Consider the following 54,578-nt stretch of genomic DNA (forward strand, 5'->3'; position numbering starts at 1 on the left):
GGCGATCTGCCCGTCCAGGAACGTGTTGCGGTCCTGCTGACCGCTGATTTCGCTGTTGTAGTAGAAAACGATCAGGCCCGACAGAACCACGGCGGCCAGGGCCGACAGGCCGAGGATCGCGCCGAATTCCTTCTGTCGTGCCTTGCGGCGCTCGGCGCGCCACGGGAGCAGGTTGATGCGTGCCATCAGTCGAAGCTCCTCAGGGCCAGGCCGCAGGCAATCATCAGCGCGGGAGCGTCCTGCGCGAGCGCGTGCGCCTGGACGCGCGGGCCCAAGGTCATGTGCGCGAGCGGGTTGGCCACGGTGGTCGGTACGCCGAGTTGTTCTTCGACCATCTCGGCGATGCGCGGAATCGAGGCGCCGCCGCCGGCCAGAACGATCTGGTCGACGCGGTTGAACTCGCTGCCGGCATAGAAGAACTGCAGCAGGCGGCTGACCTGCTGGACCATCGCTTCCTTGAACGGCTCCAGCACTTCGGCCTGGTAGCTTTCCGGCAAACCGCCCTGGCGCTTGGCCAGTCCGGCTTCTTCGTAGCTCAGGCCGTAGCGGCGCATGACCTCGTCGGTCAGCTGCTTGCCGCCGAACACCTGTTCGCGGTGATACAGGCTGCGTCCGTTGCGCAAGACGTTGAGCGTGGTCATCGTCGCGCCCGAGTCGACCAGCGCGACCAGACCGTCGCGCGGGCTGCTCAGCGTGTCGGCGAGCAGAGAGAACGCGTTCTCGATCGCGAACGCTTCCACGTCCATGACCTTCGGCGTCAGTCCACCCAGTTCCAAGGCCGAAGCGCGCACTTCGACGTTCTCCGAACGCGAGGCGGCGAGCAGTACCTGGACCATGTCCGGGCTGCCCGGCATCGGGCCGAGAATTTCGAAGTCGTGATTCACCTCGTCGATCGGATACGGCACGTAGTTGGCCGCCTCCAGCTCGATCTGGGATTCCATTTCGTCTTCGTCGAGATCGTTCGGCATGCCGATGACGCGGGTGATCACCGACGAACCGGCGACCGCGGCGGCGGCATGCTTGACGCGGGTCCCCGATCGGGCGACGGCGCGTTTGATCGCCTCACCCACCGCTTCGACCTCGACGATGTTCTTTTCCACCACCGCGTTGGGCGGAAGTGGCTCGACAGCATAGTGCTCAACACGGTAGCGATTGCCCACTCGCGAGAGTTGCAATAGCTTTACCGCAGTCGAACTGATGTCCACACCGACCAGGGCCGGTTGGCTTTTTGTGATGAGTCCCACAGTTATCTCCCCATGCCACAAGCGCTTACGCGCACTTCGTGTGGCCCCGGATTAGATAACGGACTTTTCACAGGCTGGCAACCACTTCTTTTGGGTTTGCCAACCCAGTCGTGCTTTTTTGACCCTCGGCGTCACGTGACCACCACCGTCAGTCCACCGGTCAAGTGCCAAGTGCAATAAATCCGCCATGAGCCGGCGACGACAAGCGAAAACGGCGAGACGGGGCTTGCTCGCGCGGCGCCGGAGGTGTCGCCTCCAACGGCCCGTAAACCGATCCTGCGATCGCCGCCGCGCCGCGATCCGTGCCCTCCGCTACAGTTCAAGCAGCCTCGTAGCCGTGGCAATGCGCCTGCGCTCACAGCTCACGCAAGCGGCCGGGCCAACGCGTGAGGCTCGGTGAAACGCCCCGCCCGCAGCCGCCCGATCCGAGGCGATCGCCCGGGCCGGGCCCGCTTCCGGACCGGGCCCGCGCGCCGGTACGCGAAGCCCGCCTAAACCGATGAGAATCGAGACCCGGGTCGCGATCCGCGCTCCTCTATACTTGCCCGTCACGACCACCGACTCCGGAATCCGATTCGATGTCCCGTATTCGCCGTTGGCTGCGCTGGGCGCTCTACGCGTTCATCGGCGTGGCCCTGCTGGGCGCCATCGCGCTCGGCACCTTGTATTACCTGATCGTCCCCAAGCTGCCCGACGTGGAGACCCTGCGGACCATCGAGCTGCAGGAGCCGATGTACGTCTACGCGCGCGACGGCCGCCTGATGGCGATGTTCGGCGAGACCCGGCGCTACCCGATCGCGATCGAAGACGTGCCCGAGCGCCAGAAGCAGGCGTTCATCGCGATCGAAGACTCGCGTTTCTACCAGCACCACGGCATCGACTACAAAGGCATCGGCCGGGCGATCTGGCTGCTGGCGACCACCGACGACAAGCGCGTGCCGGGCGGTTCGACCATCACCCAGCAGGTCGCGCGCCAGTACTTCCTGAGCTCGGAGTACAGCTACAAGCGCAAGCTCGGCGAAATGCTGCTGGCCATGCGCATGGAGCAGGAGCTCAGCAAGGATGAGATCTTCGAGCTGTACTTGAACAAGAGCTTCTTCGGCAACCGTGCTTACGGCGTCGGCGCAGCGGCGGAGTTCTACTACGGCAAGAAGATGAACGAGCTGAGCCTGGACGAGATGGCCTCGCTCGCCGGCATTCCCAAGTTTCCCTCCAGCGGCAACCCGCTGAGCAATCCCGAGCGCGCCAAGATCCGCCGCGACTACATCCTCGACCGCATGGCCGAGCAGCGTTTCATCACCTCCGCGGAGGCCGCCGAAGCCAAGGCCGTGCCGATGCACGCCAGCCCGCACGAGCGTCCGGTCGAGGTGTATGCGCCGTACGTGGCCGAAATGGTCCGCCAGGAGATGGTCGCCCGTTACGGCGCCGAGGCGCTGACCAAGGGCTACCACGTCACCACCACCATCGATCCGACCCTGCAGGTCGCCGCCGACAAAGCGGTGCGCACCGGCCTATCGGTGTACGACCGCCGTCACGGCTGGCACGGCGTGGAGCAGCATTTCGATCTGGCCCCGAGCGAAGACGCCACCGCCGCGCGCGTGCGCCTGCGCGGCATTCCGGCCCAGGCCAACCTGTTGCCGGCGATCGTGCTGTCGGTCAGCGGCTCGCAGGCCGGCTTCGTGCTCGGCGACGGCACCGAGCTGACCCTGGGCGACAAACAGGGCTTCGCCGGCCGCAGCCCCGGCAGCCTGCTCAAGCGCGGCGACCTGGTCCGCATCGCACGTATGGAAACCGCCGCCGAGCCGGCTGAAACGGCCAAGCCCGAACAGGCGCCCGCGGCGCCGGCCAAGCCGTCGATAGTCAGCTACCGTCTGGACCAGTTGCCGCAGGCCCAGGCCGCGCTGGTCTCGCTGGAACCTGCCAACGGCGCGCTGCGCGCGCTGTCGGGCGGCTATAGCTTCGCCGGCGCCAAGTTCAACCGCGCCACCCAGGCGCGCCGCCAACCGGGTTCGAGCTTCAAGCCGTTCGTGTACGCAGCCGCGTTCGAACGCGGCTACAACCCGGCCTCGATCGTGCTCGACGCCCCGGTGGTGTTCAAGGACCGCCGCGGCCACCTGTGGCGCCCGCAGAACGACGGAGGCAACTTCGCCGGTCCGATGCGGGTGCGCGAGGCGATGGTGCAGTCGCGCAACCTGGTCTCGGTGCGCCTGCTCGATGCGATCGGCGTGGACTTCGCCCGCAAGTACATCAACCACTTCGGCTTCGAGATCGAACAACTGCCGCCGAACCTGTCGATGTCGCTGGGCACCGCCTCGCTGACGCCGCTGTCGGTGGCGCGCGGCTATGCCACCTTCGCCAACGGCGGCTTCCGCATCACCCCGTGGTTCATCGACGAGGTCAAGGATCGCGTCGGCGCGGTGGTATTCAAGGAAAAGCCCGCCACCGCCTGCCCCGAATGCGTCGGCCGCGGCGCCACCGCTTCGGCCGCGCTGCCGGCCAACAATGTCGTCGACGGCTTCGATCTCGGCCCCGCGCCCGGCACCGCCGGCGGCGAGGCCAAGAAGCCCGAGCCGAAGGACAAGAGCAAGGACAAGAAGCCGCCCGAACCTGAGAGGAAGCCGTTGACGCCGGCCGAGATCGCTACGATCAACGTCGCCCCGCGCGCGATCGACGACCGCATCGCCTACCAGATCGTTTCGATGCTGCGCGACGTGGTCAAGCGCGGCACCGGCACCGCGGCCAAGGTGCTCGGACGCGACGACGTCGGCGGCAAGACCGGCTCGACCAACGATCACCGCGATGCCTGGTTCTCCGGCTTCGGCGGGCCTTACGTGACCACCGTCTGGGTCGGCCGCGACAACTACAAGTCGCTGGGCTACCGCGAGTACGGCGGCAAGGCCGCGCTGCCGATCTGGATCGACTACATGCGCGCGGCGCTCAAGGACCAGCCGCTGCAACCCAACGAGCCGCCGCAGGGCATGGTCAAGGTCTCGGTGGCCGGCAACGGCGCGCTGATCCCCGACGGCGCCGGTGGCGTGATCGAGTGGGTCAAGGCCGAGGATCTGGAACGCATGCAAACCTACACCGACTACGGCAACGAAGACGCCGCGCCCTCGGAAGAGTCTTTCGACATCTTCTGAGCCGCCGTTTCCGCGCTGCCCCATGAAAGCCGCACGCGTTCGACGCGTGTGGCTTTTTTTTGCGCGCTGCGTTCTTGTGGGACGGCCCTGGCTTTTGTGGGAGGGCCTTCAGGCCCGACGCTTTTGTTCCCGGTCGCCGCGAACTGACCGAAAAGCGTCGGGCCTGAAGGCCTTCCCTCGAGCCAATGGCATCAGGACGGCCGGTTTCAGGGCGGGTTTCACTCCGCTTTTCGACCTCGACCCGCATGCCTGAACGCCGGCTCGCTTGCCCGATCTGGCGCCTCGGCGTGCCCCCGGATTCAGACATTGCCGTGCCGAACGAACGTGCTAGCTTTGCAATCGCCGGTCCAACCCGGCCGCGGCGAAAGCCATCGCCGTGACGTGCCAGCCCGGAGGTCGAGATGCACCAGGCCCGACAGCACGCACATCAGCATGCGCAGACCCGCATCCGCGAGCGCCGTCACCGCCTCGCTCACGAAGCGGCCCGATTGATCGCCGAAAGCGGCATCCGCGACTATCACCAAGCCAAACTCAAGGCAGCCGAGCGGCTGGGCATCTGCGACGACGCCTCGCTGCCGCGCAATCGCGAGATCGAGGACGCGCTGCGCGAGTACCAGCGCCTGTTCCAGCGCGAGAACATCGGCAGCCTGCGCCAACGCCGCGAGGCCGCGCTGCGCGCCCTGGAATTCTTCGCACCCTTCGACCCGCGCCTGGTCGGCCCGGTGCTGGAAGGCACCGCCGACGCACGCAGCCCTGTCGCCCTGCACCTGTACAGCGACGACCCGGCCGCGGTGCCGATGTTCCTGGAGCAGCACCGCATCCCGGCCGAGGAACGCAACCGCCGGCTGCGTCTGGACCGCGAGCGCAGCGAGGATTTCCCGGTCTGGATATTCAGCGCCGAAGACCTGAGCTTCGATCTGACCGTGCTGCCGCTGGATGTGCTGCGCCAGGCGCCGCTGTCCAACGTCGACGAGAAGCCGATGAAGCGCGCCTCGCTCGGGCAGTTGCGCCAGTTGCTGACCGATGAGGAGATTTCCGAGTTCGAACGCGGCTGACCGGCAGCGCCGGCTACACACCACGAAACGGTTCCAAGGATCGGACGGATGGACGACAGCGACAACACCGCGGCGGCGGCATCGATCCGGCGGCGTATGCGCGGCATCAGCCTTTTGTTCGGCGCGATCTGCCTGACCGCGCTGGCCTGGAGCGCAACCGCCACGCAGCCCGCGCGCAGCACGCCGCCGCAAACGCGGGCGCCGGCCGCTCACGCCGGCACGCTCGCCGATCTGGTCGCCCACTTGCGCGCCCAGGCCGCCGCTTCCCAGACCAGCCCCGCGGTCCGCGCCGACTACGACGCCCTGCTCGCCACCCAGCGCCTGAGCGCGGCGCAGCTGCCCTACGCCGACTACGCGTATCTGCGCCTGTTGTTCGAAGCCACCCGCGACGGCGGCTACTGGAACCTGCGCTGGGCGATCACCGATCGCGAGCCCAATTCCGACGCGGTGTGGACGCAATGGCGATCGCTGCGCCAGGCAACGCCGACCGCGGTCACCGCCACCGCCGAATGCGACGAACTCTCGGCCCTGTTCGCGTTTCTCGCCCGACGCGGCGGCGTGCGCAATGTCGGTTTGTTCTGGCCGACCGCCAACCACACCGTGGCGGTGTGGAGCGCTCCGGGAAAACCGCGCGAAGCCCGCATCGTCGTGCCGACCACGCAGATTTTCCTGAGTCAGTACGACAGCTTCGGCACCCGCGGCTTCGACCCGTGGAAGCAGCCGCGGATCTACGAGTACGGCCGCCGCGACATCGCCGACGACACGCGCCTGCCGGCGGCGCTGACCGGGTTCTTTCTCGCCCAGAACGAAAAGTACGCCCGCGCTTCCGGACTGAGCCTGCTGCGCCTGCGACAACTGCGCGACGACCTGCTCGACGGAACGCTGGGCGCGGCGCAAGCCACGCAGCAGGCGAAAGCGCAACGCGCGCGCCTCGCCTCCGGCGCCGACGACGACCAGCGCGCCTATGCCCACTTCATCGGCGACCTGCAGGCGAGGCTTACCGCGGTGGCGCGTACCGACGAGTAGGCCGCGCGCAGGCGAACGGAGGCGGATCGCGTCCACGCGACACGACGAAAAACCCGAACGCGATCGCGCGCCGCAGGCACAATGATCGCTCTGTTCGTCTCTCTCTCAAGGAAGCCCCATGCGATTCCAAGGACCCGTACTGTTGTGCCTGCTGACGCTCTCGTCGGCGGCGATCGCCGCCGACAAGCCCGCCACCGTCAGTCTGTCCAAGCTGTATCAAAGCTACGAAAACGCCGGCAACAGCGCCTTGTCGATGGCCGAATACGACACTCGCGTGCGCTTCAGCGCGGTCGTGCTCGAGCAGACCACTTCGATGAAGGGCACGCCCATCCTCAAGGCCACCGCGCCCGGCGAGGAAGCCGAGTACGCGCGCCTGCTGGGCGAGGACGAAGCGCAGAACAAGAAACTCGGCGCGCTGAAGGACGGCGCCAAGTTCACCGCGACCTGCACGGTCGGGTTCACCAGCGGTACCCATTATCTGAGCCTGAGGGACTGCACGCTCGACTGAGCTGCGCGCCGCCGATCGGCGATACGCAAAAAGAAAACGCCCCGCGGATGCGGGGCGTTTTCGTAGCGAACGACGGCTGGATCAGCGCTTGTCGGCGCCGACGTAGTCGCGCACGCCGTGGCCGGTATAGATCTGGCGCGGACGGCCGATCTTGTTCTCCGGATCGTTCTGCTGTTCCAGCCAGTGCGAAACCCAGCCGGCGGTGCGGGCGATGGCGAACATGACGGTGAACATTTCCACCGGAATGCCGAGCGCCTTGTAGATGATGCCCGAGTAGAAATCGACGTTCGGGTAGAGCTTGCGCTGGACGAAGTAGTCGTCCTTGAGCGCCGCCTCTTCCAGCTTCATCGCCACTTCCAGCAGCGGATCGTTGACGCCGAGCTCGCCGAGCACGTCGTGGGTCATCTTGCGCACCAGCGCCGCGCGCGGGTCGTAGTTCTTGTAGACGCGGTGGCCGAAGCCCATCAGGCGGAAGCCCGATTCCTTGTCCTTGGCCTTGTCGATCGCGCCCTTTACGTTTTCCGGACGGCCGATCTCGTTGAGCATCTTGAGCACGGCTTCGTTGGCGCCGCCGTGCGCCGGGCCCCACAACGCGGCGACGCCGGAGGCGACGCTGACGTAGGGATTGGCGCCGGTGGAACCGACCAGACGCACGGTCGAGGTCGAGGCGTTCTGTTCGTGGTCGGCGTGCAGGATGAACAACAAGTCCATCGCCTTGGCGGCGACCGGGCTGAGTTCCAGCGGCTCGCTCGGCACTTCGAACAGCATGTGCAGGAAGCGCGTGGTGTAGTCCAGGCTGTTCTTGGGATAGCGGATCGGCCAGCCGATCGAATAACGATGGCAGGCGGCGGCGATGGTCGGCACCTTGGCGATCAGGCGGATCGCGGCCAGACGGCGCTGTTCCGGATCTTCCAGGTCCAATTCGTTGTGATAGAAGCTCGCCATCGAGCCGAGCATGCCGACCAGCATCGCCATCGGATGGGCGTCGTGGCGGAAGCCGTAGAGGAAGGTGCGGAACGCTTCATGCATCATCGTGTGATGCGTGACTTCGTGTTCGAACTTGCTGAACTCGGCCTGCGACGGCAGCTCGCCGTTCATCAGCAGATAGGCCACTTCCAGGAAGTTGGACTTCTCGGCCAACTGCTCGATCGGGTAGCCGCGGTACAGCAGCACGCCTTCGTCGCCGTCGATGTAGGTGATCGCCGACTTGCAGCTCGCCGTCGCAGTGAAGCCCGGGTCGTAGGTGAACATCCCGGTTTCTTTCGGCAGCTTGGCGATGTCGACGCAGGGCGCGCCGAGCACCGGATGCTGCACCGGCAGAGCGAAGTTCTTGTCGCCGGCGGTCACGGTGACCTGATCGAGGCGGGCTTTGTTGGAATCTTCAGACACGAAACACTCCTCAGTCTGCCTGCCGCAGAGGGTGGCCGCGGCAGGAGGGGAACGGGGGGTCGCAAGCACATTGCGATAGTGAATTATCGCACAATGCCGATTGAGCCCAAGCTCGGACTTTGGTCGGGCGGCGGGCTCTGATGCGATGGAGCGTTGCGCCGGCGACGCCGCCATCGGCCAGTCGCGGACAGTATTCGACCGTCCGGTTGCCGGGATGTGGCGGCTGGCCGCGCGATCGGCGGTGGCATGGCCGTTTGAGGCGCGGGGCAGCGCGCGGGGCCGTCGATCACGCCGCGGAAACGGCGATCGCCACCCTGGCGTCTGGCGGCTTGCCGGAACGGTCGTTTCGCCTCGCCCAAGCCATGGGGGAGCGCCTGATCTGATCGGAAAGCGTCGGGGCTGAAGCCCCTCCCACAATAGATCGCGCAACCACGAGGTCTATTGTGGGAGGGGCTTCAGCCCCGACGCTTTCCAGTCAGGCTGCCGTGATTCCCGGTAAAGCACCGCAACCGAGTCGCTTCGCACAGAGCGCCAAGCTTGCGCGCGGGCTGCGCGCCCAGCAGTGACCGCACCATGGCGATAATCCTGGCAAAAACTCGCGCAAACGCAAACGGCCGCCCTTGCGGGCAGCCGTTGTGCATGCAGCGATGAGTTCCGAATTTCTTCGGCGACGCGAATTACTTCTGCGCGTAACGCTTGCGGAACTTGTCGACGCGGCCGCTGGTGTCCATGATCTTGTGCTTGCCCGTATAGAACGGGTGCGAAGCCGACGAGATGTCGACCTTGATCAGCGGATACTCAGCGCCATCGACCTTGATCGTTTCCTTGCTCGACAGGGTCGAACGGGTAACGATCTGGAAATCGGTGGTGACGTCCTGAAAGACGACTGCGCGGTATTCGGGATGGATGCCTGCCTTCATGGCACTCAACCTTAAGGTGTGCGGGAAAGTCGAGCAGTATAGCGGGCAGTTGGCGGGGGGCGCAAGTCCGGAGGGGTGAAAATGTTGGGAGCTGGCGGGTTGGGGGCTGGGCCGGCTGCCAGGGCGGGTTTCCGACTGTAGGAGCGGCGCGAGCCGCGACCGCGAAACCGGCACATACGACGCAAGCGAGGTGCCGTGGCCGCGGCTTGCGCCGCTCCTACAGGGGGGTACCGGTTCTAGGGAAGCTGCCCGGCGGCTGGGACGGGTAGCTTCGGACCGATAAGCCGGCCCTTGGTTTTCTACGCGGGGGACGCGGCCAGGGCTGCCTGAATCAGGGATTCGAATCGCTTTTGATCGTACTTCATCAAAATCGCCACCTTGTCGGGCTTGCCCTCTTGCCGCCGCCAGTCGACCACGGTCGCGCCACGGCTGTGGGTGCCCTGCAGTTCGATCGACACCGGCCGCGATTGCACGTCCTGCGCGCCGTCGGGTTCCAACGCGAACGCCATCGCCAAGGCATCGGCCGCATGCCAGTGATCGCCACGGCGGTCGATCGACCACAACCGGGTCTTCTCGGAAATGCGCTCGTAGAACCGCGCGCGCTCCGAATCGGCCTTGAGCCAGCCGACCACGTCCTGGTGCAGGAAACCGTGCGCGATCACCGCCTCCCAATCGGCGAGGTCGATGTGGTCGAACGCTTCGAACACCAGGTGCGCCGCTTCCGGATCGAAGTAGAAATTGAACTCGGCCGCCGGAGTGATGTTGCCCTGGCAGGTCACCGCCCCGCCCATCACCACCAGCCGGGCGATGCGCTGCGGCAGGGTCGGATCGAGCTTGAGCGCCAGCGCGACGTTGGTCAGCGGACCGAGCGCGATCAGCAGCAACTTGCCGGCGTGTTCGTGCGAAAGGCGGATGATCGCCAGCGCGGCGTGCTCGGCCTCGACCTGGCGCTTGGCCGGCTCATAGCCGACGTCGCCGAAGCCGTCCTGGCCGTGCACGTAGCCGGCATCGGGCGAAGGGTGCAGCAGCGGCGCTTCGGCGCCGGCGAATACCGGGACGTCGACTCCGGACACTTCGCACAGCTTCAATGCGTTGGCCACGGTGTGTTTCAGGCCGACGTTGCCGGCGGCGATGGTCAGGCCGACCAGGCGATGGCGCGGATCGTTGAACGCCATCAGCAAGGCGAGCGCGTCGTCCACGCCCGGGTCGGTGTCGATAAGCAAGGGAATGCGGTCGGTCATGTAATCACTCGTTCTGCGGAACTGTGCGCGGCGGCGTGCGCCGCGCCGGCCGGATCGGCCGATAAGGCCGTAGCGGCCGGGATGGCTTGCAGCGCGCCTTCGTAGCGCAGCAGTTCGCCGAAGGGAAACAAAGAGAATGCGACGGCGAAGCGATAGCGCTCGCCTTCGGTGCCGCGCTCGATGCGCTTGTAGGCGTCGGTGCGCGGAAACAAGAATCGCGGCAGCGGCAGGCCGCGCGCGTCGATGCCGAGCAGGCGCCAGTGCCAGCCGCCGCTGTCCAGGTCCACGCCCAGGCGCATGCGCACCGGGCCCGTGGATTCCAGCCAATGGCCGTTCGGGTAGCGACCGACCGGTTCGAACACAGAGCGCAGTTCGCTGCCGTCGTCGAAGCGGCGCAGCCACACCATGCGCGCGGACTCGTGGACGATGTCGACCCGGAAACCGCGGCGCGGGCGATCGAGGGGAATGCCGAGCCTGCGCGCGAGCCGACGACCGAGGGCGCCGGCCAGGCCGGGACCGGTGCGAATATCGATCTCGCCGGCCAAGGTGCCGCCATCGCGGTGCAGCGCTTGCAGCAAAGGGTGCAGCCGCTGGAAATCCGGGCCGAACCACTGGGTCGCCGCGTTGTGGGGAACTCCCGGCATCCGGGGCTCGATCTCCAGCGGGCGGGACACTATATGCCAAATGTTCGGGCGCTGCGGGGCATCGCTGCACCCGCGCGGGCAGCAGCCGGCCCATCGGGCACAGGCGCCCGAGTCCGCGCCCGGCCCCCGATCATTTCCCGCTCGCGGTGGCCTCGCGCTGGCCGCGGATGAACTCCAGCTCGCGCTGCGCCAGGGCATTGTCCGGCTCGGCCTTGAGCGAATCGCGGTACGCGCGTTGCGCGCCTTCGAGGTCGCCGGTCTCGATCAGTTGATAGCCTATGCCGCGCAGTACCAACCCCTTGAGATGACCCGAGCGCGGGTATTTCTCGACCAAGGCCAACGCGTGCCGGTACAGCTCCAGCGCGCGGCGGTTGTCGCCCAGTTGTCCGACCAGGTAGCCGCGTTCGGCCAGGGGCTGCGGCCAGTGCGGTGCGATCGCCTGGGCGCGGTCGAGCAAGGCGAACGCGCGCTCGTATTCCTTCGACTCCACCGCCAGGAAGGCCGCGGACTTGTAGGCATGCGGACAGGCCATATCGACGAAGACCAAGCTCGTGCCGGCGGGCGTCTCGCTCCGGAATTCCTCTTCCTCGGTCTTGTCGGCGACGCTGTAGTAGCGCATACGCTCGTCGCTCTTGCGTTCGTCGCAATACACGATCGCCGGCTGCAGGACGTTCCAGGCGGCGTCCTTGCGGCCCTCGCGGAAATAGTCGATGGCGCGCCCGGACGCGTCGCGGTACTCGTGGCCAGGATAGGTCTCGGCCTTGCTCTGCAGCTCGGTCACTACCGTTTCCGCTCGCGCCTGGATGCCGACGCAGGCACCGGCCAGCAACAACGCGATCGTCCATGACCGGTAACGCATGATTCCCTCCTTCCCGACCGCGATCCTGCGATCGCCGTCGATCGTCCGTGGCAGCCGCCATCACAGCACGCTCGACAGCGGTCGCCAAGTGCGCCCGCGGCGATCAGGCCGAGGCGTAGCGCGCCGCGCCGCCGACCCAGCGCGAGACGATGCGTTCGGCCAACTCCGGGGTGGTCTTGAGCAGGCGCTCGCCCAGTTCCTGCACCAGCGGCAGCAGGTCCGCATCGCGGCCCAGATCGGCGACGCGGAAACCCGCCAAGCCGGTTTGGCGCGTGCCGAGCAGTTCGCCGGGGCCGCGCAGTTCGAGGTCCTTCTCGGCGATGACGAAACCGTCGTGGGTCTGACGCATGGTTTCCAGACGCTGCCGCGCCAGGCCCGACAACGGCGAGCGGTACAGCAGCACGCAACTGGAGGCGGCGCTGCCGCGCCCCACCCGGCCGCGCAGCTGATGCAGTTGCGCCAGGCCCAGGCGCTCGGCGTTCTCGATGATCATCAGCGACGCGTTGGGCACGTCGACGCCGACTTCGATCACCGTGGTGGCGACGAGCAGATCGAGCTCGCCGTCCTTGAACGCACGCATCGTCTCCTGCTTTTCCTTAGCCTTCATCCGGCCGTGCACCAGGCCCACGCGCAACGGCGCGAGCTGCTTCGACAATTCCTCGAACGTGGTCTGCGCGGCTTGCGCGATCACTTCATCGGAGTCGTCGATCAAGGTGCACACCCAGTAAGCCTGCCGCCCTTCCGCGCAGGCGCTGCGGATGCGCTGCACCAGTTCGGGACGGCGTTCCTCGCTCAGCGCGACGGTCTGCACCGGGGTGCGGCCCGGCGGCAATTCGTCGATCGCCGACACGTCCAGATCGGCGTAGGCGGTCATCGCCAGGGTGCGCGGAATCGGCGTGGCGGTCATCACCAACTGATGAGGCACGATCGCGTCTTCGCCTACCGCGCCGCCCGCGCCCTTGTCGCGCAGGGCCAGACGCTGATGCACGCCGAAGCGGTGTTGCTCGTCGACGATCGCCAGCGCCAGATCGCGAAACGCAACACCCTCCTGCATCAGCGCATGCGTGCCGACCACCATCTGCGCGTCGCCGTTGGCCACTTGCTCGAGCACGGTCTTGCGCGCGCGGCCGGTGACCTTGCCCGCCAGCCAGGCCACGCGGACGTCCAGCGGCTCGAGCCAGCGACGCAGATTGTTGAGGTGCTGCTCGGCCAGCAATTCGGTCGGCGCCATCAGCGCGGCCTGACGGCCGTGCTGCACGGCGAGCATGGCCGCCAACGCGGCGACCACGGTCTTGCCGCTGCCGACATCGCCCTGCACCAGCCTCAGCATCGGCGAGGGCTTGGCCAGATCGGCGCGGATCTCGTCGAACACGCGTTTCTGCGCACCGGTGAGCTTGAACGGCAGCGATTTGCGCAAGCGTTCGGCCAGCGGCATCTGCTTGAGCGGGCGCGCCTTGTGCGCCCGCTGGCTGATGCGTTGGCGGCGCAGGCTCAGGTGATGGGCCAGCAGTTCTTCCAAGGCCAGGCGCCGTTGCGCGGGATGGCGACCGTCGATCAGCGCGGCGACATCGGCGTCCACCGGCGGGCGATGCACGGTCAGCAAGGCTTCGCGCAAGGTCGGCAGTTGCAGGCGCTCGCGCAGCTCGCGCGGCAGCAGCTCCAGCGAAGCGTCGTCGGGCAGGCGATCGAGCGCGTAGCCGATCAAGCGCCGCAATGTCGCCGGGCCGATGCCTTCGATCGCCGGATAGACCGGATCGAGTTGTTCGCCCAGCGCGACCTCGGCCTCGTCTTCAAGCACACGGTAGCTGGGATGAACGATTTCCAGACCGTGCTGGCCCGGCTTGGGCGTGCCGTACAAGCGCACCCGCGCGCCGACCCGGAACTGCGCGACCTGGGTGGCGCGGAAATGAAAGAAGCGCAGCACCACCGTGCCGCGCGAGTCGTCGCCGACCGCCACGCGCAGCATCGGCCGATAACGAAAGCCGCGCTCCACCGCTTCCACCCGCCCCTCGGCCTGGGCCGCGACACCGGGCTGCAACAGGCGGATCGGGGTGATCTGGGTGCGGTCTTCGTACTGGCGCGGCAGATGCAGCCAGAAATCCTGCAGGGTCACCAACCCGCGCGCGGCCAGCTTCTCCGCCACGGCCGGCCCGACTCCGGGCAAGCGCGGCAGCGGTTGGGTGTGGAGATCGACGGCAGGGCCGTCCTTGCGGCTTGGCATGCCGTAAGGATAAGGGATTGGCGATTCGGGATTCGAGATTCGGCAAAGCGGCCGCTGGCCCGCCCTTCCGAATTCCAAATCCCGTATCTCGAATCCCGGCCCTCAGTACTTCGCGTTGAACTCGATCCCGTACGAGCGCGGCTCGCTGACCCGCGCGCCGACCGTGCCGAGCACGTTCTTGCCGTAGGTGCCCAGCGCGTTGATGTACTGATTGTCGAACAGGTTGTTGCCGTACGCGGCCAAGCCCCAGCGGCCCTGCGGCGAGGTCCAGGCCACGCGCAGGTCGGTGCGGTTCTGCGCTTCGCCCAGGTCCAGCGCCGGGCTCACGCCGCAGCGGTTCTGCGCTTGCGACTCCTCGCTGCAACGCACCTTGCCGCGATAGGCATGGCGCAACGAGAAACGCACGTCGCCGTGTTCGCCCAGATTCCACAGGTAATGCGCGCCGCCCGCCGCCGACCAGTACGGCAGCCCGGTGGGATCGCCGCTGGCGTCGATGCCGTCGGAAGTGACGTAGTTCTTGTAGGTCGAGTCGATGAAACTGGCGTTGAAGTCCAGACCGAAGTTGTCGGTGGCCTGCCAGCGCATGTCGAAGTCCAGACCGTAGGCCTCCAGGTCGGAGGTGTCGACGACGAAGCGCGGAATATCGGTGCTGCTGTCCAGCCGCACCGCCTGGCGGTTGTCGTAGACGTAGTAGAACAGCGAGGCGTTGAGCTGCACGCGCTGATCGGGGAAGGAGGTCTTGATGCCGGTCTCGAAGTTCCAGACGTCCTCGTTCTCGAAGCTGCTGCCGATCTGCAGCGAATTGAAGCCGCCGGCCTTGTAGCCCTTGGCCAAGGATGCGAACACCATGGTGTCGTCGCTGACGTGGTAATCGACGACGAAGCGCGGGCTCAGGTCGGTCCAGCTGTCGGAGGCGCGGCGCAGAACGCCCTTGTTCATCATTGCCGGCGGATCGATGAAGGCTACGTCGAAGACGAAGAAATCGCGCGGGATACCGATGATTTCGAAGGCGCCCAACGCATCGAGCTGGTCGAGCGCGGCGTCGAGCTCCGGCGCCGAACGCGGATTGTTGAGCCAGCTGAACTTCTTCTCGTCGCGGGTGTAGCGCAGGCCGACGGTGAGGTTGAGCTTGTCGGTGACGTGCCAGATCACGTCGCCGAACACCGCGTAGGCCTTGGTGTCCAGGGTATTGCGGAAGGTCTCGTTCCAGCGATGGCCGAGCAGATGGATCGGAATGCCGAGCGCTGCCAGCCCGGCATCGACTTCGCCGAACAAATAACCCGACTGGGTCGGCGCCATGCCCAGGTTGTGGACGATGGTATCGACCGAATCGGTCATCGCGTTGACTTCGCTGGTCTGCCGAGCGCGCTCGTCGAAATAGCTGGCGCCGACGACCCAGTCGAGCTTGTCGGTGCTGCCGTTGAACTTGAACTCTTGGTAGTAGCTGCGGTTGCTCTCGGTATTGGTCGAATCCACGTACAGATAACGGCGATTGGTGCCGTCTTCCTCGACCCGGTTCACCGAGTCGTAGTCGCGCCAGGAGCTGGTGGAAGTGAAGCCGCCCCAATCGGTGCCGTGGTCGACGATCAGGGTCACGCCATCGAAGCGGCGCGATTCCTCGTTGCCTTCGGCGTCGCTGACGGTCGGGATCTTGCGCGGATCGAGATAGGCGCGCTCGTCCACCGGCAGCGGCGCCAGGCCCGGCGCGGGCGGCAAGGCGACGATGCCGGTGGTGGCCTGGCCTTTCTGATCCAGGCTCTCGTGATCCCAACTGATCAGCGCGCTGGTGCGTTCGCCGAAACGGGTCTTGAACGCGGCGCGGGTGGCCCAGTTGTTCTCCGGGTTCAGATCGATGCCGGTCTCGGCGTCCTGGATCCATCCGTCGGCATGATTGACCAGGGCGTTGAAACGGAACGCCGAGTCCTCGCTGACCGGCAGATTCAACATACCGTCCACGTACTGCTTGCCGTGATTGCCGATGCGCAGCTTGGCCTTGACTTGCGTCGCGGCGGTGTCGGGCTTGCGGGTGATGATCGAGATCGCCCCGGCGGCAGTATTGCGGCCGAACAAGGTGCCTTGCGGGCCCTTGAGCACCTCGATGCGTTCCACGTCGGTGAACGGCAGCAGCACGCCGCCGCCGCGCCCCGCGTAGACGCCGTCGACATAGACGCCTACCGCCGGATCGGTGCCGATGCCGAAATCGTCGGTGCTGATCCCGCGCAATTCGAAGCCCGGTTGAGTCGGCTGCTGACTGTCGACCACCAAGCCGGGCACGAAGCTATCGAGATCGCCCAGATCCTGCGCGGCGACATCGTCGATCAGCTGATCGGTCACCACCTGCAGCGCGATCGGCACGTCCTGCAATTCCTGCTCGCGGCTTTGCGCGGTGACGGTGATCTTGTCCAGTTCCTTCGGCGCCGATTCCTGCGCCCAGGCGGCCGGGGCGGCCAACGCGAATGCGCTGCCGCACAGCGCGGTGAGTACGGTTTTGGTCGCGACGACCAGGCGGTGTCTACGCAGCGACATCTCAAGCTCCCCTCTCGTTGTCGTTAGTTCGAACGCGTGCAGCGGCGTTCTTGTTTGATCTTCGTGTTCTCGGAATTCCTTCGAAGCTCTGGCGCCCGGTGATGCCGAGAGGCCTTTTGTGGGAGGGGCTTCAGCCCCGATGCTCTTCGCCCAGGTCGCATGAAACTTTCGAAGTGTCTGACCGAAGAGCGTCGGGGCTGAAGCCCCTCCCATAAAAGACTTCGCGGCATCGTCGCGATGCGGTATTCACTCGCACCCCCCCCGTTGCGCGGCGATCCAATCGCGGATCAGTTTTACTCCTTCTTCGTGGACCACGCTGCGGCCCAGTTCCGGCATCATCACCGACGGGTCGTCGCTGAGCATGCGGAAGGTCAGGATCGACTCGTCCGGCTTGCCCGGCACCACGTCGTGACGCAAATCGCCGGTGCCCTTGCCCGCGGCGATCGGCCGCTTGCATCGGCCCAGCCGCATCGGTTCGCGCGTCGCCGCGTCCAGCCACAATCCCGACGTGTTGCCGGGGCCTGTCGGGCTGTGGCAATGGCCGCAGTTGATGTCCAGATAGGCGCGGGCGCGCGCCTCCAAGGGCGCGGCGGCATCGCGCCAGTTGGCGTCGCGCGGCGCGGCCTGCGGCTGCGGCGCGCCCTGCAGATAGCCGGCGCGAGTCCAGCGCGCGATCTGATTGGACAGTCCGTCGGCGTAAGCGAAATCCCGATTGAGATGGCGCGCCTTGGGCCCGAGCGGGTGCAAGGCCTTGGTCTTCATATCGGTACCGTGGCAACCCGCGCATTGATTCTGATCGGGCACCTGATAATCGGCGGTTTCGCGCTTGCCATCGCCGCCGACCAAGTCCAGCGAGATCAGTTCGCCGCCGCGCATCAACCGGGCCCGGGTCTGTTCCGCGTTCCAGACATACGGCAAGGCCACCCAGCCGCTGTCGCGGCGCAGCAGCAGCCGCGTTTCGATCAGCCGCACCCGGCTCAAATCCAGGCCGCCGCCGCTCAGGTCCGCGCCGTCGTCGGCGCTGCGCAGCACCGCCTCGCCCTGGCCGCGCGGGTAATAAAATGTCTTGCTGAGCACCGTACCGATCGGGAAGTCGAAAGCCTGCTCGGCCTGATAACGCGCGCCTTGCCCCTTGGGCATCCACACCGTGCGCAGCTTGTGCGCGTAGTCGGAGAACAGCGCTGTGTTCAGATCGTAAGGCAGCACATCGGCGTTGAGTTGCAGGCGGCCTCCGGCCACGCGCAACACATTCCACTCGGCCAGATCATCGGGTTGGCCGTCGGCGAAGAAATGCACCGCTTTCCACGGCGCATCGGCGGCCAGCGCCGGCTGCGCCGGCGCCGTCGAGGTCGAGGTCGATGTCGGCGCAACAGGATCGGCCGCTTGTTTTCCGCAACCGGCGGCCAGCAGGGATACGATCAGGACGACGACGTAACGCATCGTGGCTGGACGCACCGATCAACCGCGCTTGAGATCGATCGCCGGCAGCTTCGGCAGATCGCAAGCATAGGGCTTGGTGTCCTGGCTGGGATTCTTGTAGCCGCCCGGTCCGTCGGCGTTGACCACGCCGGACACGTCGCGGATGCAGATCTGCGGACCGGTCTTGAGCGCCGCATTGGCGTAACCGTCCCACAGCACGTCGGGGAAATGGCCGCTCAGGCCGTAAATCGCGGTCTTGAGCGCTTCCAGGTCCAGGCCGTCGGGCGAATCGCCGCCGCCCTTCAAGCGATTGCCGTAGATCGAAATCCGCTCGGGATAGGGATCGAAATCCTGCGCCGCCTTGTCGTCCTTGTACCCTGTGGAATAGACGCTGGAGACGATGATGTTGGTGGTGGCGTTGTCGCTGATGTCGTTGTCGAAGATCTCGACATCGTCGTTGGAGTTCACCACCACGCCGCTGCCCGCCGGCACGCTGGCCACCGGCGTGCCCTTGGCGCCGAAGTTCGCGGTGTTGTTCTTGAACACCTTGTTCTTGAACACCCGGATCGCGCCGCCCTGCTGCGACAGCGCCGGCATGTTGAACACCAGGATGCCGCCGGTATTGTTGGTGGCGACGTTGTCGTAGACGTCGGCGTTGACGGTGTTCTCGATCTCGATGCCGGCGACGTTGAATTCGGCGCGGCTGTTGCGCACGATCACGTCGCGCGACTGGCCGACGTAAATGCCGGCGTCGGACGCGCCGATCGCCACCGAGTTCTCGATCAGCACGTTGCGGGTCTTGACCGGGTACAGGCCATAGGCGCCGTTCTGGGTGCTGGGCCCGCCGGTCCACTCCACCCGCACGTTGCGGATGGTGATGTGATCGCCTTCGTTGACCTTCAGGCCGTCGCCCTTGCTGTCCTCGATGGCGATGTTTTCCAGGGTGAACCCGCTGGCGTTGACCAACAGACCTTCCGCGCCGGCCTTCTGGCCTTTGAAGCTCAACACCGATTTGTCCGGGCCGGCGCCGCGGATGGTCACCCCGTCCACGCGCAGGGTCAGGCTGCGGTCGAAGCTGTAGCGGCCGGCCGGCACCTCGATCACATCGCCGGGCTTGGCGTCGAGCAGCTTGGTGCGGAAGGCGTCGGCGAACCCGGCGTCGCCGACGGCGACCTGCGCGGTCGGCGTGTGCTGGGCTTGCTCGGGACCGCAGCCGGCGGCCGCGAGGGCGACAGCGGCGGCGATGACGGAGGCGCTGACGCAGGCGCGACTCGGCTGGCTCATGACTCTCCCCGGGTGGTTGGCGTCCCGAGCGCGCGCAGCGGCGGTCCGGGTGGCTGAGCGTTGAGTCTGGGTCGACGGAGTGAGCGCGTGTGAGGGCGAATGCGGCACACTAAGGGGGCATTAGCGGTCAACCGTGCGGCCAAGTATCGTGAGGGATGATGCGCCAGCCATCCGACCCGGACAACGTCAGCGCCAGAGCCGACATCGCCTTGATGTCGCCTAACCTGCTGTGGGGCTTGCTTGAGACCGCGGACCGGATCGGCGCGCCCAGCGACGACTGGTTCGTCGGCACCGGGCTGAGCCGCGCCCAGATCGGCGACCCGGGCGTGCGCCTGCCCGACCGCCCGACCGCGGTGGTGATCGAGCGCGCGCTCAAGGTGCTGCCGCCGAGTATCGGCCTGGACCTGGGCCGCAACCAGCACGTCGGCAACTTCGGCCTGCTCGGCCTGGCCATGACCACTGCGGCGACCTTCGGCGAAGCGCTGCAGATCGGCCTGCGCTTCACTCCGGTGGTGGGCAGCCTGATGCGTTTCGTCGAGAGCGCGTCGGAGGTCGGCACGCTGGCCCTGGCCGGGCAGATGACCCTGGTGTTTCCGTCGATCCATCGCTTCGTGACCGAAGAGTTCTTCAGCAGTTGCCTGGCCTTGGCGCGCGGATTGGTCGGCGAACAGCTGCGCCCGTTGCGTCTGGAGTTCAGCTATCCGGCGCCGGAGTACCGCGCGAGCTACCAGGAGGTGTTCGATTGCCCAATCGCCTTCGATCAGCCGCAGGATCGCCTGGTGCTCGACGCGAGTTGGCTGGCGGTGCCCTTGCCGACCCACAACCCGATCGCGTCCAAGCAGGTGCTGGCCTTATGCGAGGCGCAGATGCCGCTGGGACCGGTACCCGGCGAGGTGACCGCGTCGGTGGAACGCTTGCTGCGGGCGCAACTGCCGCAGGATCCCAAGTTGGCCGGCATCGCCGCGCAACTGCACGTCAGCGAGCGCACCTTGCGCCGCCAGCTGACCGGCGAAGGCGCCAGCTTCCACGAACTCCACGACCGGCTGCGCATCGACCGCGCCTACGCGTTGCTGCGCGAACGCGGCCCGACCATCGCCAGCGTCGGCGCGGCGATCGGCTACAAGGATCCGCGCGATTTCCGCCGCGCGTTCAAGCGCCTGACCGGCGAGACGCCGCGCGCGTTGCGCGAGCGGCTGTGGGCGGAGATGGCGCGCGAGCGCTGAGAGTCCGCAGTCAGATGGCTTATATGGGAGGGGCTTCAGCCCCGACGCTTTTCGCTCCGATCGCGGTGAGGGCTCAGGCGATTTGAGCGAAAAAGCGTCGGGGCTGAAGCTCCCTCCCACAATAGATTACGAAGTTACGGAACCCGAATGTGTGCGAGCGCGAGCGAACTCAGCGCAGCACCATCACCGCATCGACTTCGAACGCCACGCCGCGCGGCAGCGCCGAGACTTCCACGGTCGAACGGGCCGGATACGGCGGGTTGAAGTACTCGCCCATCACCGCGTTGACCTTGCCGAACGCGCCCAGGTCGGTGAGATACAGGCCCAGCCGCACGATGTCGGCCAGCGAGCCGCCGCCGGCTTCGCAGACCGCCTGCAGGTTGCGGAAGGCGCGGTGCGCCTGGGCTTCGATGTCGCCCTCCACGACCAGGCCGCTGGACGGATCCAGCGCGATCTGGCCCGACAGGTAGACGGTGTCGCCGACGCGCACGGCTTGCGAGTACGGGCCGATCGCGGCCGGGGCTTGGTCGGTGTGGATGATTTCGCGGGACATTGGGGCTTCCAGGTTCGTGGGGACTGGGCGAATCCTAAAGCTTCGACGGGTCGAGCAGAACCGCGAGGGCGGTGTTTCGCGACCCGGTTCAGCGCAAGTCTGGACGCTTTTTGCTCTTGTGGGAGGGGCTTCAGCTCCGACGCTTTTCGTTCCGATCGCGATGAAGTTCCAGGCGATTTGAGCGAAAAGCGTCGGGGCTGAAGCCCCTCCCACAAAAGCCCCCTCCGCAACGCCCCTACGAGCGGCTACGAACAAAGCTGAGGCGATCGAAGCGAACGGAATCGATCAGAGCTGGAAACCCCACCATTCCCTATCCCCCTCATTCCCCGCTCCAACCTCACATCCGCTGCACGCCCAGCACCACCGCCAACCGGCGCACGCGCCGCATCACGTCGGCCAGGTGCTTGCGGTCATGCACTTCGATGGCGAAACGCATGATCGCGATGTTGGCGTCGCGCTCCAGGTACTCGACCCGGTCGATGTTGGATTCGGCTTCGGCGATCGCTGCGGCCACCTGGGCCAACGAGCCGGGACGGTTATCCACTTCGATGCGCAACGCCGCGGCGAAATCGCCGGAGACCTGGCGATCCCAGCCGATCGCTACCCAACGGTCGGGCGACTTGCGGTAGTCGGCCAGGTTCGGGCAGTCCATGCGATGCACCACGATGCCCTTGCCGGCCGTGTGGTACCCCATGATCTCGTCGCCCGGCAACGGCAGGCAGCAGTTGGCGAAACTGATCACGCCGCGCTCGGCGCCGGTGATCAGGATCTTGTCCTCGGGCAGGCGCGGCCGGTCGATCGCGCGCCCGCGGCTCTTGCCCGGCGCTTCGCGCGCCAAGGCCAGCGCGACCTGATTGGGCATGCGGTTGCCGAGCGCGATGTCGGCCAGCAGCGCTTCCAGGCGCGGGTAACGGTTCTCGGCCAGATACGCATCCAGGCGTTGCACCGGAATACGGTCGAGCGATTTCTCCAGCGCTTCCAGCGCGCGGTCGAGCATGCGGTGACCGAGCTGCACCGCGTCTTCGTGCTCGAGCTGCTTGAGCTGTTGCCGGATCGAGGTGCGCGCCTTGCCCGAGACCACGAACTCCAGCCACTGCGGCTTGGGCGTGGACGACTTGGCGGTGATGATCTCCACGCGCTGGCCGCTGGCGAGCTTGGTGCGCAGCGGCACCAGCTTGCCGTCGACGCGCGCGGCGACCGCGCGATTGCCGACGTCGGTGTGCACGGCGTAGGCGAAGTCGAGCGCGGTGGAATTGCGCGGCAGCGACATGATGTCGCCCTTGGGCGTGAACAGGTAGACCTCGTCCGGGAACAGGTCGACCTTGACGTTCTCCAGGAATTCCAGCGACGAACCGGTCGCGCGCTGCGATTCGACCAGACTGGCGATCCAGCTGTGCGCGCGCGACTGGGCGCTGTTGGGGCCTTCGCCGCCGTGCTTGTAGGACCAGTGCGCGGCGATGCCGCGTTCGGCGATCAGGTCCATGTCCTCGGTGCGGATCTGCACTTCCACCGGCGAGCCGTAAGGACCGAACAATACCGTGTGCAGCGACTGATAGCCGTTGGCCTTCGGGATCGCGATGAAATCGCGGAAGCGCGAATCCAATGGCTTGTACGCCGAATGCACCACGCCGAGAGCGTGATAGCAGTCGGGCACGCTCTTGACCACGACACGGAAACCGAACACGTCCATCACCTGGGTGAAGCTCTTATGCTCGTTGTGCATCTTGGTGTAGATGCTCCACGGCGATTTCACCCGGCTGATCAAGCGGTGTTGAAGCTTCTCCTTGGCCAGCCGCTGGGCCAGATGCGCTTCGATCTGCACCAGCGACTCGCGCCGCACCACCGGCTGGGTGCGGATGCGTTTTTCGATCACCGCGTGGCGCCACGGATGCAGCGCGCGGAAACCCAGGTCTTGCAGTTCGGCCTTGATCAGGTTCATGCCCAGGCGTTGGGCGATCGGCGCGTAGATCTCCAGGGTCTCGCGGGCGATGCGTTCGCGCGCCTCCGCGCTCTGCGCGCCGAGGGTGCGCATGTTGTGCAGGCGGTCGGCGAGCTTGATCAGGATCACGCGCAGGTCGCGCGCCATCGCCAGCAGCATCTTGCGGAAGCTTTCCGCGGCCGCTTCCTGGCGATCGCGGAACTGCAGCTTGTCGAGCTTGGTGACGCCGTCGACCAGTTCGGCGACGGTGGGGCCGAATTCGGTGGCCAGACATTCGCGGGTGAGCGGCGTGTCCTCGATGGTGTCGTGCAGGATCGCCGCGACCAGGGTTTCCACGTCCAGCCCCTGATCGGCGAGCACCTTGGCCACCGCGACCGGATGGGTGATGTAGGGCTCGCCCGACTTGCGCGTCTGTCCCGCATGCGCGGCCGCACCCACGGCCCAGGCGCGGCGCAGCAGCAGGCGCTGGGTTTCGGGCAGGTAGTGCGCGGCGCGCTCGAGCTCGCGCACGTAGTCCGGCAGCTCCGTATCGTCGGGAGCGGCAGGATAGGTGTTCAGCACGGGCTCGGCGGGTGTCATAACGGAAATTTACGCGTGCGGTGGCGCACGGCGCAACGCATTACGTAATTTGAATGTGGCGGCGGCTCAGGTCCGCGCAAGCACGCCGTCACGGCTTGCGCACTTGGGCGGCTGTCCGGTTCAGGCTGGGAGCGCGCGCGGCCGGCGAATCCCGATGCGGTGAGGTCGCCCGAACTGCGCTGGTGCAAGCCGGTTTGCAAGTCGACCCCTATCCGGCAGCCCGGAGGTTTTTTGTGGGAGGGGCTTCAGCCCCGACGTTTTTCGATCAGGTCCGCGGATGCCTTGCCATCTGGGACGAAAAGCGTCGGGGCTGAAGCCCCTCCCACAATAGACCTCCGCCCGCTACAAGAGACTGGGCGCAACAGGAAGCCGGTGCGCGCAAACGAAAACGGCCCCGCCGAGGCGGAGCCGTTTCGGTATGCCGGATCGCCCGCGCGCCAGCGCGGGGCCGGGAATCTCAGTCGTCGCCCTTGGACAGGTCGTCGTCGGCGACCACTTCGGCCGCGGCCCATTCCAGGGCTTCGCGTTCCTTGCGCTCGCGCTCGGCCTTCTCGACCGCGTCGATGTACTCGGGGTTGACCTGACGCGCGGCGATTTCGCGCAGCGCCAGCACGGTCGGCTTGTCGTTGGCTTCGCTGTTGTCCAGCTGCGGCTCGACGCCGTTGGCCAGCTGACGCGCGCGCTTGGCGGCCAGCATGACGAGTTCGAAGCGGTTATCGACCACTTCCAGGCAATCTTCGACGGTGATGCGGGCCATGGGGCTCCTGCGGCCGGTGCGGCCGTCTTTACAAGCGGATGGGGACCGGGAAGTCTAGGCGGACTGCGCTCGAAAAGCAAGGATTTCGGGCATTAATCCTTACAAATCAAACGGGTAGACCCTGTAGGAGCGGCGCGAGCCGCGACCAACCGCAGCGGCGTGCGTAAGCGGAGGTGTCCGGAGTACTGGTAATCGGCAATTCGACTCTTTAGAGCGTTCGCCGTATCTGGGCTTCGTGGAAAGGCGCTCACGTACGTCTCTGCGGTTGGTCGCGGCTTGCGCCGCTCCTTCAGTCGGACATCGAGCCACGCCCTCGCCGGCCAGATCAGCCTTCGTCAGCCAGCAGCGCCGTAATCAGGCGCGAATGGCGCGCGACCTGCGGTTCGCGGCGCAGGCGGCTGGCCAGGAAGATCGCGCACATCTCGTCGACGGCGGTATCGAAGATCTCGTTGACGATGACGTAATCGAACTCGCCGTAGTGCGACATCTCCTCGCGCGCGGCAGCCAGGCGCTGGCCGATCACCGCTTCGCTGTCCTGGCCGCGCGAGCGCATGCGCGACTCCAGCGCCTGACGCGAGGGCGGCAGGATGAACACGCTGACCGCGTCTGGCACCTTGGACCGCACTTGCCGCGCGCCCTGCCAGTCGATTTCCAGCAACACGTCCTTGCTGGTCGACAGGAACGGCTCCACCGACTGGCGCGCCGAGCCCTTCCAATCGCCGTGCACCCGCGCGTGCTCGAAGAAATCGCCGGCCTCGACCATCGCTTCGAATTCTTCCGCGCTGACGAAGTGGTAATGCTCTGCATGCCGCTCGCCCGGACGCGGCTGGCGCGAGGTGAACGAAATCGACAGGCGGATGTTCGGATCGCGCGCGAGCACCGCGTTGACGATGCTGGATTTTCCGGCTCCGGAGGGAGCGGCGACGATGTAGAGGGTTCCGCGCATGTAGGTTTCTATAAATCCTGTTGCTGTGCCCTTGTCCCGCTGGCGGGAAAAGGTGCCTGGAGAGCGGATGAGAGGACTGGAATGCGACGCGAACAAGCTGTTCGCGTACCCTCACCCAACCCTACTCCCGCACGCGGGAGAGGGCTTGAAAGTACCGCGTTACTCGATGTTCTGAATCTGCTCGCGGACCTGATCGATCAGCACCTTGAGCTCCACCGCCGCCGCCGAGCTGCGCGCGTCGACCGATTTGGAACCCAGGGTATTGGCTTCGCGATTGAACTCCTGCAACAGGAAATCCAGGCGGCGGCCGACCGCCTCGCGCAGCTTGAGCACGCGCCGCGCTTCGGCGACGTGCGCGTCGAGGCGGTCGAGTTCTTCGTCCACGTCGAGCTTCTGCAGCCACATCACCAGTTCCTGCTCGATGCGGCCGTTGTCGGCCGGCTGGGCCAGATCGGCCAGCCGCGCCTCCAGCTTGGTGCGCTGACCGACGCGGATGGCCGGCATCATTGCGCGCACGTCGTCGGCGATCCGGGCGATGCCGTCCACGCGCTCGCCGATCACCGTGGCGAGCTTGCCGCCTTCGCGTTCGCGCGAAATCACGAACTCGCCGAGCACGCTGTCCAGCAGCGCCAGGGCTTCGGCCTGTAGCGCGGCCGGATCGGTCGCCGGGGCCTGCAGCACGCCGGGGAACTGCAGCAGATCGGTGAATTCGGTGCGCAGCGCCGGGAACCGCGCCGACAGATCGATCGCCAGATCGCTGAGCTCGCGCAGCCGGGTCGGGTTGAGCTGCAGCGCGTCGCCGCCTTCCGGCGGGCGCAGGCGCAAGGTCAGGTCGAGCTTGCCGCGGCTGATTCGGGCGCCGACCCGCTCGCGCAGCGCCGGTTCCAGCACCCGCAACTCGTCGGCCAGGCGCACGCCCAGCTCCAGAAAACGATGGTTGACCGAGCGCAACTCGCAAGCGAGCGTGCCCCAGGGTGTGGCGCGTTCGCCGCTGGCGAAGGCGGTCATGCTGCGAATCATTCGGCAATCCCGAGCCTACAGGGACGCAATGGTAAACTCGCCGGCCCTCAAAACGGTAACGCCGAGCTATGACCGGTCCCATCGCCGCACCCCATCAGGCTCCGGCCGGACCCGTCAGCCGTCCCAGCGGCCGCGTCGCCGACCAGATGCGCGAAGTCACGATCCAGCGCGGATACACCCGCCACGCCGAGGGTTCGGTGCTGGTCAGCTTCGGCCAGACCCGGGTGCTGTGCACCGCCAGCGTCGAAAACAAGGTGCCCGGCTTCCTGCGCGGCAAGGGCGAAGGCTGGGTCACCGCAGAGTACGGCATGCTGCCGCGCGCCACCCACACCCGCAGCGACCGCGAGGCCGCGCGCGGCAAACAGGGCGGCCGCACCCTGGAAATCCAGCGTCTGATCGGCCGCGCCCTGCGCGCCTGCATCGACCGCAAGGCGCTGGGCGAACGCACCATCACCCTGGACTGCGACGTGCTGCAGGCCGACGGCGGCACCCGCACCGCGGCGATCACCGGCGCCTACGTGGCCCTGGTCGAGGCGGTGCGCTGGCTGCAGGCGCGACGCGAAATCACCCGCGATCCGATCTTCGGCGCGGTCGCGGCGGTCTCGGTGGGCGTCTACCGCGGCGTGCCGGTGCTGGACCTGGACTACGCCGAGGACAGCGACTGCGATACCGACATGAACGTGGTCATGAACGACGGCGGCGGCTTCATCGAGTTGCAAGGCACGGCCGAAGGCCACGCGTTCCGGCGCGAGGAACTCGACGGACTGCTGGCACTGGCCGAGGCCGGGATCGCGCAGTTGGTGCTCAAGCAGCGCGAGGCGTTGGCGGTTTAACCCTCAGGCGTTCGCGGGTGGATCGATGCGCGGCATCGGTTCGCTGTTGCGCGGATTCGCCGATCGCGCCGATCAACATCGCGACCGGCGCCCGTCGGGCCTGAAGACCCTCCCACAAGAGCGCATTCGCGGCCGCGGTTGTAGAGCCTGAGCGCAATCGCACGCACTTTTGTGGGAGGGCCTTCAGGCCCGACTCGAAACCGCAACTACCGTGTCAGGGCGTTTGCCAACGAATCGATCCGCGGCATCGATTCGCTGGTGCGTGGATTCGTCGATCGCGCCGATCAACATCGCGACCGGTGGCCGTCGGGCCTGAAGACCCTCCCACAAGAGCGCATTCGCGGCCGCGGTTGCAGAGCCTGAGCGCAATCGCACGCACTTTTGTGGGAGGGCCTTCAGGCCCGACTCGAAACCGCGACTGCCGTGTCATGGCGTCCGCCAGCGAATCGATAAACCATTCGGATACGCGGTCGCCGCAAGTTGCGCGCACCGCCATTGCTATCGATGACAGCCGGGCTCAAGCCTTTGCTGTCCGCGCATTCGCACCCGCTTTCGTGAGCAGCCTTCAGGCTCGACTCGACGAAGCCACAACTTGCGCACACCTCCCAGCGCCATCGCGCGCGCTCACATCCGCGCAATACGTCGCAGATTTCGCGCCGCGCTCTGAACTTCTCGCGGCATGCGCGATCATTGTCGCGTGTCGCTGGACCTCCCCTCGTCCCGGCATCGCTGGTGCGAAGCCGCGCGGCTTCGCGGCTTGCGAACGAATCCGCTTCCGAACGCGCCCGCCACCTGCATGTCGGCGCGTTCCCGCACGAGAATCCCTATGAATCGCAGCATCGGCAGCATCACCCTGGTCGTCGCCGATTACGACCAAGCCATCGCTTACTACACCCAGACCCTGGGTTTCGCCTTGCTGGAAGACATCGACCAGGGCGGCGGCAAGCGCTGGGTGCGAGTCGCGCCGGCCGACGGCGCGCAGACCGCGCTGTTGTTGGCGCAAGCGGCGAACGAGCCGCAACGCGCCCGTATCGGCGATCAAACCGGCGGCCGCGTCGGCTTCTTTCTGCACACCGACGACTTCCATCGCGATCACGCCCGCATGCTCGAACACGGGGTGCGCTTTCTGGAATCTCCACGCGTCGAGACCTACGGCACGGTCGCCGTTTTTGAAGACCTGTACGGTAATCGTTGGGACTTGCTGGAACTCAAAGCATGAGATTAGTGCTGGCCAGCAGCAACGCCGGGAAACTGGTGGAGCTGCGCGACCTGCTCAGCGACACCGGCATCGAACTGGTGGCGCAAACCGACTTGGGGGTCGAAGACGCGGAAGAAACCGGCAGCACGTTCGTCGAGAACGCGCTGCTGAAGGCGCGTCACGCCTCCGCGGCGACCGGACTGCCGGCGCTGGCCGACGACTCGGGCATCTGCGTGGATGCGCTGGGCGGCGCGCCGGGCCTGTACTCGGCACGCTACGCCGGACGCCACGGCGATGCGCAGGCCAATATCGACAAGCTGCTGAGCGCGCTCAAGGACGTACCCGATGAACAGCGCGTCGCGCATTTCTACGCGGTGATCGTGCTGCTTCGCCACGCCGGCGATCCGCGTCCGATCATCGCCGAAGGCCTCTGGCACGGCCGTATCCTGCATCGGCGCCAGGGCGATCGCGGCTTCGGTTATCAGCCGGTGTTCTTCGACACCGAGCATCAGGTATCGGCCGGCGAAATCGACGACGCGCTGAAGAATCGGGTCAGCCATCGCGCCCGCGCGTTGGCTGCCTTGCGCGGGCGGATGCAGGAGCTGGCGCGATGAACCGCATGCTGCGCGCCGCCGCGCCGCCGCGCCGCGCTTTCCGCACCGGCGGGCATACCGTGCTGCTGGTCGCGGTGCTGTATCTGCTGGCGATGCCGATCGCGATCTGGATCCGCCGGGACGGCCTGAGCGCGGGCAGCAACAGTTTCAACACCGAGATCCAATTGGCGCTGGGGCTGATGGCGGCCCTGATCGGGTTGGTCGCCTGGGCCGCGGTGCAGCGGGTCAGTCTGGACGCGCTGGCCGGCGGCAGCTCGGCGGGCGCGCTGATCCGCTACGCCAACATCACCAGCGGCCATCGCCAGCGCGCCTTCGAGCCGCGCGAAGTGGTCGGCATGTCGCTGCACCGGGCCAAGGACGGGCGGATGCGCCTGACTTCGACCCTGGAGCTGCGCCTGGCTCCGTCCGCGCACCGCGCCTGGACCACGGTGACCCTGTTCGACGGCGATATGTCCGGCGACGGCCGCGCCGAGCCGTTGGCGACCATCATCCGCCTGGTCGTCCAGGCCCGTCCGGACGTCGGCCTGGACGCCAATCTGCGCGCCCTGCTGTCGGCCCGGCGCTACGGCGCCGCGCTGGACCGCTGACGCCTCCCGCAGCGGCGACCGGTCCCGACCGGTAAGCTATCGGCCTTCCCTCCGACCGATACCGGGCCCTGGCGCCCGGCCCGCGCTGTTGACCCCTGCCCTGACCACCCCGCCGCTGTCGCTGTACGTGCACCTGCCCTGGTGCGTGCGCAAATGTCCGTACTGCGACTTCAACTCGCACGAAGGCCGCGGCGCGCTGCCGTTCGACGCCTATGTCGACGCTCTGATCGCCGACCTGGAACACGACCTGCCGCTGGTCTGGGGCCGCACCGTGCACAGCGTGTTCTTCGGCGGCGGCACGCCCAGCCTGTTTCCGCCGGAGTTCATCGACCGCTTCCTGCAAGGCGCCAGCGCGCGCCTGCGCTTCGCGCCGGGCTGCGAGATCACCTTGGAAACCAACCCGGGCACGGCCGAGCACGGCCGCTTCGAGCTGTACAAGGCCGCCGGGGTGAACCGGCTGAGCTTCGGCATCCAGAGCTTCGACGACGGCTGCCTGAAACGGCTGGGGCGGATCCACGACAGCGGCGAGGCGGTGGCCGCGGTCAAGCTGGCGCAGGACGCCGGCTTCGACAATTTCAATCTGGACCTGATGTACGCCCTGCCCGGCCAGACCCTGGCGATGGCCGAAGACGATCTGCGGCGCGCGTTCGCGCTCGATCCGACCCACATCTCGCATTACCAGCTGACCCTGGAACCCAACACCGTGTTCGCCGCGCGGCCGCCGCAAGGCATTCCCGACGAGGACGGCGCCTGGGACATCCAGGAGCACTGCCAGGTGCTGTTGGCCGAACACGGCTACGGCCAGTACGAGGTCAGCGCCTACGCGCGCGAAGGCCGGCGTTGCCAGCACAATCTCAATTACTGGCGCTATGGCGACTACCTGGGTATCGGCGCGGGCGCGCACGGCAAGATCACCCTGGGCGCCGAGCAGGACATCCTGCGGCGCTGGAAGCTCAAGCACCCGACCCACTACCTGGCCCAGGCCGGGACCGCCGCGGCGATCGGCGGCGACGACCGCATCGCGCCGCAGCGGCGGCCGTTCGAATACATGCTCAATGTATTGCGGCTGGTGGAAGGGTTCTCGCTGGATTCGTTCGAGTCGTGCACGGGACTGCCGCGCGAGTCGATCGCCGCGCAGTTGCAATCGGCCTACCACGCCGGTTGGCTGGAACGCGACGGCGACCGGGTCCGGCCGACCGAACTGGGCCGGCGCTTCACCAACGACGTAGTCGGGCTGTTCCTGGCCGAGTAGGCGGCGCGTCCCGCCACTGGGCCGGGAATCACGGTTCCGCCACGGCGCAGTGGCGAGACTGCGGACTTGGCCGTTGCCCTCGCCGAGAAACGTATTCGCCAATGGCCGCCTCCCATCGGCTGCAACCGCCGCTCCGGGGTCCCGGACTGGCCTGCGCCGGGGAGGCGTGGTTATATCTCGCGGTCGTCAGCACGCAAATCCCATGTCCGTCACGTTCGACCCTCTGGACTCCGCGCCGCGGGCCACTTTGGCCACGGCCGCCTTGCCACGCCGCGTACGCCGCCTGCTCGAGCAGCTCTATGCGCTGGTCAGCGACGAGATGGCGCCGCAATTGGAGCGGATGCTGGCCGAATTCGAGCAACAGCTGTTCCGTCAGGCCGATCAGGCGCGCAATCCCGGGCTGCAGTCGGGCTATCTGGAAACGCTGCGGCTGGTGCGGTTGCGCCGGTCGGATCTGATTCCGCGCTATCTGCTGGGATTGGAAGAGGCGTTGACACGGTTGCGGGGGACGGGGACGGGGGCGGCTGGGGCGAAGGGGTCGGGGGCGGCTGGGATTGCGCATCCAGTTGCCGGCGCAGCGCCTGCTTTTCGGGAACTTCGGTTGGTCGACGACAGCGAAGTCGACGAAACCACCGTGCTGCGCGGCATCGCCAGCCGTCATGAATCGCGCGCCGGCCTGGGTCTGTTGCTGCTCGGCCAGCGCTTCGGCGTGCTCGCCGGGGCGCCGGCCTTCGACAGCGAGCGCCTGCCGGTCGGCCCGCAACGGCTGATCCGCAGCTTCGCCGAGGCCTGCCAGCCGCTGCAGATCAACCAGGAATCGCGGCTGGACCTGTACCGGGTGTTCGACCAGCACGTGATGCTGGGCTACGCGGCGTTGGTCGAATCGATGAACGCCCTGCTGGCGCGCGAGAACGTGCTGCCGAGCCTGTCCTTCGTGCCGCTGCGCGCGCGCCCGACCGCGCAATCGCCGGAGCCGGCCGAAGCGGAACCTGCCGAAGCGGAGCCGGCCAAAACCGCGCGCGGGTCTGCCAAGGCCGGCGCCAAGCCCAGCGAGCGGACCGCTGCGCGCCCGCACACCGCCTGGTCCGGCCAGGCCGCGGCCGACGCGGCGACCCCGACACCGGATTTCACCACCTTGCAGCATTGGCTGGCCGAACGCCGCGAACTGCTCGAAAAACTGCGCCCGCGCGTCGCGCCCACCAGCGCGGCGGCGGCACCGCTGGACACCGCCGAGCTGCTGCGCGGCCTCAACCAGCTCAATGACGAAAGCCCGCGCGGGCCGCAGCCGCTGCGCAAGATCGCCGACCTGCGCCAAACCCTGATCGCGCGCGTCCGCTCGGCCGACGCCTCGAACGCGGGCGCGCTGTCGCGCGAAGACAGCGACGTGTTCGACCTGCTGGACCTGCTGTTCGACGAAATTGACCAACGCCTGCGCGGCGACGCGGTGATCTCGACCTTGCTCAACCGCCTGCAGGCGCCGCTGCTGCATACCGCCTTGCAAGACCGCACCCTGCTCGCCGGCGACGGCCACCCGGCGCTGCAACTGCTCAACACCGTCGCCGAAGCCGGCGCGCGCTGGACCCCGACCGAAGACGTGGATCCGCAACTGCACGAGCCGCTGCGTCAGGCGGTCGATCACGTGATCGAGCACTACCGCGGCAGCCCGGACGCGTTCGACTCGGCCAACCAGCGCCTGCAGGAGCATTTGCAGTCGCTGGCGCGCAAGGCCGAGGTCACCGAACGCAGGCACGTGGAAGCCGCACGCGGCAAGGAAAAGCTCGAACTGGCCAAGCGCCGCGCGTTCGAAGCGCTGGACGTCCATACCGCCGATCAGCGCCTGCCGCGCTTCGTGCAGACCTTGCTGAGCCAGGCCTGGGCCGACGTGCTGACCCTGACCTTGTTGCGCCACGGCGAACAATCCGACGCATGGAAGCGGCAGTTGGAAACCACCCGGCAGATCGTCGTGGCCAACCAGAACGGCCCGAGCACCGACGCGCCGCGCGGTCTGGACGCCGATATCGAGCACGCGCTGACCCTGGTCGGCTATCACGCCGACGACGCCCGCGCGATTTCGCGCCAGCTCACAATCGGCCCGGCGCTGGCCGAAGAAGCCGCCTCGCGCACCGAACTGGCGATGAAGCTGCGCCAGCGCACGCGCCTGGGCGAGGACAGCCCGGCCGCGGTCCGCCCCTCGCCGACCGCGCGCGACGCGCATGAGCAGCAATGCTGGGAACGCATCCGCACGCTGCCGTTCGGTACCTGGTTCGAATTCGTGCAGAACCAGCAAGGCGACGCCGTGCGGCGCCGCTTGTCCTGGTTCAGCCCGGTCACCGACAACGCCTTGTTCGTCAATCAGCGCGGCCAGCGCGTGGGCGAGCAATCGCTGGACAGCCTGGCGCGGATGATGGCGCGCGGGCAGGCGCGGGTGGTCGATCACGAGCGTCATCGCCTGGTCGATCGCGCCTGGCACTCGGCCCTGGACGTGCTGCGCGGCTTCGGCGGCGCGCACGGCGACGGAACGCCGGCATGAACGAAGAATTCCGCCGCACTCGCCGGCGCCGCATCGTCGAGACGGTGCAGGTGGTCGACACCATGACCGAGACGGTCATCGGCCACCTGGGCAACCTGTCCGAGAGCGGCCTGATGCTGATCGCCAGCGCGCCGCTGGTCGACGACGCGCTGTATCAGCTGCGCTTTCACCTGCGCGACGCGCCGCAGCACACCTCGCCGATCGAAGTCGGCGCCCACCTGCTGTGGCAGGACCGCGCCAGTGTGCCCGGCCAGACCTGGACCGGTTTCCGCTTCATCGCCATGCCCGAGGACGGCATGCTGCATTTGCGGCAATGGCTGGATTCGCCCGAGGCGGGCGCCGAGTAATCCTGCTCGCTTCGAGAACCGACTGCGGGAGCTGCGCAAGCTGCGATCGCGACACCGGATCGATCGCGGACTTTTCGACGTTGCTGAATTGGCGCGGTCGCGGCTCGCGCCGCTCCTACAGGGGCTGATGCGGGCGGCGTGCAGGGCAACCGGCTTCGGCTGCCTGTGCGCCCGCAACCACCGCCACGATGGCTCGCAGCCGCGCCGCCCATGCCAGGGTCAACCAACGCAGGCCCTACACCGGCAAATATCTCCCGCACCGAATCCGGCAAAATAGCCCGGTTCCCTCCAGGCCCGCCCGCATGAACGCCCCCGCCCGCAACGCCGATCCGTCCGCCCACGCGCCCCACACCATCGAGGCCTTGTACGCGCAGCACATCGCCGAGCTGCACCGCCGCACCGAGCAGGCGCTGGCGCGCGGCGGTTTCGACCATCTGGTCGTGCCCAGCGGCAGCTTGCATTACCAGGTCTTCGACGATCGCGACTATCCCTACGCGGTCAACCCGCAGTTCAAGGCCTGGGTACCGCTGACCCGCAATCCGGGCAGTTGGCTCGTCGCCACGCCGGGACATCGGCCCAAGCTGATTTATCTGCAGCCGTTCGACTACTGGCATGTGGTGCCGCAGGCGCCGAGCGGCTGGTGGGTCGATCATTTCGACGTGGTGGTGATCCGCAAGCCGGAAGAGGCGCTGGCGCATCTGCCCAAGGACGCCGCGCGTTGCGCGATCCTCGGCGAGCCGCAGAGCGCGTTGGCAACGTTCGTGCCCAACAATCCACAGGCGGTGATCGATTACCTGGAATACCACCGCGCCTACAAGACGTCCTACGAAGTGGCGATGATGCGCGAAGCCACCGTCAAGGGCGTGCGCGCGCACCGCGCCGCCGAAGCCGCGTTCCGCGCCGGCCTGAGCGAGTTCGACATCCATCTGGCCTACTGCGCCGCCGCGCGCCAGGACGCCCATGAACTGCCGTACGGCAACATCATCGCGCTCAACCAGAACGGCGCGGTGCTGCATTACATGGAACTCGACCGGGAGGCGCCGGCGCAATCGCGCAGTTTCCTGATCGACGCCGGCGGCAGCCATCACGGCTACGCCTGCGACATCACCCGAACGTATGCCGCCGACCGCGGCGGCGAGTTCCAGGCATTGATCGACGCGGTCGACGCCGCGCAACGCAAGATGTGCGATCAAGTCCGCGTCGGCACCGACTACAAGCGCATCCATCTCGATGCGCATCTGGCGCTGGCCGGCATTCTCAAGGACTTCGGCGTGCTGCGGATTTCGCCGGAAGCGGCGGTGGACACCGGCGTCAGCGGCGTGTTCTTCCCGCACGGCATCGGCCACGGCATCGGTCTGCAGGTGCACGAGGTCGCCGGCTTCGCCGCATCCGATCGCGGCGGGCGCATCGACAAGCCGGCCGGCCACCCGTATCTGCGCCTGACCCGCGTGCTGGAAGCGGGCATGGCGGTGACGATCGAACCGGGGCTGTACTTCGTCGATCTGCTGCTCGACGGCCTGCGTCAGGGCGAACACGCCGACAGCGTCGATTGGCGGCGCATCGACGAGTTCCGCCCGTTCGGCGGCATCCGCATCGAGGATGACGTGGTCTGCAGCGAGGGCGCGCCGATCAATCTGACTCGCGATGAATTCGCCGCGACGGGCTGACGACCGCATGCGCCGCGTCCTGTTCGTCTGCAGCCAGAACAAGCTGCGCAGCCCCACGGCCGAACAGGTGTTCGCCGGTCGCGACGATATGGACGTGGCATCGGCCGGTTTGAATCACGACGCCGAGCAACCGCTCGGCGCGGACCTGGTCGAGTGGGCCGAGCTGATCTTCGTCATGGAAAAAACGCAGCGCAGCAAGCTGCAGCACAAATTCAAACCGCAACTGCGCGGCAAGCGCGTGGTCTGCCTGGATATTCCCGACGACTACGACTACATGGCGCCGGCGCTGGTGGCGTTGCTGCAGGCGCGGGTGCCGAAACACCTGTGAGCGACGCTCGCGCGCAATGCAGCACACTCAACCCGCTGCGCATTCGCGCCGAACGTCGCCGAAAACAACGATACGTCCGTCCACTCACCGGAGCACCCGCATGACCGACGCGCACGATCCCGTCCTGCACACGCTGCAAGCCTACGCGGCCGCGGTACTGGCCAAGGATGTCGAAGCCCTGGTCTTGCTTTACCACGAAGACGTGCACATCTTCGACATGTGGAGCGACTGGTCGATGCGCGGCATCGGGCCCTGGCGGGCGATGGTGCAAGGCTGGTTCGGTTCGCTCGGCGATGAGACCGTTGTGGTCGGCATCGACCAGGCCGACAGCACCCTCAGCGAGGACTTGGCGTTCGGCCACGCCATCCTGAGCTACACCGCTTTCTCCGCCTCCGGGGAACGGCTGCGCTCGTTGAATAACCGCATCAGCCTCGGGCTGGCGCGACGCGACGGCGATTGGAAGATCGTCCACGAGCACACCTCCGCGCCGATCGAGCATGGCAGCGCGAAGGCGATCCTGCAGCGCGCGCTACCGGGTTGAATCGTCGAAACAGCGGGAATTGACGGCGCGAACGGGCAGCCCCGCGTGCCCTCACCCCCAACCCCGGCCCGAGCGCATAGCGCTCGGGCGTTCGGTGCCGCGCGAGCCAATGGCTCACAAGCGCGGCCCCTCACCCCGCCAGCGGGAGAGGGCTTTTGTCATTGCCTCCTTGCGGGAGGGGGCTTTGTCGTGGGCCGTCGCGATGACCTTGTCCGATTCCGGCGAGCAGCGTGCGTGCACAGGTTCTAGGCTGATGCTCATTCGCCAGGAACCTGCCATGCGCCCGTCACTCGTTCTTATCGGCCTGATCTGCGTCGTCTGGCTCGCATCGCCGCTCGTTGCCGCGGCGGAACGGCGCGACGATATCGCCGCACTCCAAGCGCTCGACATCCGTTATCAGGCCGCGGTCAAGAGCAACGATGCCGACGCCATGGCGCGCATTCTCCACGACGACTTCGTGCTGATCAGCGGCCGCGGCCAGGTCAGCGACAAGGCCGTGCTGCTGACGGAGGCGCGCGAGGCGCGGACTGTCTACGAACGTCAGGACGCCAGCGAACGCAGCGTGCGCGTGTGGGACGACACCGGCGTGGTCACCGCGTTGTTGTGGCTCAAAGGCAAAACCGACGGCGTTCCGTTCGAGTACCGGCTCTGGTACAGCGACACCTACGTGCGCACCGCGCACGGCTGGCGCTACGTGCTCGGGCAGGCCTCGCTGCGCCTGCCAGATGCGCCTTGAGCGAGGCCGCACGAATCGCGACATGAATCGCGATCGACGCGGCCTGCGCGATCACCAGACCTTGAACACGCGCCCGTTCTGGATGCCTTCCACGCTGCGCCGATACGCCAGCGCCGCGCGCGCGGCGGTGACCGGTTCGAAACCGGGGAAGAACGGGCCGTATGCTTCCCACGATTCGGTCAGCACGTTCGGGCTGACCGCGTTGATGCGCAGATCGCGCTTGAGTTCGAACGCCGCGCCCTGGACGAAGCCTTCGATCGCCCGATTGACCGCGCTGGCGTTGGCGCCGGCGCGGATCGGTTCTTCCGAAACGATGCCGGTGGTCAGGGTGATCGAACCGCCGTCGTTGAGATGGTGCTGGCCCAGCAGGGCCAAACGCACCTGGCCGAGCAGCTTGTCGTTCAAACCGACGGCGAAATCGGCCGGACGCATCGATTCCAGCGGGCCGAAGTGCAACACGCCGGCGGCCGAGACGATCGCATCGAGCTTGCCGGTCTTGCCGAACAGCGCCTCGACGCTGGCATCGTCGGTGATGTCGACCGGATAGTCGGCGCTGCTGCGGCCGGCGGCGAGGACTTGGTGGTCTTTGAGGGTATCGGCGATAGCGCGGCCGAGGGTGCCGCTGGCGCCGACGAGCAGGATCTTCATGGAGGCATTCCGGGTTGAGAAGTCAGGCGCCCAGTCTGCGCGCCGGGGCGTGCACGGTGAATGCGCTAGGATTTCGCGCACCCCTAACCCTGGGTTAGCCCACTTGGACAAATTGCGCAGCATGGCCGTGTTCGTCGCGGTGGCCGACACCGGCAGTTTCGCCGCCGCGGCGCAGGCCCAGCAGTTGTCGGCGGTGATGGTCGGCAAGCACATCCGCCAGTTGGAAGAACATCTGGGCGCGCGGCTGCTGCAGCGCGATACGCGCAAGCAGCGGCTGACCGAGGTCGGCGAAGCGTTTCTGGAAGACGCGCGGCAGGTGCTGGAGCAAGTGCGCCGCGCCGAAACCGTGGCCGAGCGCCTACGCGACGATTCGCGGCCGAGCGGTCATCTGCGGGTGACCGCGCCGTTCACCCTCGGCGCCGCCGCGGTCGCGCCGGTCATCACCCGGTTTCTGCGCGCCTATCCCGAGGTCTCGGTCGATCTGGTGCTGGCCGACCGCATGTCCGACCTGATCGCGGAAGCCTTCGACGCGGCGATCCGGATCGGACCGCTGTCGGATTCCGACCATCTCATCGCGCGGCCGTTGCGGCCGTACCGGATGATCGTCTGCGCCTCGCCCGAGTACCTGCGCGAACGCGGCACACCGCGCGATCCACGCGAACTGGCCGATCACAGTTGCCTCAATCACCTGCTGTGGAATCGCGACGCGGGCTGGCGCTTCGACAGCGTCGGCGCCGAGCCGCTGCGCCTGAGCGGCCGGTTCGCCTCCAACCACGGCGAGGCGCTGCGGCGCGCGGCGCTGGACGGATGCGGAATCGTGCTGCAACCGGAAGTGTTGTTGGCCGACGACATCGCCGCCGGCCGCCTGGTGCGATTGTTCGAGAACGACCTGCCGCCGCCGCGCCCGGTGCATCTGCTGTATCCGCGCGATCGCCAGCCGCTGCCCAAGCTCAGCCGGTTCATCGAATTCGTGTTGGAGCGGTTGGGGCCCGGGTGAGGCGGGATTTCGGGCTGTTGCTGTTCCCCCCTTTGAAAACGGGGGGAATAACAACAGCAACAGCTCAAGCCGCCTGCCGCTGCGCCATCAACGCTTCGATCTCATCGGCGCTGCGCGCCAGCCGCTGCGTCAGCACCTCGTGGCCGTCCTTGGTGATCGCCACATCGTCCTCGGTGCGAATGCCGATGCCGCGCCATTTCGGATCCACCGAAGCGTCATCAGCGGACACGTACAGGCCCGGCTCGATGGTGAACACCATGCCCGGCTCGAGCAGACGCGAGTCGCCGTCGATCCGGTACTCGCCGACGTCGTGCACGTCCAGCCCCAGCCAGTGGCCGGTCTTGTGCCGGTAGAAGCGTTTGTACTCGCCGTCGGCGAGGTTGCGCTCCAACCTGCCCTTCAACAGCCCCAGCCGCAGCAGGCCTTCGGTCAGTATCTGCACGGCGGCCAGATGCCCGGCCTCGTAGGCTACGCCCGGCCGCGCCTGGGCTAATGCCGCGGCCTGCGCGGCGCCGACCAGATCGTGCAGCGCGCGCTGTTCGGCGCTGAAACGGCCGTTGACCGGGAAGGTGCGGGTGATGTCGGCGGCATAACCACGGTACTCGGCGCCGGCGTCGATCAGGATCAGATCGCCGTCGCGCGAGACCGCGCGGTTGGCGCGGTAGTGCAGCACGCAGGCGTTGGCGCCGGCGCCGACGATGCTGCCGTAGGCCGGCTCGGCATCAAAGCTGCGGAACACGCCTTCGATCTGCGCCTGCAGCTCGTACTCGCGCACGCCCGGCCGCGCCGCGCGCATCGCCGCTTCGTGGGCGAGCACGCTGATGTCGGCGGCGCGCTGCATGAAACGCAGCTCGTCGCGGTCCTTGAACAGCCGCAACTCATCGAGCAGGTGGCCCAGTTCCAGGAACTCGTGCGGCGGTTGCGCGCCTTGGCGCACCATCGCCCGCACCCGGTTGAGCCAGCCGATCAGTTTGAGATCGAACTCGGCATCGCGGCCGAAGTGGTAGTAGACCCGGGTCCGGCCTTCCAGCAGGCCCGGCAGAATGTCGTCCAGGTCGGTGATCGGATACGCATCGTCCAAGCCGAAGGCCTCGACCGCGCCTTCCGGACCGTAGCGCGGACCGTCCCAGGCTTCGCGATCGGCGTCGCGCTCGCGGCAGAACAGCAAGGTTTCGCCGTGGGCGCGGCCCGGTACCAGCACCAGCACCGCGTCGGGCTCGGGGAAACCGGTCAGATAACTCAGGTCGGAGTCCTGACGGAACGGGTAATGGGTGTCGCGGCTGCGGATCAGCTCGTGCGCCGAGGGCACCACCACGATCGCGTCGGGGCCGGCCATCTCCATCAGCTGCTTGCGCCGGCGTGCGTACGCCTTGGCCGGCATGGTCAGTGCCGTGTGCATGTCAGTTCAACCGTTGCCGATGTTGCGCGGCCAGGGCGACGTCTCCGTGCAGGCCCAGGGCCACGATGCGGACGAACTCTTCCAGTTCGGTCAGCGCCTGTTCGTCTTCCTCGTCGTCCTCGTCCTGCGGCGCGGTGGCGGCGAACTTGGCCAGGTCGGTCAGCGCCTCGCGGCTTTCCTCCGACAGGTTGGGCGCCGCGCCCGCGGCCAGGCCGAAGCCGCCGAGGAAGCCGCGGCACCAGTCGAACAGCGCGCCGCTGCGTTCGGTCATCGAGGCCTCCGCGTCGGGCAGCAGCAGTTCGAAGCCGTATTCGGGATCGACCATCTGCGCGGCCGAGGCCAGCCGCAGGCGGTCGAGCGCGCCGTCGGCGGCGGGCGTGGCGGTGGCGGCGTCGGCGAGTATGCGCGCCGGCCACTCGCGCACCGAGGCGCCGCCGCCGGCGAGCCAGCCGCACAGGGCGCCGTGCAATTCGGAAGCGGAGGTACCGAGCGAGAGGTTACGGCTCTCGGCTTCGACGTCGGACAACAGGGGCAGTTCGGTCGCGGCCACAGGCATGCAATCAGAGGGGATGGGGCAGTTTAGCAATGCGCGGCGCACATGGCGCTGACGCGAACGGGCGATGTGCGGCGCGGACGCCTCGGGCTCGCACGACCCGCCCGCGGCCGGCGGCGGCCGCGCCGGCGGATAGGCCGTCGCCGCAGCGCTCACGCGCTCTACACATGGCCGCGGCGATCCGTGTCCGGTTGCCCGCATCCCCGCGCGAGCGCATCGAAAGATGAGCCCCGGTGCTTGTTGCCGCCATGAACGCCTGCCTACACTGCGTCTCTTGCGCCTCACGCCACGGTGTCCGTGCGTCACTCGTCTCCCGCCCGCCTGTTGACCGTCGGTTTGATCGCTCTGCTGTGCTGCGCAGCGGCGTGGCCGCAGCGTGTCGCGGCGGCCACGCGCGATTTTTACTTCTCGCGCCTGGGCAGCGAGGTCGGGCTCAACCAGAACTCGGTCACCGCCTTCACCCAGGACGCGCACGGCTTCGTCTGGGTCGGCACCCAGGGCGGGCTGCACCGTTACGACGGCCAGCGCTACATCGCCTACCGCCACGATCCGCGCGATCCGGCCAGCCTGCCCGACAGCTACGTCACCGCGCTGGCGCTGGACGGCCAGCGCGCGCTGTGGATCGGCACCCATTCCGAATACCTGGCGCGGCTGGACCTGGCCAGCGGCAGCATTCACCGCTACAGCCCGCCCGACTCGCAAACCGGACGGCAGATCGCCACCCTGCTGCCGTGGCGCGATCAGCTGCTGATCGGCACCGTCGCCGGCCTGGAACGGCTGGACCCGCAGACCGGCACGCGCGAAATGCTGCTGCCGCTGCCCGGCGAGGCCAGCCGCCAGGCGCCCTGGCAGGGATTGGCGCAGGGCCGCGACGGCGCCGCCTGGTTCGCCAGTCCGGCCGGTCTGCATCGGATTCTCGGCAACGGCCGGATCGAGCGCGTCGGCGCGCCGATCCCGCTGCGCAGCGTGCTGATCGATCACCGCGGCCGGCTCTGGGCCGGCGCCGTGGATGGCCTGTACCGGCTCGACGGCCGCACCGGCGTGCTGAGCAAGGTCGAGAACGAGGCGCTGGCGTCGCTGCGCAACGCGAGCACGATAGTGGAAGCGCCCGATCGGCGGATCTGGATTTCCGGTTACGACAACGGCCTGTACCGCCACGATCCCGACAGCGACCGCACCCAGCGGGTGAATTCCCAGCCCGGGGTCGATGCGACCCTGCCCGAGGACACGGTCGACGCGCTGATGATCGATCACGGCGGCCTGCTTTGGGTCGGCGGCCAGTATCGCGGGGTCGCGCTCACCGATCCGCGCGGCACCCGCTTCAGCTACGTGCTCGATCTCAACGACGTGCGAGGGGTCGGCGGCGCGGCCGGCGCCGCGTCCGACGCCAGCGTGCGCGCCCTGGCTCAGGACGACAGCGGCGCGATCTGGATCGGCACCGACAACGCCCACCTGCGCCGCTACGACCTGTCCAGCGATCAGTTCCAGGACATGACCTCGCTGCTGCCCGCTGGCACCGATCTGCATCGGATCGCGGCGATGGCGCGCGAACCCGAAGCGCCGTTCGCCTCGCCCACTGCGCCCGCCGCGCCGGCGCCGGGCGAGGCCAAGCCCGCCTACAAGCCCTCGCCGGGCCGGTTGTGGATGGCCACCGACGCCGGCTTGCTGCGCATGGAGCCGGGCACCGGACGCATCGAAACCATCGATCTGCGCGGCTATCGCGACGCCGCCCTGCGCTCGCTGCGCTTCGCCCGCGACGGCAGCCTGTGGCTCGGCGGCCAGGACGTGGGTGCGCTGCACTATTTGCCCGACTCCGGCGTGCTGGTGCGCTACGCCTACCGCGAGGGCGATCCCAAGGGGCTGAGCCATCCGCGGGTCAACGCCATCCTGGAAGACCGCAAGGGCCGGATCTGGTTCGGCACCGGCGACGGCCTGGATCTGCTCGATCCCGATACCGGCTACCTGCGCCATTACCGTCACGCCACCGACGAGGCCGACAGCCTGCCCGGCAACTTCGTCCGCTCGCTGCACCAGTCGGCCGACGGCGCGATCTGGGTCGGCACCCAGGCCGGCCTGAGCCGGGTGATCGAGTTCGGCGACGGCCGCATCCGTTTCGAGCATCCGCTGGCCGAAGTGCTGAGCGACCACGCCGTGCCGGTGGTGTATTCCATCGCCGAACGTCCCGCCGGCCGGCTGTGGCTGGGCACCGACGCGGGCATCATGCGGTTCGACACCGGCGCCTCGCTGGTGCGCCGCTACGGCCTGGCCGATGGCCTGCAGGATCTGGAGTTCAACACCGCCGCGGTCACCGCGCTGGCCGACGGCCGGCTCGCTTTCGGCGGCGTGCGCGGGCTCAATCTGTTCGATCCCGAGCGCATCTTCGACTCGCGCTATACCCCGCCGGTGCGCCTGCTCGGCGCCTGGATCGGCTCGGACACCAGCAGCGGCTCCAGCGCGCTGTGGCAATCGGCCAAGCTGGAAGTGCCCAACGGCGCCGGCATCCTGCGCCTGCGCATCGGTGCATTGGATTTCGGCCCCAACAGCGGCATCCGCTACCGTTACCGCATGGACGGGTTCGACCGCGACTGGATCGACAACGGCCCGCGCCAGGACATCACCTACACCCGCATGCCGCCGGGCCATTATCTGTTCCGCGCCCAGTCGACCAATCGCGACGGCGTGTGGAACACCCAGGAACTGCGCATCCCGGTCAGCGTCGAACCGCCGCTGTGGCGGCATCCGCTGGCCATCGCCGCCGCGGCGTTGGCCGCGCTGGTGATGCTGCTGAGCTTCGGCTGGCGCTGGCACCGCGCGCGTCAGCGCGAACGCGGCTACTTCACCCAGATCCGCGAACGCGAGGAGCGCCTGAAACTGGCGCTGTGGGCCTCGGGCGAACAGTTCTGGGACTACGACCTGCAGCGGCGCGAGCTACATCGCATGCGCGTGGACGACCACAACGCCGCGCCGGAGATCGGCGTGCGCGCCGACATCGCCGACGATAACGAGATCCATCCCGACGATCTGCCGCGGGTCACCGAACTGCTGCGCAAGCATCTGCACGGCGACGCCGCGCTGTTCCTGTCCGAGCACCGCATGCGCACGCCCAAGGGCGACTGGGGCTGGGTCCGCGCGCGCGGCCGGGTGGTCGAGCGCGACAGCGAAGGCCGCCCGGTGCGAGTCGCCGGCACCGGACGCGACGTAACCGCGGTGCGCAGCGCCGAGCGCGAACGGCGCATCTCCAGCGAGGTCTTGCGCTCGATGGCCGAAGCGGTGGCGGTGTTCGACCGCGACTTCGTGTTCGTCTCGATCAACCCCGCGTTCTCGCGCATGACCGGTTATCCGGAGAACGAAGTCATCGGCCAGACCACCGGCCTGCTCGACAGCCGCCAGCACGATCCGGAGTTCTATTCGGACATGCGCGACGAGCTGCAGCGCAGCGGCCGCTGGTCGGGCGAGATCTGGCAGCAGCGCAAGGACGGCAACGAGTTCCTGTGCTGGCTGCAGGCGTCCATCGTGCTCGACAGCAGCGGCCAGCGCGGCCACTACGTCGCCGTGCTCACCGACATCACCGACCAGAAGCGCGCCGAACAGGAGCTGCGCTATCTGGCCAATTACGACACCCTGACCAGCCTGCCCAACCGCACGCTGCTGTCGGAGCGGCTGTCGCGGGCGATCGTGCGCGCGCGCCGCCACGGCCACCGCATCGCCCTGCTGTTCCTGGATCTGGACCGGTTCAAGGACATCAACGATTCGCTCGGCCACGCCGCCGGCGACCGAATCCTGCGCGCCGCCGCCGTGCGCCTGCAGGAAACCGTCGGCGCCGAACACACCGTGGCGCGCCTGGGCGGCGACGAATTCACCGTAGTGCTGGAAAACCTGGAAACGCCCGAGCAGGCCGAGGACGTGGCGCGCCGGCTGATCAAGGCCTTCGAAGCGCCGCTGGATTTCGATCAACGCCACGACGTGGCGATCTCGCCCTCGATCGGCATCAGCGTCTATCCCGACCACGCCCAGGTGCCGACCGACCTGCTCAAGCATGCCGACACCGCGATGTACCAGGCCAAGGCCGCTGGCCGGCGCACCTTCATGCGCTACACCGAGGCGATGGACATCGAGATCCGCCAGCGCGCGACCATCTCCGCGGCGCTGCGCAAGGTGCTCGACCGCAACGAACTGCGCCTGGTGTTCCAGCCGCGCCTGTCGCTGCCGGAGGCGCGCATCACCGGCGTGGAAGCGCTGCTGCGCTGGCAAAGCGCCGAGTACGGCAACATCCCGCCGTCGGAGTTCATTCCGCTGGCCGAGGAAAGCGGGCTGATCCTGGAGATCGGCGAATGGGCCATGCGCGAGGCCTGCCACCGCTTGCGCCAGTGGCGCCAACAGGGCCAGGAGCAACTGTCGATCTCGGTCAACGTCTCGGCGATCCAACTGCTGCGCGGCGATCTGCCGAAGATGGTCGCGCGCGCGCTCAGCGAAAGCGGCATCCCGCCGTGGCGGCTGGAACTGGAACTGACCGAAAGCGTGGTCATGTCCAACGCCGCGCACACCTCCACCACCATGCAGGCGCTGCGCGAACTCGGCGTGGCGCTGGCGATCGATGATTTCGGCACCGGCTATTCCTCGCTGGCCTATCTCAAGCGCCTGCCGATCAACACTTTGAAGATCGACAAGGAATTCATCGGCGACCTCACCCGCGACCCGGACGACGCGGCGATCACCACCACCGTCATCGCCATGGCCCATTCGCTCGGCCTGAATGTGGTCGCCGAGGGCGTGGAGCTGGAGGAGCAGATGGAGTTCCTGCTCAACAAGAAGTGCGACGAGATCCAGGGCTATTGGCTGGCGCGTCCGCTGGAAGCCGACGATTGCCTGGCCTTCATCCAGCAATGGCGCCCCTCGGCGAGCATGCTCGCGGCGCTGGCGGCGCGCGACTCGGCGGCTAAAACCACCAGCCATGTGAGATGAACACGCACTCGGCCGCACACCGGCGTTGAAGGTCGGCGTCCGACCGCGACAGCCCACGCGCCCGCCTCCGCGGCGGCCCTGTCCTCCAACCGCCCGCGCGGCTACCGGCCTGAACCCCTCCGGTTCGTGACCGCCCCCCAACAAGACCCGGTTCCGCCTTGACCGCCCCCGCCCCGGCCTGCCATCGTGCCGGGATGGATCGCGCCGAACTCATCGTCGAACTGCAGTCGCTGCTCACCCGCGCCGATGAACTCGGCGACCGTGTGCGCAAGCTCAGCGAAGAGAACCGCAGCCTGCGCCAACAGCAGGAACAACTGGTCGGCGAACGCTCGGCCCTGCTGGCCAAGAACGAACAGGCGCGCACCCGCGTGGAAGCGATGATCGCGCGACTGAAGTCGCTGGAACAACATACGTGAAGCCGGCCCACGTGAAACCTGTCTACGTGAAGCCGGGCATCCCCGAACTCGCCATGAGCCTGCCTGTATGAGTACGACGAGCGAAGCCGTCAGCATCCGCCTGCTCGACCGCGAATACACCGTGGGGTGCGAGCCCAACGAACGCGACGACCTGCTCGCCGCAGCGCGCATGCTCGACAGCAAGATGCGCGAAATCCGCGGCAGCAACCGCATGGCCGCGCTCGACCGCGTCGCCGTGCTCGCCGCGCTCAACTTCGCCCATGAGTTGCAACAGTTGCGTGGCGAAGGCGACGGCCGCGACCGCGAACTGGCGCGCACGCTCGACGAACTGCATCGCAAGCTCGACAGCCTGTTCGACGCGGCGATCCGCTGAAGACCGCGTCGCGCTTTTAATCGCGCATCGTCCACCTGGCTGCGACCGCGCGCGACGCGCGTCACGCAAGTCCCCGTTCATCGGCTGCCGCCGGATCAAGCGCATGAACCGCAACGCAGTATCGCCGACGAGCGGATTCGCCTGACCTGCCCCGCGCGCTATACTGCGCGCACGTCCTCTGCTGTGCGCGACGGCGTGCGCAAACATTCGCCTTGTCCCTTAATGACGACACCGGGGGCGCGCCGGAAACCTGGAGTGCAAGTCCGCCTCGCAGCGGGAAGCCCGAAGGTCTCCAAGCGTTCCCACTTGAACCCCGGGTTCAAGGTCGTTTCGCAAGCATCGCCATTGGCGGAGGACTACTTTTCCCGGAACGGGCGCGACGCCACCGCAGGTGGCATCGCGCCCGTTTCCTTATGCCCGCGCTTTGCGCGCCGCCAGGATCCCCCGATCGCATGACGGACGACCGCTCGACGCTGCGCCGCGCCCTGCGCGCAAAACGCCGCAATCTCCCCGCCGCCGCGCGCATCGGCGGCGCCGAAACGCTGGCCCGGCACCTGCTCGGGCTGCCGTTCGCGCCGCAATCGGGCTACGTCGCCGGCTACTGGGCGATGGATGGCGAGATCGCTCTGCACGCTTGGCAAATGCGCCTGCCCAAGGACTGCATCTACTGCCTGCCGGTGCTGCACGAAGACCAGCAACTGCGGTTCGCGCCATGGCGGCCCGGCGATGCGCTGGCGCCCAACCGGTTCGGGATTCCGGAGCCGACGTTGGCCGAAACCTCCTTGCTGCTGCCGGAACAATTGAGCCTCATCGTCTTGCCGCTGGTCGGGTACGACAGCCGCGGCCACCGGCTCGGCATGGGCGGCGGCTGGTACGATCGCAGCCTCGCCTTCCGCCAGCGCAGCCCGGCCCCGCCCTGGCTGGTCGGTGCCGCGTTCGAGCTGCAACGCGTCGAACGCCTGGACGCCGCGGACTGGGACGTGGCCCTGGACGCGGTCTGCACCGAGTCCGGCATCCTGGACTGCCGCTCCGCGCTATACGCTTGACCCTCCCCCCTGACGCGGCGCCGGCCGCGTCCGAACCGAGCTAAGCCCCGCATGACCGCACGCCGCCGCTATTGGCTGATGAAATCCGAACCCGATACTTTTTCCATCGACGACCTTGAGCGCGTGCGCACCGAGCCGTGGAACGGAGTGCGCAACTACCAGGCGCGCAACTACATGCGCGACGGCATGAAGGTCGGCGACGGCGTGCTGTTCTACCATTCCAATACCGCCGTTCCCGGCATCGCCGGCCTGGCCAGCATCGCCGCCGAAGCCTATCCGGACCCGACCCAGTTCGACGCCAAGTCCGACTACTACGATCCCAAGAGCACGCGCGAAGATCCGCGCTGGCTGCTGGTGGACGTGGCGTTCGAACGCAAGTTCAAGCGCACCGTATCGCTGGACGAGATCAAGGCCCGCGCCGACGAGTTCGGCGAGGATTTCGCCCTGACCCGCCGCGGCAACCGTCTGTCGGTGCTGCCGGTAACCGCGGCGCAGTGGAAGTTGTTGCTGGCGATGGAGTGAAGAAGCGGGGAATGAGGGGAAAGGGAATGGGGAATGGCTGGATCGCCTCTTCATCCTGACCCACCTCAACCCGCCATTCGCTTTCGACCATTCCCCATTCCCTTTATTCCCACATTCTCTGCCTCTCCCAATGACCGAATCCAAACGCCTGGCCGGCGAAAAAGCCATCGACTACATCGAAGACGGCATGATCGTCGGCGTAGGCACCGGTTCCACCGTCGCGTTCTTCATCGAGGCCCTGGGCCGGGTGAAGGAGCGCATCAAAGGCGCGGTGTCCAGTTCCGAGCAGAGCACCGCGCGACTGAGGGCGCTCGGGATCGAAGTGTTCGATCTCAACGCCACCGGCCCACTGTCGCTGTACGTCGACGGCGCCGACGAATGCGATCCGCACAAGCGCCTGATCAAGGGTGGCGGCGCCGCGCTGACCCGCGAGAAGATCATCGCCGAGGCCAGCGCCAAGTTCGTCTGCATCGTCGATCCGGCCAAGCGCGTCGACGTGCTCGGCAAGTTCCCACTGCCGGTGGAAGTGGTGCCGATGGCGCGCAGCCTGGTCGCGCGCGAGATTCTGGCGATGACCCGCGGCCAGCCGGTCTGGCGTCAGGACGCCGAAGGCAAAGGCGTGGTCACCGACAACGGCAACCTCATTCTCGACATCCACAACCTCGCCATCGTCGATCCGGTGGCGATGGAAACAGCGATCAACCAGATCCCCGGCGTGGTCAGCGTGGGCCTGTTCGCGCGCCGGCCGGCCGATGTCGTCATCGTCGGCGGCGAGCCACCGCTGGTGCTCTGAGCGCGGATCGTCTCGCTTGCCGAGACGAGTCCGGCGTTGACCTGCGCAGCTTCGCGATGATGCCCGTTCGGTGCTGTTCAAGCGGCGGGCCAAGGCGGCGATGCGGCTGCGAAAGGACGGCTGCCGCGTCGGCGGCATTGCGGTCCAGATCCGCTTCGTGAGGCTGGAGCACCGGTTCCAGCCCGACCCGGGTTTCGCACCGCTCGACGATGCACCGGCCTTTCTGCGCCTGCCCGGCGAGCAAATCGCGTAGCTAAAGGACGCCGTCATCGACGAGCCGTACCTGCTGCGTGGGCGCCCCGATCTAGCCTGCGCATCAGGCAGGCTCGACAACAAAAATCCCGCCCCAACGGCGAACATGCCGGGCCATTCCAAGGCCGGCGCCGCCGGCTGGGGGCGTCCGAACCGATCCGCTGCGAACTCAAAGCAAGCGAGTTTGCCCTGAGTTTTTCCTTGTTGCGGCCGCGCTACGCGTGAAGAATCCGCCTCCAACAAGGAGGACTCCGTGATCCCGTGTCCGGTGTTGGGGCAAGACCCCGATATGCACTTTGGAACCGGCGACATCCGACAGCATGCCGAGGCAGCCCTGATGGCCGGCCTCAATGCGAATCGAGACACTTGCCGGCACATATCAGAAAAGCTCGAACGCACATAACCCGACGGGGATATCGCTTGCTCGCAATTTAGATAATCAGAGGCCTATTGGCATTCGGTAGCCATAATCAAGCACTGCGCTTGATTTTTTGGTCCCTGCTATTGAAGGACTCCTCGATTCCGTCTGCGCAGAAAGCGTGAAGCCCCAAAGCGATATGAACGATGAAACCGAAGCGGGAAGGACAATGAGTATGCCAACGACCACAATCGATCGCGGCACCGGAAATATCCGCTCATCGTTGTCCGTGGATTGCCATGATGAAACGCGGGCGCGTATGCGCGCAGCGTCTTCGCATGGAAGCCGTTGTCCGGCAAATACCTCAAACCGCGGGGCACAAAATCGAAGCTTATTCATCCCGACGATAGCGGCCATTATCGGGATGACGCTGTCCCTGCTGTCGCCGAGCGCCGCCGAGGCGCGGGTCGCCACGGGCGGAACCGGTATTTACCGCAGCCGGATATTCTGGCTGGAATGGCCTGCGACAATTCCATCCGGCACCGTCGCCACCGGCGACATCATCATCAATGGCAATGTGGTGCGGGTCACCTGCACGCTCACAGTGAATACTGGCGCGGTCTCTGGTTATGAGCCCGGCTCATTCTCGGGCGATGGGTTGGATGATCTCTACAATATCGACGGCACCGGCACCGCCAACAGCATGCGCTCTGGCATTGCTACGACCGCGGCCAACGCGACTGTGACCATTACATGCAGCGCTCTCGCCAATCCAGGCACCGCTGAGCAAGAAGTCTATCCTTTACCGGGTATCGTCGTCGCCGAAGCAGAAACCAATGGCGGTGCCTTCGAATATCTGGAGGCCAAGATCACCGGCAACTTCACCGTTACTGAGCGGTTTCGGACCTGCACGGCCAGGCGTACGCAGGCGGTCGTAACGGCTGCCGGCGCAACCGAGACAGTACGTTTCAGCAATCCGGACAACACCTGCGCTACGCAAACGGCGGGCACAACCGGTCCGATGGGTATCTCGTTCGGGCGATTTGGATCGACCGCCTATAGCGGTACCAATATGCAGGTTGCCATCGACCTCACCATTGCCACCAGCACGGCAAGGAGTGCCGTGGCAGTCGGCATTGTGCTCGACGCCGATCAGAAGGATGCCCCGGCCAGCTATGGCGATGTCACGCATTTGGAGGACGTAATTTTCGCGCCAGACAACCTTGCTACCGGCACGACGAACGACATTTTCGCTATTGCATCACTGGCGACGCCCAGCCTTTTGCCAACCCCCACGCTGGGTTCGCTGATCGATGGCGATGGACTCGTGGGCCTCGCCCCAAGTGTCGGCGCTTCCACCGATGACACGACAACGACCGATGATGAAGATGCCTTCGGCACTATACCCGCCGTCAACGGCGCGGCGGCGACCTATGCCTTGAACGTCCCTTATATACAGGCGGTTGCCGGCACCCGGGTGTGCGGATGGATCGATTTCAACCGCGATGGCTTGTTCACGGACAATGGGGCGGAGGAAAGCTGCGTCACCGTTGCGACGGGCAGCGGAAACGCGGCGCTAAGCTGGACCCTTCCGGCGGGCAATGCCTATGTCGCGGGCAACAGCTATGCCCGTTTCCGTATTGGCGCGAATGCCGCCGGCAGTCCAACTGGGGGCACTGTGACGGGCGAGGTCGAAGATCATACGGTGACACTCAATCCGCGATTGCGGGTGAACAAGACCCTTTCGCCGACCACCGATGGCGGGCTGTTCAACCTGACCGTCAATCCCGCACCGACGGCCACTTTCACTGCGTCGAACCAGGGCAATGACGGCACCACCGGCCTGCAGACCATTCCGATGGGCAGCGCCGTGACGCTGAGCGAGACGGCGGGAACCGCGACCAACCTGGCCGCCTATACGCCCAGCCTGACATGCACCAATCGCGTCGGCGCCACGGTGATCGGGCCGGTGGCCGTGACCAGCCAGAGTTACACGTTCAACAGCGCCTCGACCAGCGGCGCGACCAGCAACACACCGGCGACGGCGGCCAACATCAGCGATACCGAACTCACCTGCGTGTTCACCAATTCATTGAACACCAACCTGTCAATTACCAAGACCAACACGCCGGCCAATGGCCCCAGCGACCAGCCCAATGACAACGTCGCACGCGGATCGACGACCTATCAGTTGATCGTGACCAACCATGGCCTGATGCCGGTGACCGAGGCTCTGGTGCGTGAGGCGCCGCAAGCTGGAATTACTTGCCCCGGCGCCAATAATGTGGCGATCGATTACAGCGGCGCGACGCCGGATGCCAATTCCACCGTCGCGGTCCTCACCAGCACCGGTCTCACGCTCGGGACGCTGGGTGCGAGTGAAACGGCGACGCTCACGTTCAGCTGCACAGTGGACTAGGCTCGCGGACAGCGAAGGCCGAAGAAGAAGTCGATGCCAAAGTCGATGCCAAAAAATAGAAGCTCAGAACGAACATCCGTTTTAGAAAAATCGACGCCAGATCGTCGACTGGATACACCTCCACGTCATTCGAAGCAGGGTTCGGTATAAGGCCTGACGATCATCTGTTGAACTGCTCGCACCGCGACGGCTTCTCCGAGGAGATGCGGGTGAGGGCCATGCCTCACCCGCATCTGTACCGGCAACAAGGCTTACAGTTCGACCGCCACGAACCCACCGGTCTGGCGCTTCCACAAGCGTGCGTACAAGCCATCACGAGCGATCAGCTGCTCGTGCGTTCCTGTTTCGATGATGTGGCCCTTGTCCATCACCACCAACCGATCCATGCGCGCGATCGTCGACAGCCGATGCGCGATCGCGATGACGGTCTTGCCCTCCATCAAGGTTTCCAGACTCTCCTGGATCGCCGCCTCGGCCTCCGAATCCAGCGCCGAGGTGGCCTCATCCAAAACCAGGATCGGCGCGTTCTTCAACAGCACGCGCGCAATCGCCACGCGCTGGCGCTGACCGCCCGACAGCTTGACGCCGCGCTCGCCGACCAGAGCTTCGTAACCCTCGCGACCTTCGCCGTCGACCAGACGCGGGATGAACTCGTCCGCACGCGCCTTGCGCGCGGCCTCGATCATTTCCGCATCGCTGGCGTCCGGACGCCCGTACAGCAGGTTGTCGCGAATCGAGCGATGCAGCAGCGACGTATCCTGGGTGACCACGCCGATCTGCGAACGCAGGCTTTCCTGGGTCACCCCGGCGATGTCCTGGCCGTCGATGAGGATCTTGCCGCCTTCCAGGTCGTACAGGCGCAGCAGGATGTTCATCAACGTCGACTTGCCCGCGCCCGACGGACCGACCAGGCCGATCTTTTCGCCGGGTTTCACCGTCAGGTCCAGATCCGCGATCAGGCCGCTGTCCTGGCCGTAATGGAAGTGCACGTTCTCGAAACGCACACCGCCTTCGTGCACGGCCAACGGCCTGGCGTCCTCTCGATCGACCACGGTCAGCGGCCGCGAAATCGTCTCGATGCCGTCCTGCACCGTGCCGATATCCTCGAAGATGCCGTTGACCGTCCACATGATCCAACCGGACATGTTGTGGATGCGGATCACCAGGCCGGTCGCCAACGCGATCGCCCCGACCGTGATCGCACCCCGATGCCACAGCCATAAAGCCAGACCGCAGGTACCGACGATCAGCAGACCGTTGAGCACGGTGATGCTCACGCCCATCAGCGTGGTCATGCGGGTCATGTCGCGCGAGCGCTGGGTCTGCTCGATCATCGCCTCGGCCACGTACTCCTCTTCGCGCCGCGAGTGCGCGAACAACTTGAGTGTGGCGATGTTGGTGTAACCGTCGACGATGCGTCCCATCAGTTTGGAACGCGCATCCGACGCGCGCCAGGAGCGCAGCTTCACCCGCGGCACGAAGTAGCGCAGCAGACCGATGTAGACCACGATCCACACCAGCAACGGCACCGCCAGCCATACGTCGGCCTGCGCGAACAGATATACCGCCGAGGCCGAGTACACGATGACGTACCACAGCGCGTCGAAAGACTGAGTCGTGGATTCGCGCAACGACGGACCGGTCTGCATGATCCGGTTCGCCACGCGCCCGGCGAAATCGTTCTGGAAGAAGCTCAGGCTCTGCTTGAGCATGTAGCGATGGGTTTGCCAGCGCACCAGGTTGGTCATGCTCGGATGCACGGTCTGATTGAGCAGCAGATCGTGCAGACCCAGGCAGATCGGGCGCACCAGCAGCATCACTGCGGCCATCCACAACAGCTCGTCGCCGTGCTGCGCGAACAGATCCTTGGCCGGCGTGGTGTTGACCAGATCCACGACCTTGCCGAGGTAGTCGAACATCACCACCTCGACGATCGCGACGAAGAAACCGACCACGGTCAGCAATGCGAAGATCGGCCAGGCCTGTCTGATGAAATGCCAATAGAACCGCACGGCCGACCGAGGAGGCATGACCTCCGGCGTCGGCCGGAACGGATCGATCAACGATTCGAACCAACGAAAGATTTTCATGGCGTTAAGCCTTGTTTGAACTTGGGAAGACTCCCGGACGCGCGGAACGCCCCGTGCGGCGTCGAAAGACGACGCGGGACAGAAAACGCACGTGGGCGAACGGGCGCCCGCTAGGGCGCGAGATCGACGAACGGGAGTGAGGCGGCGGACGCGCGCGTGCGATCCAGGGCCATAGGGCCCGGATGCTGCGGGCTGTCTGCCAAGGGCGGCTCGACCTGAGGTCGAGACCGCAAGCGCCGACTTAGTGGCGGATCTTGCCGGTGATTGCGAACTTCATCTGACTCTCCTGTTGCGACGTACCGGTCCGAACCGTTCGGGTTCGAGTTGTGGACCGGTGGCACGGCCCGCCCCTTCGGGACGTAGCGGCCGGCAAGCTGCGCGCCTGTAGCGGCAGAGCGGCGAGTTTACCCGCACTGAGCGGAACTTGGCAGCCCATCGGGCGAATACTGTGGTTTCTTTTTGTATCAACCCGCACAGACTGTGCGATCGAAAGGTGGGCCCAAAGAAAAACGCCGCAACCAATGGTTGCGGCGTTTAGGGTAAAGCCCCTGGCGATGACCTACTCTTGCATGGCTTAAGCCACACTACCATCGGCGCATATGCGTTTCACTTCCGAGTTCGGGA

Annotated in this window: 45 protein-coding genes, 1 rRNA gene, 1 other RNA gene and 3 pseudogenes (1 of these 50 cut by a window edge); 26 read left to right on the forward strand and 24 right to left on the reverse strand. The window is 66.8% G+C overall.

Annotated features, from left to right (window positions below; all coding sequences use genetic code 11):
• Positions 1-186, reverse strand: the 5' end (the start) of a protein-coding gene (locus ACTOWJ_RS19555) for a PilN domain-containing protein (RefSeq protein ID WP_441336291.1). The gene continues 618 nt to the left of window position 1, outside the view; the window shows 186 of its 804 coding nt (coding positions 1-186); the start codon lies at positions 184-186; the stop codon falls past the left edge of the window.
• Positions 186-1,244 carry a pilus assembly protein PilM gene (locus ACTOWJ_RS19560; RefSeq protein WP_441336292.1) on the reverse strand — a complete coding sequence of 353 codons (1,059 nt, stop codon included), beginning with the start codon at positions 1,242-1,244 and terminating at the stop codon, positions 186-188. Before ACTOWJ_RS19560 ends, ACTOWJ_RS19555 begins: the two co-directional genes overlap by 1 nt.
• 578 nt (positions 1,245-1,822) lie before the next feature.
• On the opposite strand from ACTOWJ_RS19560, the gene ACTOWJ_RS19565 reads away from it, so the two are divergent.
• Complete coding sequence (locus tag ACTOWJ_RS19565; RefSeq protein WP_441336293.1) at positions 1,823-4,384, forward strand: penicillin-binding protein 1A; 2,562 nt, start codon at positions 1,823-1,825, stop codon at positions 4,382-4,384.
• On the opposite strand, the pseudogene ACTOWJ_RS19570 reads toward ACTOWJ_RS19565, so the two are convergent.
• Positions 4,333-4,548, reverse strand: a pseudogene (locus tag ACTOWJ_RS19570) (DUF6053 domain-containing protein); the annotation flags it as partial. The gene ACTOWJ_RS19565 and the pseudogene ACTOWJ_RS19570 overlap by 52 nt on opposite strands.
• 237 nt (positions 4,549-4,785) lie before the next feature.
• Here ACTOWJ_RS19570 and ACTOWJ_RS19575 point away from each other — a divergent pair.
• From ACTOWJ_RS19575 to ACTOWJ_RS19585, 3 genes are all read left to right on the forward strand, one after another.
• Positions 4,786-5,439 (forward strand): hypothetical protein, encoded by a 654-nt coding sequence (locus ACTOWJ_RS19575; protein ID WP_441336294.1) that lies wholly within the window; start codon positions 4,786-4,788, stop codon positions 5,437-5,439.
• A gap of 48 nt (positions 5,440-5,487) precedes the next feature.
• Positions 5,488-6,465 carry a hypothetical protein gene (locus tag ACTOWJ_RS19580; RefSeq protein ID WP_441336295.1) on the forward strand — a complete coding sequence of 326 codons (978 nt, stop codon included), beginning with the start codon at positions 5,488-5,490 and terminating at the stop codon, positions 6,463-6,465.
• Between the two features lie 118 nt (positions 6,466-6,583).
• Positions 6,584-6,973 (forward strand): hypothetical protein, encoded by a 390-nt coding sequence (locus ACTOWJ_RS19585; protein WP_441336296.1) that lies wholly within the window; start codon positions 6,584-6,586, stop codon positions 6,971-6,973.
• An 81-nt stretch (positions 6,974-7,054) separates the two neighbouring features.
• On the opposite strand, the gene ACTOWJ_RS19590 is transcribed toward ACTOWJ_RS19585, so the two are convergent.
• The 10 genes and pseudogenes from ACTOWJ_RS19590 to ACTOWJ_RS19635 form a co-directional block, all read right to left on the reverse strand.
• Positions 7,055-8,362, reverse strand: coding sequence for a citrate synthase (locus ACTOWJ_RS19590; protein ID WP_441336297.1), 1,308 nt, complete (start codon positions 8,360-8,362; stop codon positions 7,055-7,057).
• Positions 8,363-9,039: 677 nt separating this feature from the next.
• Positions 9,040-9,282 carry a type B 50S ribosomal protein L31 gene (locus tag ACTOWJ_RS19595; RefSeq protein WP_441336298.1) on the reverse strand — a complete coding sequence of 81 codons (243 nt, stop codon included), beginning with the start codon at positions 9,280-9,282 and terminating at the stop codon, positions 9,040-9,042.
• Positions 9,283-9,581: 299 nt separating this feature from the next.
• Positions 9,582-10,523: a nucleoside hydrolase gene (locus ACTOWJ_RS19600; RefSeq protein ID WP_441336299.1), complete on the reverse strand. Its 942-nt coding sequence runs from the start codon at positions 10,521-10,523 to the stop codon at positions 9,582-9,584.
• Positions 10,520-11,167, reverse strand: a complete 648-nt coding sequence (locus ACTOWJ_RS19605) for a DUF4166 domain-containing protein (protein WP_441336300.1) — start codon at positions 11,165-11,167, stop codon at positions 10,520-10,522. Before ACTOWJ_RS19605 ends, ACTOWJ_RS19600 begins: the two co-directional genes overlap by 4 nt.
• Positions 11,168-11,297: 130 nt before the next feature.
• Positions 11,298-12,026, reverse strand: coding sequence for a hypothetical protein (locus tag ACTOWJ_RS19610; protein WP_441336301.1), 729 nt, complete (start codon positions 12,024-12,026; stop codon positions 11,298-11,300).
• Positions 12,027-12,129: 103 nt separating this feature from the next.
• Positions 12,130-14,247, reverse strand: a complete 2,118-nt coding sequence (gene recG, locus ACTOWJ_RS19615; protein ID WP_441336302.1) for an ATP-dependent DNA helicase RecG — start codon at positions 14,245-14,247, stop codon at positions 12,130-12,132.
• A gap of 102 nt (positions 14,248-14,349) precedes the next feature.
• Entirely contained in the window at positions 14,350-16,773 is a 2,424-nt protein-coding gene (locus ACTOWJ_RS19620; protein ID WP_441336338.1) for a TonB-dependent receptor, read from the reverse strand.
• Between the two features lie 126 nt (positions 16,774-16,899).
• Positions 16,900-16,986, reverse strand: a pseudogene (locus ACTOWJ_RS19625) (DUF6053 domain-containing protein); the annotation flags it as partial.
• A gap of 33 nt (positions 16,987-17,019) precedes the next feature.
• Positions 17,020-18,213, reverse strand: a complete 1,194-nt coding sequence (locus ACTOWJ_RS19630) for an SO2930 family diheme c-type cytochrome (RefSeq protein ID WP_441336303.1) — start codon at positions 18,211-18,213, stop codon at positions 17,020-17,022.
• An 18-nt stretch (positions 18,214-18,231) separates the two neighbouring features.
• Entirely contained in the window at positions 18,232-19,476 is a 1,245-nt protein-coding gene (locus tag ACTOWJ_RS19635) for a parallel beta-helix domain-containing protein (protein WP_441336304.1), read from the reverse strand.
• 158 nt (positions 19,477-19,634) lie between these two features.
• On the opposite strand from ACTOWJ_RS19635, the gene ACTOWJ_RS19640 reads away from it, so the two are divergent.
• Positions 19,635-20,699 carry an AraC family transcriptional regulator gene (locus ACTOWJ_RS19640; RefSeq protein ID WP_441336305.1) on the forward strand — a complete coding sequence of 355 codons (1,065 nt, stop codon included), beginning with the start codon at positions 19,635-19,637 and terminating at the stop codon, positions 20,697-20,699.
• A gap of 169 nt (positions 20,700-20,868) precedes the next feature.
• Here the strand turns inward: ACTOWJ_RS19640 and ACTOWJ_RS19645 are convergent, their stop codons facing one another.
• The 6 genes and pseudogenes from ACTOWJ_RS19645 to ACTOWJ_RS19670 all read right to left on the reverse strand — a co-directional run bounded on the left by ACTOWJ_RS19645 (position 20,869) and on the right by ACTOWJ_RS19670 (position 26,493).
• On the reverse strand, positions 20,869-21,252 hold the full coding sequence (locus ACTOWJ_RS19645; RefSeq protein WP_441336339.1) for a RidA family protein: 384 nt from the start codon (positions 21,250-21,252) through the stop codon (positions 20,869-20,871).
• A gap of 117 nt (positions 21,253-21,369) precedes the next feature.
• A pseudogene (locus ACTOWJ_RS19650) lies at positions 21,370-21,465 on the reverse strand (DUF6053 domain-containing protein); the annotation flags it as partial.
• Positions 21,466-21,589: 124 nt separating this feature from the next.
• Positions 21,590-23,752 carry a RelA/SpoT family protein gene (locus tag ACTOWJ_RS19655; RefSeq protein WP_441336306.1) on the reverse strand — a complete coding sequence of 721 codons (2,163 nt, stop codon included), beginning with the start codon at positions 23,750-23,752 and terminating at the stop codon, positions 21,590-21,592.
• A 475-nt stretch (positions 23,753-24,227) separates the two neighbouring features.
• Positions 24,228-24,527: a DNA-directed RNA polymerase subunit omega gene (gene rpoZ / locus ACTOWJ_RS19660; protein ID WP_036108756.1), complete on the reverse strand. Its 300-nt coding sequence runs from the start codon at positions 24,525-24,527 to the stop codon at positions 24,228-24,230.
• Between the two features lie 325 nt (positions 24,528-24,852).
• The gene (gene gmk, locus ACTOWJ_RS19665; protein ID WP_441336307.1) at positions 24,853-25,473 is read right to left on the reverse strand and encodes a guanylate kinase; all 621 of its coding nucleotides are present in this window, start codon (positions 25,471-25,473) and stop codon (positions 24,853-24,855) included.
• Positions 25,474-25,632: 159 nt separating this feature from the next.
• Positions 25,633-26,493, reverse strand: a complete 861-nt coding sequence (locus ACTOWJ_RS19670) for a YicC/YloC family endoribonuclease (protein WP_441336308.1) — start codon at positions 26,491-26,493, stop codon at positions 25,633-25,635.
• Positions 26,494-26,561: 68 nt separating this feature from the next.
• On the opposite strand from ACTOWJ_RS19670, the gene rph reads away from it, so the two are divergent.
• From rph to ACTOWJ_RS19725, 11 genes are all read left to right on the forward strand, one after another.
• A complete protein-coding gene (gene rph / locus ACTOWJ_RS19675; RefSeq protein WP_441336309.1) occupies positions 26,562-27,326 on the forward strand; it encodes a ribonuclease PH in 765 nt (254 codons plus the stop codon).
• A gap of 826 nt (positions 27,327-28,152) precedes the next feature.
• On the forward strand, positions 28,153-28,545 hold the full coding sequence (locus ACTOWJ_RS19680; protein ID WP_441336310.1) for a VOC family protein: 393 nt from the start codon (positions 28,153-28,155) through the stop codon (positions 28,543-28,545).
• Positions 28,542-29,138 (forward strand): RdgB/HAM1 family non-canonical purine NTP pyrophosphatase, encoded by a 597-nt coding sequence (gene rdgB / locus ACTOWJ_RS19685; RefSeq protein ID WP_441336311.1) that lies wholly within the window; start codon positions 28,542-28,544, stop codon positions 29,136-29,138. The genes ACTOWJ_RS19680 and rdgB overlap by 4 nt, the downstream gene beginning before the upstream one ends.
• Entirely contained in the window at positions 29,135-29,725 is a 591-nt protein-coding gene (locus ACTOWJ_RS19690; RefSeq protein ID WP_441336312.1) for a hypothetical protein, read from the forward strand. The genes rdgB and ACTOWJ_RS19690 overlap by 4 nt, the downstream gene beginning before the upstream one ends.
• A gap of 88 nt (positions 29,726-29,813) precedes the next feature.
• Positions 29,814-30,977, forward strand: a complete 1,164-nt coding sequence (gene hemW / locus ACTOWJ_RS19695) for a radical SAM family heme chaperone HemW (protein ID WP_441336313.1) — start codon at positions 29,814-29,816, stop codon at positions 30,975-30,977.
• Between the two features lie 202 nt (positions 30,978-31,179).
• Complete coding sequence (locus tag ACTOWJ_RS19700; RefSeq protein WP_441336314.1) at positions 31,180-33,507, forward strand: DUF1631 family protein; 2,328 nt, start codon at positions 31,180-31,182, stop codon at positions 33,505-33,507.
• Complete coding sequence (locus ACTOWJ_RS19705; protein ID WP_441336315.1) at positions 33,504-33,854, forward strand: PilZ domain-containing protein; 351 nt, start codon at positions 33,504-33,506, stop codon at positions 33,852-33,854. Before ACTOWJ_RS19700 ends, ACTOWJ_RS19705 begins: the two co-directional genes overlap by 4 nt.
• 302 nt (positions 33,855-34,156) lie before the next feature.
• On the forward strand, positions 34,157-35,521 hold the full coding sequence (gene pepQ, locus ACTOWJ_RS19710; RefSeq protein WP_441336316.1) for a Xaa-Pro dipeptidase: 1,365 nt from the start codon (positions 34,157-34,159) through the stop codon (positions 35,519-35,521).
• A 7-nt stretch (positions 35,522-35,528) separates the two neighbouring features.
• Entirely contained in the window at positions 35,529-35,849 is a 321-nt protein-coding gene (locus tag ACTOWJ_RS19715; protein WP_441336317.1) for a low molecular weight protein tyrosine phosphatase family protein, read from the forward strand.
• Between the two features lie 100 nt (positions 35,850-35,949).
• Positions 35,950-36,390 carry a YybH family protein gene (locus ACTOWJ_RS19720; protein ID WP_441336318.1) on the forward strand — a complete coding sequence of 147 codons (441 nt, stop codon included), beginning with the start codon at positions 35,950-35,952 and terminating at the stop codon, positions 36,388-36,390.
• A gap of 277 nt (positions 36,391-36,667) precedes the next feature.
• Positions 36,668-37,126, forward strand: a complete 459-nt coding sequence (locus ACTOWJ_RS19725; RefSeq protein WP_441336319.1) for a nuclear transport factor 2 family protein — start codon at positions 36,668-36,670, stop codon at positions 37,124-37,126.
• 51 nt (positions 37,127-37,177) lie between these two features.
• Here ACTOWJ_RS19725 and ACTOWJ_RS19730 read toward each other — a convergent pair whose 3' ends face one another.
• The gene (locus ACTOWJ_RS19730) at positions 37,178-37,774 is read right to left on the reverse strand and encodes a short chain dehydrogenase (protein ID WP_441336320.1); all 597 of its coding nucleotides are present in this window, start codon (positions 37,772-37,774) and stop codon (positions 37,178-37,180) included.
• A gap of 103 nt (positions 37,775-37,877) precedes the next feature.
• Between ACTOWJ_RS19730 and ACTOWJ_RS19735 the strand changes: the two genes are divergently transcribed.
• Complete coding sequence (locus tag ACTOWJ_RS19735) at positions 37,878-38,771, forward strand: LysR substrate-binding domain-containing protein (protein WP_441336321.1); 894 nt, start codon at positions 37,878-37,880, stop codon at positions 38,769-38,771.
• 64 nt (positions 38,772-38,835) lie between these two features.
• Here the strand turns inward: ACTOWJ_RS19735 and ACTOWJ_RS19740 are convergent, their stop codons facing one another.
• Positions 38,836-40,170, reverse strand: a complete 1,335-nt coding sequence (locus ACTOWJ_RS19740) for an aminopeptidase P N-terminal domain-containing protein (RefSeq protein WP_441336322.1) — start codon at positions 40,168-40,170, stop codon at positions 38,836-38,838.
• A 1-nt stretch (position 40,171) separates the two neighbouring features.
• On the reverse strand, positions 40,172-40,720 hold the full coding sequence (locus ACTOWJ_RS19745) for a UPF0149 family protein (RefSeq protein WP_441336323.1): 549 nt from the start codon (positions 40,718-40,720) through the stop codon (positions 40,172-40,174).
• 300 nt (positions 40,721-41,020) lie between these two features.
• Here ACTOWJ_RS19745 and ACTOWJ_RS19750 point away from each other — a divergent pair, with 300 nt between their 5' ends.
• From ACTOWJ_RS19750 to ACTOWJ_RS19790, 9 genes are all read left to right on the forward strand, one after another.
• The gene (locus ACTOWJ_RS19750) at positions 41,021-45,685 is read left to right on the forward strand and encodes an EAL domain-containing protein (protein WP_441336324.1); all 4,665 of its coding nucleotides are present in this window, start codon (positions 41,021-41,023) and stop codon (positions 45,683-45,685) included.
• 158 nt (positions 45,686-45,843) lie between these two features.
• On the forward strand, positions 45,844-46,101 hold the full coding sequence (locus tag ACTOWJ_RS19755) for a TIGR02449 family protein (protein WP_441336325.1): 258 nt from the start codon (positions 45,844-45,846) through the stop codon (positions 46,099-46,101).
• A 67-nt stretch (positions 46,102-46,168) separates the two neighbouring features.
• Positions 46,169-46,474, forward strand: coding sequence for a cell division protein ZapA (locus tag ACTOWJ_RS19760; RefSeq protein WP_336092224.1), 306 nt, complete (start codon positions 46,169-46,171; stop codon positions 46,472-46,474).
• 172 nt (positions 46,475-46,646) lie between these two features.
• A non-coding RNA gene (ssrS, locus tag ACTOWJ_RS19765) (6S RNA) lies at positions 46,647-46,833 on the forward strand.
• A gap of 93 nt (positions 46,834-46,926) precedes the next feature.
• Positions 46,927-47,520 carry a 5-formyltetrahydrofolate cyclo-ligase gene (locus tag ACTOWJ_RS19770; RefSeq protein ID WP_441336326.1) on the forward strand — a complete coding sequence of 198 codons (594 nt, stop codon included), beginning with the start codon at positions 46,927-46,929 and terminating at the stop codon, positions 47,518-47,520.
• A gap of 51 nt (positions 47,521-47,571) precedes the next feature.
• Positions 47,572-48,042: an EVE domain-containing protein gene (locus ACTOWJ_RS19775; protein ID WP_441336327.1), complete on the forward strand. Its 471-nt coding sequence runs from the start codon at positions 47,572-47,574 to the stop codon at positions 48,040-48,042.
• 130 nt (positions 48,043-48,172) lie between these two features.
• Positions 48,173-48,835 (forward strand): ribose-5-phosphate isomerase RpiA, encoded by a 663-nt coding sequence (gene rpiA / locus ACTOWJ_RS19780; protein WP_441336328.1) that lies wholly within the window; start codon positions 48,173-48,175, stop codon positions 48,833-48,835.
• A gap of 70 nt (positions 48,836-48,905) precedes the next feature.
• Positions 48,906-49,088: a hypothetical protein gene (locus tag ACTOWJ_RS19785; RefSeq protein ID WP_441336329.1), complete on the forward strand. Its 183-nt coding sequence runs from the start codon at positions 48,906-48,908 to the stop codon at positions 49,086-49,088.
• Between the two features lie 556 nt (positions 49,089-49,644).
• Positions 49,645-51,864 (forward strand): CshA/CshB family fibrillar adhesin-related protein, encoded by a 2,220-nt coding sequence (locus ACTOWJ_RS19790; protein ID WP_441336330.1) that lies wholly within the window; start codon positions 49,645-49,647, stop codon positions 51,862-51,864.
• Positions 51,865-52,115: 251 nt separating this feature from the next.
• Here ACTOWJ_RS19790 and ACTOWJ_RS19795 read toward each other — a convergent pair whose 3' ends face one another.
• Together ACTOWJ_RS19795 and rrf are read right to left on the reverse strand one after the other, a co-directional pair.
• On the reverse strand, positions 52,116-53,948 hold the full coding sequence (locus tag ACTOWJ_RS19795; RefSeq protein WP_441336340.1) for an ABC transporter ATP-binding protein: 1,833 nt from the start codon (positions 53,946-53,948) through the stop codon (positions 52,116-52,118).
• A 552-nt stretch (positions 53,949-54,500) separates the two neighbouring features.
• Positions 54,501-54,578, reverse strand: a 5S ribosomal RNA gene (rrf, locus tag ACTOWJ_RS19800); the annotation flags it as partial.

The organism is Lysobacter sp. CA199 (genome assembly GCF_052078715.1).
Classification (GTDB): Bacteria; Pseudomonadota; Gammaproteobacteria; order Xanthomonadales; family Xanthomonadaceae; genus Lysobacter.

Bases quoted from the DNA above. Each gene is read 5' to 3' on its own strand.
- ACTOWJ_RS19565 (WP_441336293.1), top strand. From the start codon at position 1,823: ATGTCCCGTATTCGCCGTTGGCTGCGCTGGGCGCTCTACGCGTTCATC.
- ACTOWJ_RS19575 (WP_441336294.1), top strand. From the start codon at position 4,786: ATGCACCAGGCCCGACAGCACGCACATCAGCATGCGCAGACCCGCATC.
- ACTOWJ_RS19580 (WP_441336295.1), top strand. From the start codon at position 5,488: ATGGACGACAGCGACAACACCGCGGCGGCGGCATCGATCCGGCGGCGT.
- ACTOWJ_RS19585 (WP_441336296.1), top strand. From the start codon at position 6,584: ATGCGATTCCAAGGACCCGTACTGTTGTGCCTGCTGACGCTCTCGTCG.
- ACTOWJ_RS19595 (WP_441336298.1), bottom strand. From the start codon at position 9,282: ATGAAGGCAGGCATCCATCCCGAATACCGCGCAGTCGTCTTTCAGGAC.
- ACTOWJ_RS19600 (WP_441336299.1), bottom strand. From the start codon at position 10,523: ATGACCGACCGCATTCCCTTGCTTATCGACACCGACCCGGGCGTGGAC.
- ACTOWJ_RS19605 (WP_441336300.1), bottom strand. From the start codon at position 11,167: ATGCCGGGAGTTCCCCACAACGCGGCGACCCAGTGGTTCGGCCCGGAT.
- ACTOWJ_RS19610 (WP_441336301.1), bottom strand. From the start codon at position 12,026: ATGCGTTACCGGTCATGGACGATCGCGTTGTTGCTGGCCGGTGCCTGC.
- recG (WP_441336302.1), bottom strand. From the start codon at position 14,247: ATGCCAAGCCGCAAGGACGGCCCTGCCGTCGATCTCCACACCCAACCG.
- ACTOWJ_RS19620 (WP_441336338.1), bottom strand. From the start codon at position 16,773: ATGTCGCTGCGTAGACACCGCCTGGTCGTCGCGACCAAAACCGTACTC.
- ACTOWJ_RS19630 (WP_441336303.1), bottom strand. From the start codon at position 18,213: ATGCGTTACGTCGTCGTCCTGATCGTATCCCTGCTGGCCGCCGGTTGC.
- ACTOWJ_RS19635 (WP_441336304.1), bottom strand. From the start codon at position 19,476: ATGAGCCAGCCGAGTCGCGCCTGCGTCAGCGCCTCCGTCATCGCCGCC.
- ACTOWJ_RS19640 (WP_441336305.1), top strand. From the start codon at position 19,635: ATGCGCCAGCCATCCGACCCGGACAACGTCAGCGCCAGAGCCGACATC.
- ACTOWJ_RS19645 (WP_441336339.1), bottom strand. From the start codon at position 21,252: ATGTCCCGCGAAATCATCCACACCGACCAAGCCCCGGCCGCGATCGGC.
- rpoZ (WP_036108756.1), bottom strand. From the start codon at position 24,527: ATGGCCCGCATCACCGTCGAAGATTGCCTGGAAGTGGTCGATAACCGC.
- gmk (WP_441336307.1), bottom strand. From the start codon at position 25,473: ATGCGCGGAACCCTCTACATCGTCGCCGCTCCCTCCGGAGCCGGAAAA.
- ACTOWJ_RS19670 (WP_441336308.1), bottom strand. From the start codon at position 26,493: ATGATTCGCAGCATGACCGCCTTCGCCAGCGGCGAACGCGCCACACCC.
- rph (WP_441336309.1), top strand. From the start codon at position 26,562: ATGACCGGTCCCATCGCCGCACCCCATCAGGCTCCGGCCGGACCCGTC.
- ACTOWJ_RS19680 (WP_441336310.1), top strand. From the start codon at position 28,153: ATGAATCGCAGCATCGGCAGCATCACCCTGGTCGTCGCCGATTACGAC.
- rdgB (WP_441336311.1), top strand. From the start codon at position 28,542: ATGAGATTAGTGCTGGCCAGCAGCAACGCCGGGAAACTGGTGGAGCTG.
- ACTOWJ_RS19690 (WP_441336312.1), top strand. From the start codon at position 29,135: ATGAACCGCATGCTGCGCGCCGCCGCGCCGCCGCGCCGCGCTTTCCGC.
- ACTOWJ_RS19700 (WP_441336314.1), top strand. From the start codon at position 31,180: ATGTCCGTCACGTTCGACCCTCTGGACTCCGCGCCGCGGGCCACTTTG.
- ACTOWJ_RS19705 (WP_441336315.1), top strand. From the start codon at position 33,504: ATGAACGAAGAATTCCGCCGCACTCGCCGGCGCCGCATCGTCGAGACG.
- pepQ (WP_441336316.1), top strand. From the start codon at position 34,157: ATGAACGCCCCCGCCCGCAACGCCGATCCGTCCGCCCACGCGCCCCAC.
- ACTOWJ_RS19715 (WP_441336317.1), top strand. From the start codon at position 35,529: ATGCGCCGCGTCCTGTTCGTCTGCAGCCAGAACAAGCTGCGCAGCCCC.
- ACTOWJ_RS19720 (WP_441336318.1), top strand. From the start codon at position 35,950: ATGACCGACGCGCACGATCCCGTCCTGCACACGCTGCAAGCCTACGCG.
- ACTOWJ_RS19725 (WP_441336319.1), top strand. From the start codon at position 36,668: ATGCGCCCGTCACTCGTTCTTATCGGCCTGATCTGCGTCGTCTGGCTC.
- ACTOWJ_RS19730 (WP_441336320.1), bottom strand. From the start codon at position 37,774: ATGAAGATCCTGCTCGTCGGCGCCAGCGGCACCCTCGGCCGCGCTATC.
- ACTOWJ_RS19740 (WP_441336322.1), bottom strand. From the start codon at position 40,170: ATGCACACGGCACTGACCATGCCGGCCAAGGCGTACGCACGCCGGCGC.
- ACTOWJ_RS19760 (WP_336092224.1), top strand. From the start codon at position 46,169: ATGAGTACGACGAGCGAAGCCGTCAGCATCCGCCTGCTCGACCGCGAA.
- ACTOWJ_RS19770 (WP_441336326.1), top strand. From the start codon at position 46,927: ATGACGGACGACCGCTCGACGCTGCGCCGCGCCCTGCGCGCAAAACGC.
- ACTOWJ_RS19775 (WP_441336327.1), top strand. From the start codon at position 47,572: ATGACCGCACGCCGCCGCTATTGGCTGATGAAATCCGAACCCGATACT.
- rpiA (WP_441336328.1), top strand. From the start codon at position 48,173: ATGACCGAATCCAAACGCCTGGCCGGCGAAAAAGCCATCGACTACATC.
- ACTOWJ_RS19790 (WP_441336330.1), top strand. From the start codon at position 49,645: ATGAACGATGAAACCGAAGCGGGAAGGACAATGAGTATGCCAACGACC.